Genomic DNA, 54,742 nt, shown 5'->3' on the forward strand with positions numbered 1-54,742 from the left:
CTCGGTCAGGAGTTTCTGGTTGTCCCGCCAGAACTGGTGGTGGGTCTGCCAGTCGCCCTCCACCAGCGCGTGCCGGATGAACAGCTCCCGGCTCAGCACCGGGTCGATCCGACCGAAGGTGACCTTGCGGGAGGTGACCAGCGGGATGCCGTAGAGCGTGACCTTCTCGTAGGCCATCACCGCGGCCTGCTTCTTCTCCCAGTGCGGCTCGCTGTAGCTGCGCTTGACCAGGTGCTGGGCCAGCGGTTCGACCCACTCGGGCTCGACCCGCCCGGCGACCCGGCCGAACAGCCGGGACGTCTCGACCAGCTCGGCGGCCATCACCCACCGCGGCGGCTTCCGGAACAGCGCCGAGCCGGGGAAGATCACGAACTTCGCGCCGCGTGCGCCGAGGTACTCGTGCTTCTGCGCGTCCTTGAGCCCGAGGTGGGACAGCAGGCCGGGCAGCAGCGACTGGTGCACCTTCGGGGTGTCGATCTCTTCCGGCAGGTCCGCGCCGGCGCCGCGCCGGCCCTCACCCCTCTCCGAGGTACGCAGCACCTGGCGCACCTGGCTGACGATGTCCTGCCACTCGCGCACCCGCAGGTAGTTGAGGTATTCCGCCTTGCACATCCGACGGAACGCGCTTGACGACAGCTCCCGCTGCTTCTCCCGCAGGTGCCGCCACAGGTTGAGGTAGGCGACGAAGTCCGACTCCTTGTCGGCGAACCGGGCGTGCGCCTGGTCGGCCTGGGCCTGCCGGTCGGCCGGGCGCTCGCGGGGGTCCTGGATGGAGAGCGCGGCGGCGATCACCACCACCTCGGTGGCGCAGCCGTTGCGTTCGCCCTCGATCACCATCCGGGCCAGTCGCGGGTCGACCGGGAGCTGGGCCAGCCGCCGGCCCAGCGCGGTCAGCCGCTTCGCCGGGTCGGCCTCGGTCGGGTCGAGCGCGCCCAGCTCGTGCAGCAGGTTGACGCCGTCGGTCACGTTGCGCCGGTCCGGCGGGTCGATGAACGGGAAGGCGGCGACGTCGCCGAGCCCGATCGCGGTCATCTGGAGGATGACCGAGGCCAGGTTGGTGCGCAGGATCTCCGGGTCGGTGAACTCCGGGCGGGAGTCGAAGTCCGACTCGTCGTAGAGGCGGACGCAGATGCCGTCGGAGGTGCGCCCGCAGCGCCCCTTGCGCTGGTTGGCGCTGGCCTGCGAGACCGGCTCGATCGGCAGCCGCTGCACCTTGAGCCGGCTGGAGTAGCGGGAGATCCGGGCGGTGCCCGGGTCCACCACGTACTTGATGCCGGGGACGGTCAGCGAGGTCTCCGCGACGTTGGTGGCCAGCACCACCCGGCGGTTGCTGTGCGCGGCGAAGACCCGGTGCTGCTCGGCGGTGGAGAGCCGGGCGAACAGCGGCAGGATCTCGGTGCCGAGCAACGAGCGTCTGGACTGCACCAGTTTGCCGAGCGCGTCGGCGGTGTCCCGGATCTCCCGTTCGCCGCTGAGGAAGACCAGGATGTCGCCCGGCCCCTCGGCGGCCAGTTCCTCGACCGCGTCGCCGATGGCCTGGATCTGGTCCCGGACGTTCTCCTCGTCGGCCTCGTCCTCCCCGTCGGCCTCGGTGACCTCGACCAGCGGCCGGTACCGCACCTCCACCGGGTAGGTGCGACCGGAGACCTCCACCACCGGCGCCGGGTTGCCGTCGGCGTCGGCGAAGTGCCGGGCGAACCGGTCGGTCTCGATGGTCGCCGAGGTGATGACCACCTTGAGGTCGGGCCGGCGGGGCAGGAGCTGCCGCAGGTAGCCGAGGATGAAGTCGATGTTCAGGCTGCGCTCGTGCGCCTCGTCGATGATCAACGTGTCGTACTGCCGGAGCATCCGGTCGGTCTGCAACTCGGCCAGCAGGATGCCGTCGGTCATGAGCTTGACCAGGCTGTTCTCGCCCACCTGGTCGGAGAAGCGGACCTTGTAGCCGACCACGCCGCCCAGCTCGGTGCCGAGTTCCTCGGCGATCCGGTCGGCGACCGTCCGGGCGGCCAGCCGCCGGGGCTGGGTGTGCCCGATCAGACCGGTGACGCCGCGTCCCAGCTCCAGACAGATCTTCGGGAGCTGGGTGGTCTTGCCGGACCCGGTCTCGCCGGCCACGATCACCACCTGGTGGTCCCGAATGGCGGCGGCGATGTCGTCCTTGCGCTCGCTGACCGGAAGCTGCGCCGGGTAGGTGACGGTCGGCACCGCGGCCCGCCGGGCCGCCAGGCGCGCCTCGGCGCGGGCCACCTCGGCCCCGATCTCGGCCAGCGCCGCCTCCCGCCGCTGCGGGTCCCGCAGCTTCCGCGCGCCGTCGAGCCGCCGCTGGAGCCGGCGCTGGTCGCGGAACATCAGGGGGCCGAGGCGGCGGTGCAGGTCGCGGGTGGTCTCTTCAGCGGCGGGTACGGCTGGATTCTGCATGTCGTCGCCAAGGATAGGCAGCCGCGCGGCGGACCGCTCCCGGGTTACCCGCGCGTGGGCGTGCCGTCCGGGCGCGACGTCCCGGCGCGGATAGGGTTGCCGCCGACGAGGTCGACGAAGGGGCGGGGATGATCATGCGGGACACCGACCGGGCGCTCGTGCAGGCCGCCACCGCCGTCGCGAAGCTTCGCTGCCGCAGCGAGAACCACACCGTCGCGGCGGCCGTGCGCAGCGCCGACGGGCGGGTGTTCAGCGGCGTGAACGTCTACCACTTCACCGGTGGCCCGTGCGCCGAGGTGGTGGCGCTCGGCGCGGCGGCCACCCAGGGGGCGGGCGAGCTGGAGACGATCGTCGCGGTGGGGGACCGGGGGCGGGGCGTCCTTCCGCCGTGCGGGCGCTGCCGGCAGGTGCTGCTCGACTACTTCCCGTCGATCCGGGTGATCGTCGGGCCGTCGGACGGGCTGCGCGCGGTGCCGGTGGCCGAGCTGCTGCCCGAGACGTACGTCTGGTCGGACCACCAGGCCGACGTGCCGGCCGTGCCGCGTACCGGGGTGTGGCCGCAGCCGGTGGTGCCGGTGAGCCGCCAGTCCGCGGAGGACTGAGTTCCGCGCTTGCGGTCGCTTTCCAACGTTGTAATACTCGGGTCCCGTCCTCAGGAGGCCCGATGACTCCCTCTTCCGCGCCCGACGACGAGACTCCGGTCGAGGCGCTCGGCGACCTGTACCGCGACGGCATCACCGCCTGCCGGGGCGCCTTCGAGGTGGACTGGGTGACCCGGGTCGGCGAGGACGTCGAGGCCGCGTTCGCCGAGGCCCGGTCCCGGCCCGACGGCGCGGTCGGTCGGGGCCCCGAGCGCTGGTACGTCGAGATCCACCCGGAGCAGCTACGCGGCTTCGTCGACCTGGTCACCCACCCCTGGGTGGTCTCGGTGTGCCGGGCCGTGCTCGGCCCGGAGTACGAGATCGTCGAGCTGGGCTTCGACATCCCGTTCCCCGGCGCGAAGATGCAGCCCTGGCACCGCGACTTCCCGATGCCCGAGGAGACGCGGCTGCGCCGCCGGCTCACCTCGCTGGCGTTCAACCTCACCACCGTCGACACGGTCGAGGAGATGGGCCCGTTCGAGATCGCCCCGGGCACCCAGTGGGACGACGGCCGCTCGTTCGACCACGAGATGTTCCCGCCGAAGGACCGGTACCCGCGCTACGAGGCCCGCGCGGTCCGCAAGTACCCGAAGCGCGGCGACCTCTCGGCGCGCTCCGCGCTCACCCTCCACCGGGGCACGCCGAACGTCAGCGACCGGGCCCGCCCGGTGCTGGTGCTCGGCGTCGACGCCCCGGGCGCGGGCAACGCGGCCCACCACGACCTGGCCGTCACCCGCCCCTACTGGGACGCGCTGCCCGACCTGGTCCGCGACCACCTGCGCTGCCCGGTGGTGGACACGCTCGTCCCGATCCGCCAGAAGCACACCATCGAAGGACTGGTGATGGGCGCGGAGTAGGCCCGCCGCGTCAGCCGCCGCCCGCTCGGGCGCGCAGTGCCCGGATCGTCCAGTCCAGCACCGGCGTGAGGCTCTCGGCCGGTGGCCACCCGTTCACCACCGAGAGCAGGTGCTCGTAACGCTCCCGCCGAGGGTCGTGGGCAGCCTCCAGCCGGTCCAGCAGCCGCCGCCGCAGGTCCGCGTCGTCCGGCCGGCCGCAGAGCCGGGCGTAGCGGGCCGTCGCCCGGTCCAGGGTCGCGTCGGCCCGGGGCGAGGCCGGGTCCACGCCCGCGGCCAGCGCCGGGGCCGCCTCCTCCCGGACCACGGCGACCGCGTCCCGGCGTACGCCCTCGACGCCCACGCGGTCGGCCGCGTGCAACTCGGCCAGCCGGCGCAGGGCGGCCCGGAAACCCGGGTCCAGCGTCAGCTCGGCCAGCTCCACCCAGGCCTCCAACCGGGCGTCGTCCGCGTCGGCCGGCAGTTCCGGGGTGAGCGAGCGGCGGACACCCACGAGACCGGGATCGGTCAGGCCGGTGAAGGCCGCGTCGAGGAACTCGTCGACGAGCCGCCGGCGCTCCCGCTCGGCCAGCCCGGCCAGCCGACGCAGCAGGTCGGCCTGGGTCGGGGTGGACCCCCGTCGGGCGATCATGGTCAGCACCGCGCGACGCGACCGCAGCACGCGGATCTGCGCGGCCAGGGCGTCCGCGTGCGTCGCGGCGGCCTCGGGCAGGGTGACCTCCAGGGCCACCACCCGGCGCACCGTGGCCAGGTCGACGCCCAGCTCGCGCAGCGTGCGCACCAGGTCGATCCGGGCCGCCGCCTCGGGACCGTAGCGGCGGTGACCGGTCGGGCCCCGGTCAATCGCCGGCACGATCCCCCGGTCGGACCAGAACCGGATGGTCTTCACCGGCACGCCGGTCCGCCGGGCCAGGTCGCCGATCGAGTAGCGCTCTCCACCGTCCATGCCGCCACCCTGCCGGCTCCCCCCGGTGGAGGCGCAAGCCCATCGACAACGCCGAGTTAGGCGTGCCTTACCTGGTCAGTTAAGGTAAGGCGTACCTAATCGGAAGGCGAACACCCCCGTGACCACCGTCGCCGTCCGGCCCGCCCGGGCCGACGCCCCCGCCCGCCCCGGCGCGTCCCGCCGCGTCGCGGTCACGTTCGCGGCGGTGCTCCTGCTCGTCGCCGCGCTGCTGGCCAGCCTGGCGCTCGGCAGCCGCCACCTGCCGGTCGACCAGGTGTGGCACGCGCTGGTGGCGCCGGACGACGGCGACGCCACCACCGTGGTCCGCGAGCTGCGGGTGCCGCGTACCGCCCTCGGGCTGGTCGTCGGGCTCGCGCTCGCGCTGGCCGGGGTGCTGTTCCAGGCCGTCACCCGCAACCCGCTCGCCGAGCCGCGCATCCTCGGCGTCAGCGCCGGCGCGTCCTTCGGCGTGGTGCTGGCCATCGCCGTGTTCGGGGTCGGCACGCTGGCCGGCTACGTCTGGTTCGGCATCGCCGGCGCGCTGCTCGCCGGGCTGCTGGTGTTCGCCGTCGCCAACCGCACCCGCGACGGCGCCAGCCCGGTCACGCTCGCGCTGGTCGGCGCGGCGCTCGACGCCGGTCTCGGCGCCATCGTGTACGCGTTGCTCAGCATCGACGCCCGCACGTTCGAGGAGTACCGCTTCTGGGTGGTCGGCGGGCTCACCGGCCGGGACGTGGGCGTCGCCGGGCAGGTGCTTCCGTTCGTGCTGGCCGGCGTGCTGCTGGCCGCGCTGGCCGCCCGGGGCCTGGACGCGCTCGCCCTCGGCGACGACGTCGCCCGCGGGCTGGGGCACCGGGTGGCCCTGGTCCGGCTGGCCGCCGGCGGCGGCGGGGTGCTGCTCACCGGCGCCGCGGTGGCCGCCGCCGGCCCGATCGCGTTTGTCGGACTGGCCGTGCCGCACCTGGCCCGGGCCCTGGTCGGCGCCGACCACCGCTGGACGCTGCTGGTCGCCGCGCTGCTCGGCCCCGCGCTGGTGCTGGCCGCCGACGTGGCCGGCCGACTGGTCGCCCCGCCCGGCGAGGTCCCCGCCGGCATCATCACCGCCCTCCTAGGCGCCCCCCTGCTCGCCATCCTGGTCCGCCGCGCCAAGGTCGTCACCTCATGACCACCCCCACCCCCACCCCCACTCCCCGCGATCTTGCAGTGGTGGCCCCGGCAAAGCAGACAAGTGCCGCACTCGACGGGCCGAAACCGCAAGATCGCCGAGGACGGGGTGGGGCGCTGGCCGGGAAGGCGCTGCTGCGGGTCGGGCCGGTGGCGGTGCCGTTCCGGTGGCGGGCGGTGGTCGTGGCGGGGGTGCTGCTGGGGCTGCTTCTCGGGGCGGTGGTGGTCAGCCTCTCGCTCGGGACGCCGTACGTGGCGCCGGCTGACGTGCTGCGGTCGCTGTCCGGGGCGGGCACGCCGTACGACCTCGTGGTGCGCGACCTGCGACTGCCCCGCGCGGTGCTCGCGGCGCTGGCCGGGGCGGCCTTCGGGGTGGCCGGCACGCTGATCCAGAGCGTCGCCCGCAACCCGCTGGCCAGCCCCGACGTCATCGGCGTCACGCAGGGCGCCGGACTGGCCGCCACGGTGGCGCTGACCAGCGGGGCGGCGGCGGTGCTGGTGGCGCCGGCGGCGCTGCTCGGTGGCCTGGCCGCGGCCGTGCTGGTGTTCGCGCTCGGCGCGCGGCACGGTCTGGCCGCCCAGCGGTTCGTGCTGGCCGGCGTGGCGGTGGCGTTCGCGTTCCGGGCGCTCACCGAGGTGGTGATGCTCACCGCCGAGCCGATCGACGGCCTGCGCGCCCAGCTCTGGCTGATCGGCACGCTGGCCGGCAAGGGGTGGACCGAGGCAGGCTGGATCGCCGGCACGCTCGCCGTGCTGCTGCCGGTGCTGCTCTGGGCCGGCTGGGCGCTGCGCGGCGCCGCCCTGGACGACGACACCGCCCGGGGGATCGGGCTGCGCCCGGTGGCCCGGCGGATCGGCCTGGCCGGCGCCGGCGTGCTGGCCGCCGCCGCGGTCACCGCCCAGGTCGGCGCCGTGGACTTCGTGGCGCTCGTCGCGCCGCAGGTGGCCCGCCGGCTGGTCCGCGCGGAACGCCCGCCGATGCTCTGCGCCGCGCTGCTGGGCGCGCTGTTGCTGGTGCTGGCAGACCTGGCCGGCCGGCGCCTGTTCGCGCCCACCCAGTTGCCGGCCGGTGTGCTGACCGCGGCCATCGGCGGCCCGTACCTCATCTTCGTGCTGCTGCGTACCCGAGGGAGGCGGTCGTGACCGCGCTGCTGTCCACCCGCGACCTGGTCGTCGGCTACGAGGGCCGGACCGTGCTGGACGGGCTGGACCTCGACCTGCCGGCCGACGCGTTCACCGTGATCGTCGGCCCGAACGCCTGCGGCAAGTCGACGCTGCTGCGCACCATGGCCCGGCTGCTCACCCCGCGGAGCGGCGCGGTGCTGCTCGACGGTACGCAGATCCGCGACCTGCCCACCCGGGACGTGGCGCGGCGGCTCGGCGTGCTGCCGCAGAGCCCATTGGTGCCCGAGGGGATCACCGTGGCCGACCTGGTCGGGCGTGGCCGGCAGCCCTACCAGCGCTGGTGGCGGCAGTGGTCGACCGAGGACGGGCGGGCCGTCGACGAGGCGATGCGGCTGGCCGATGTGACCGCGCTCGCCGACCGCCCGGTGGACACGCTCTCCGGCGGGCAGCGCCAACGGGTGTGGATCGCCATGACGCTCGCCCAGGACACCGACGCGCTGTTGCTGGACGAGCCCACCACGTTCCTGGACCTGGCCCACCAGGTGGAGGTGCTGGACCTGCTGCACCGGCTGCGCGCCGAGCGGGGCCGGACCGTGGTGGCCGTGCTGCACGACCTCAACCAGGCCGCCCGGTACGCCGACCACCTGGTCGCCATGCGCGACGGCGCGGTGGTCGCGGTCGGCCCGCCGCGCGAGATCCTCACCGCCGACCTCGTCCGCGACGTGTTCGGGCTCGACTGCGTGGTCGTGCCCTGCCCGGTCACCGGCGCCCCGCTCGTGGTGCCCGCCCGCACCCAGACCTCGGCCGCCGGCACCCAGACCCCGGCCGCCGGCACCCGGCCTCTGGCCGTTCCGGCCGGCACGTCGGCCGCCTCAACCCGAACGTCGGCCGCTCCGGCCGCCGGCACCCAGACCCCAGCCGTTCCCGCCGCCCGCACCCAGACCTCGGCCGCTCCGGCCGGCGCCCCCGTCGGCGACGCCTGAGCGTGCCGACCGCACCCGCACCACGGAAAGGAACCTGATGCGTCGCCTCGCCGCCGTACTCACCACCGCTCTCGCCCTCGGCGTCGGCCTCACCGCCTGCGGGGAGAGCGACCCCGTCACCGACGCCGGCGCCGGGGAGACCCGGGAGATCACCCACGCGATGGGCGCCACCAAGGTGCCGGCCGCGCCGAAGCGCGTGGTGGTGCTCGACACCGACAAGATCGACACCGCGCTGTCGCTGGGCGTCACGCCGGTCGGCGCGGCCACCGCCGGCGAGGCGAAGAGCTGGCCCACCTACTTCGGCGAGGAGAAGCTCACCGGCATCACCGAGGTCGGCGTGCTCACCGAGCCGGACCTGGAGGCGATCAACGCGCTCAAGCCGGACCTGATTCTGGGCAGCAAGTTCCGCCAGGAGAAGTTCTACGACGAGCTGTCCGCCATCGCGCCCACCGTGTTCACCGAGAAGGTGGGCGTGACCTGGAAGGAGAACTTCCTCCTCGACGGCCGGGCGCTCGGCAAGGAGCAGGAGGCCAAGGACCTGCTGGCCGCGTACGAGAAGCGGGCGAAGGACGTCGGCGCGAAGCTCGGTGACCCGGGCGCGCGGAAGGTCTCCATCGTGCGCTTCATCCCGGGCAACATCCGGGTGTACGGGCCGGACTCGTTCTCCGGCATCGTGGTCGGCGACACCGGACTGGGCCGCCCCGAGCGGCAGCGCCTGGACGGCAAGGAGGACAAGCGGTTCGACCTGGTCAGCGCCGAGCGGGTCAACGAGGTCGACGGCGACGTGGTGTTCGTGACCGCGTACGGCGAGAAGGCCGCCGCCGAGCAGGCGAAGGTCACCGCCGGCAGTCTCTGGCAGGGCCTGTCCGCGGTCAAGGCGGGCAAGGCGCACGTGGTCTCCGACGAGACGTGGATGACCGGCATCGGCGTCACCGCCGCCAACAAGATCCTCGACGACCTCGAAAAGCACCTCACCGCCTGACCTCCTCGCCCACCCCTTTCGGGGGCGCTGATGCACGGAAAGAGTGGCTGTCCGACGCCGGACAGCCACTCTTTCCGGGAAAGCGCAGCGGCCGTGCGGTCAACGGGGGCGACGGGTGGCCAGGGCGGTGCGGATTTCGGTGAGCACGCCGTCGAAGTCCTCGGCCATGCGTTTCGCGGTGACGTGCAGGACGAGCCAGTCGTCGCCCAGGATCTGGTTCAGGCGACGGCGGTCCCGGTGGAACTGTTCGGCGTCGTGGTGCCAGAGCCCGTCGTACTCCACGGCCACCCTGCGGTCGGGCCACGCGAGATCGACCCTCGCCACGAACCGTCCCTGCCGCGAGATGACGTGCTGGGTCACCGGCCGGGGGAGGCCGGCACGGATCAGTCGAACCCGCAGCCGGGACTCGGGTAACGACTCCGCGCCGCCGTCGACGAGCGGCAACGCCTCGGCGAACCGGCGGGCGCCGCGTTCCCCGCCGCGTCGTCGCTGGTACGCCGCCAGCTCGGCGTGATCGGTGACGCCCCGACGGAGCAGCGCGTCGATGTGCGCCACCGCCTCCACGCCGTCCAGCCAGCGGGCGAGGTCCCAGCAGGTGCGGACCGGGGTGGTGACCGGCGCCCGGTCGACCCGCAACACCTCACCCTCCCGCCAGTTCGCCACGTGGATGCGCAGGCCGGCCACCGGTCCGAAGCGGGCCGACGGCTCCACCAGCACCTCGACGGGTTCGTCGGGACGGGGCTGGGGTCCGCCGAGCAGAGCGACCGCCGAGCGGCCGGCGATGGCGCAGCCGGGAGGGAACAGCCACGACGCGGCCGCCCGGGCGCGCATGACGTGCGAGATCTCCAGCCGCGCGTCGGCGTAGACGTTGTGGAACAACTGCCGCCAGGCGCTGCTCCGGAGGTCGTTTCTGGTGAGCAGTCCGAGATGAACCGCTTCCCGCGCGAAGAACATCTTGCCGACCAGTTCGGTCGGCCGACGAGGAGGACGAGCCACCCCTCAACCCTGCTGTCTTCCCCACCCGTCCGAAACCCCCTGTGGACAACCCTCCCCGCCGCGGTGCGCTTTCACGGAAAGAGTGGCTATTCGACGTCGAATAGCCACTCTTTCCGTGAATCAGCGCGCGGGCGGGGCGGGGGAGGGGGAGGGGGAGAGGGGAGGGCTAGGCGGCGGTGGACCAGATGGCGCGGAAGGCGGCGGCCTCGCCGGCCAGCCACTGCTCGATTCGTTCGGGCTTGGCGTCGGCCGGCATGCGGTGCGCCTCGCCTCGCCGCACGTCGACCAGCACCGGCTCGGCGTGCGGCAGCACCGCGTCCATGTGCCGGGCCATCAGGTGCAGCGTGGCAAGCGTCGCCTCCTCGCTCGGCGGCGCCTCGTCGAAGTGCAGCCGGATCGCCTCGGCCCGGCCGTCGGCGAACCGCACGCCGAACTGCGGGTTGATCTTCACGGGCAGGTCGCCCAGCATCGCCAGCGCATCCCGGGTCTGGGCCAGGTCGACGCCGGTCGGCTCGCCGAGCGAGTGCAGCCAGCGCGTCGCGCCCGGCACGAGGGCCTCGTAGAGCGGGCGCCAGCGTGGCTTGACCACGTCGGCGACCTGGGCCAGGTGGGTGCCGCCGGTGTGGAACGCGACGTCGGCCTTGAGCGCCTTGACGAACTGCCCGTGCGGGTTGAAGCCATGCCGGCTCGCCCGCTGCCGGCGCAGGCCGCCGACGAACGTCGCCTTGGTGGGGCCGGTCCGGTCGACGTAGCGGGTGAAGCCGAGGAGGGTGGCGTAGGGGGTGAGAGGGGCGGCTGAGGTGGGCGCAGTCACGAGCATCCTCCCAGGTCAAAAGCTCGTTTAGTACATACATTCTAATCGACGGGTATGACATCGCCCAGCGTTTGGGCACGCCCGCGTACGCGGATGGCGCAGAACGCCCGCGGTGGCCGCACGCTCGTCGCGGCCGGCCTGTCGGCGTCGTAAACCGGTTGTCGGTTCGTCCGGTTCGTGCCAACCTGGCGGCATGATCTCCTGACCCGCACCCAGCCCGCCCTACGGGACTGATCGCCGGGAAGGAGTCTCATGGCCACCCAACTCGCGCTGCGCGCGGTGAGCAAGGCGTACGCCCACGGCCAGGTGCTGGACGCGGTGTCCGGCACGGTCCGCGACGGCGAACGGGCCGCCGTGGTCGGTGAGAACGGCGCCGGGAAGTCCACCCTCCTGCGGCTGCTGGCCGGGCAGGAAGCACCGGACGAGGGCGAGGTCGTGGTCACCGCCGACGGCGGGATCGGCCATCTCGGCCAGGTTCTCGACCTGCCGGACACGGCCACGGTCGGGGACGCGGTCGACGCGGCCCTCGCCGACCTGCGCGACCTCCAGCGCCGGATCACCGAGGCGGAGCAGGCCCTGAGCGCCGGCGAGGACGGGCTGCTCAGCGCGTACGGGGAACTGTCGACCGCCTTCGAACTGCGCGACGGATACCGGGCCGACGCGCGGGTCCGGGCGGCGATGTCCACCCTCGGAATCGGCGAGCTGGCGCCGGAGCGTGCGCTCGGCACGCTCTCCGGTGGGCAGCGGGCGCGGCTCGCGCTGGCCGGGGTGCTGTCGGCGGAGCCGGAGTTGCTGCTGCTCGACGAGCCCACCAACCACCTCGACGAGGCGGCGCTGGCCTGGCTGGAGGACCGGCTGCGCCGGCACCGGGGCACGCTCGTGGTGGTGACCCACGACCGGCTGCTGCTGCGGCGGGTGGCCACCACCATCCTGGAGGTCGACGGGGACCGGGCCACGGTGGTGCGCTACGGCAACGGGTACGCCGGTTACCTCGCCGAGAAGCGGGCGGCGCGGCAGCGGTGGGAGCAGTCCTACGCGGCGTGGACCGCCGAGATCGCGCACTGGACCGGGTGGGCGGAGACGACCGCGTACCGGGTCGCGCCCGGCCGGGCCATCAAGGACCACAACAAGTGCAAGTACAACGGCGACGGCCGCCGGGTCCAGGCGTCGATCTCCACCCGGGTACGCGGCGCGGTCGAACGGCTCGACCGGTTGCGCGCCGAGCCGGTGCCCCGGCCACCGGAGCCGCTGCGCCTGCACGCGCCGCTGGATGCGGCGGTCCGGGAGGGTGCCGTGCTCGCGGCGCACCGCGTACGGGTCGCCGGCCGGCTCCGGGTGCCCGCGCTGACGGTCGGCGCCGGTGAACAGGTGCTGGTCACCGGGCCGAACGGCGCAGGTAAGTCGACCCTGCTCGACGTGCTGGCGGGTGTGCTGACCCCGGACGAGGGATCGGTGGCGCGCCGGGGGCGTCTCGGGTACCTGCCGCAGGAGAGCACGATCAGCGTGCCGTCGCGCGACCTGCTCTCGGCGTTCGCGTCCGGCCGCGCCGGCAGCCGGGAGGAACAGGCCGAGCGGTTGGCGTCGCTGGGCCTGTTCCGCGTCGCCGACTTCGACAAGCCGGTCGGCGCGCTGTCGGTCGGGCAGCGCCGCCGCCTGGCGCTGGCCCGCCTGCTGGCCGGCGAGGCCGACGTGCTGCTGCTCGACGAGCCCACCAACCACCTGTCGCCGGCGCTGGTCGAGCAACTGGAGCAGGCGCTGGCCGAGTACCCGGGCGCGGTGGTGGTGGTCTCGCACGACCGGATGTTCCGGAAGCGCTGGGCTGGCGCCGAGGTGGCCCTCGCCGCCGGCCGGCTCCTCGGGTCGGATCGGGTCAGAGCTGGCCGACGTCGGTGACCCGGACCACCGCCGCGCCCACCTCGTCCGAGGCGGCCAGGTCCACCTCCGCGCTGATCCCCCAGTCGCGGTCGCCGTCCGGGTCGTCCAGGATCTGGCGTACGGTCCACCGCTCCCGACCCTGCTCGATCATCAGCAGCGCCGGCCCGCGGGCGTCCGCCCCCACCCCGATCGAGTCGTACGCCTCGAAGTACGGCTCCAGCGCGTCCGCCCACGCGTCCGCGTGCCAGCCGTCCCCGGCGTCCAGCTCGGCGAGCAGGTCCCAGCGGCGCAACGCGGCCAGCTCGACGCGACGGAACAGCGTGTTGCGCACCAGCACCCGGAACGCCCGCGCGTTACGGGTCACCGCCGGCGGCCGGTCGTCGAGCGAGGCGGCCACCTCGGCCACGTCGGACGGGTTGCGCAGCCGCTCCCACTCGTCGATCAGGCTGGAGTCGACCTGGCGGACCAGCTCGCCCAGCCACTCGATGAGGTCGACCAGTTCCTCGGTCTTGGCGTCCTCCGGCACGGTCTGCCGCAGCGTCTTGTACGCGTCCGCGAGGTAGCGCAGCACCAGCCCCTCGGAGCGGGACAGCCCGTAGAACTGGACGTACTCCGGGAACGTCATGGCCCGCTCGTACATGTCCCGGACCACGGACTTCGGGGCGAGCTGGTGGTCGGCGACCCACGGGTGGCCCTGGCGGTACATCTCGTACGCGCCCTCCAGCAGCTCGGCGAGCGGCTTGGGCCAGGTCACCTCGTCGAGCAGCTCCAGGCGGGCCTCGTACTCGATGCCGTCGGCCTTCATCGCGGCGACCGCCTCGCCGCGGGCCTTGAACTGCTGCGCGGAGAGGATCTGCCGCGGGTCGTCCAGGATCGCCTCGATCACGCTGAGCACGTCCAGCGCGTACGCCGGGGACTCCCGGTCGAGCAGCTCGATGGTGGCCAGCGCGAGCGGCGACAGCGGCTGGTTGAGCGCGAAGTCGAGTTGGAGGTCGACGGTGAGGCGTACCCGGCGACCCGCCTCGTCCGGCTCGGGCAGCTCCTCGACCACGCCGCCGGCACGCAGCGCCCGGTAGATGGCGATGGCCCGGCGGATGTGCCGCCGCTGGGCGGCCGGGTCCTCGTGGTTGTCGGTGAGCAGGTGCCGCATCGAGGCGAACGCGTCGCCGGGGCGGCCGATCACGTTGAGCAGCATCGAGTGGCTGACCTGGAAGCTGGAGGTGAGCGGCTCCGGCTCGGCCTCGACCAGGCGCTGGAACGTCGGCTCACCCCAGCCGATGGAGCCCTCCGGCGGCTTCTTCTTCACCACCTTGCGGCGCTTCTTCGGGTCGTCGCCGGCCTTGGCGAGCGCCTTCTCGTTCTCAATCACGTGCTCGGGCGCCTGCACCACCACCCGGCCGATGGTGTCGAAGCCGGCCCGCCCGGCCCGGCCGGCGATCTGGTGGAACTCGCGCGCCTTCAGCAGCCGGGTACGGATGCCGTCGTACTTGCTCAGGCCGGTGAACAGCACGGTGCGGATCGGCACGTTGATGCCGACGCCGAGCGTGTCGGTGCCGCAGATGACCTTGAGCAGGCCGGCCTGGGCGAGCGTCTCCACCAGGCGGCGGTACTTCGGGAGCATGCCGGCGTGGTGCACGCCGATGCCGTGCCGGACCAGCCGGGACAGCGTCCTGCCGAAGCCGGAGGTGAACCGGAAGTTGCCGATCGCGGTGGCGATCATGTCCTTCTCGGCGCGGGTGCAGACGTTCACGCTCATCAGCGCCTGGGCGCGTTCCAGCGCGGCGGCCTGGGTGAAGTGCACCACGTACACCGGGGCCTGCTTGGTCTCCAGCAGCTCTTCGAGCGTCTCGTGCAGCGGCGTGGTCGCGTACGAGAAGAGGAGCGGGACCGGTCGCTCGGCCGAGCGGACGACGGCGGTCGGCCGGCCGGTGCGCCGGGTCAGGTCGTCGACGAAGCGGGTGGTGTCGCCGAGCGTGGCGGACATCAGCACGAACTGGGCCTGCGGCAGCTCGATGATCGGCACCTGCCAGGCCCAGCCCCGGTCCGGCTCGGCGTAGAAGTGGAACTCGTCCATGATCACCTGGCCGACGTCGGCGCGGCGGCCCTCCCGCAGCGCCAGGTTGGCCAGGATCTCCGCGGTGCAGCAGATGATCGGCGCGTCCGCGTTGACGCTGGCGTCGCCGGTGAGCATGCCGACGTTCTCCGCGCCGAAGACCTCGCAGAGCGCGAAGAACTTCTCCGACACCAGCGCCTTGATCGGCGCGGTGTAGAACGTCGTCCGGTCGTCGGCGAGGGCCGCGAAGTGTGCCGCGATCGCCACCAGGCTCTTGCCCGAGCCGGTCGGCGTATTCATGATCAGGTTCGCGCCGGAGACGATCTCGATGACCGCCTCCTCCTGGTGGGGGTAGAGGTCGAGACCGCGCTCGGACGCCCAGGAGGCGAACGCGTCGTAGAGCGTGTCGGGGTCGGCGGTCTTCGGCAGCGCGGCGGTGAGAGTCATGGCGGCTCCCATCGTGCCTGGGCGGTGCCGTCCCGCGCCAACCGGGTTCAGCGCTGCGGTGTCAGCGCACCGGTGTCAGCGCCGCCGGTGGATCAGGTCGAAGACGTCCCGACCGGCGGTCAGCGCGCGCCGCTCGAACTTGGTCACCGGCCGGTGCGCCGGGCGGGGAGCGTAGCCCCCGTGCACGTCGACCAGCTCCGGGTCGGCGGTCAGCGTCGCCCGCATCGACTCAGCGTACTCGGCCCAGTCGGTGGCGCAGTGCAGCGTGCCGCCGGGGACCAGCCGGGACCGCAGCAGCGCCACGTGCGCCGGCGCGATGATCCGCCGCTTGTGGTGCCGGGTCTTCGGCCACGGGTCCGGGAAGTAGACGTGCACCGCGTCCAGGCAGCCCTCGGGCATGGCCCGGACCAGGTCCAACGCGTCGCCCTCGGCGACCCGTACGTTCTCCAGCCGGTGCCGTTCCACCAGGTCCAGCAGGTTGGCGATTCCCGGCGTGTGCACCTCGACCGCCAGATAGTGTCGGCTCGGGTCGGCCGCCGCCATCGCGGCGGTGGCGTCGCCCATGCCGGAGCCGATCTCCAGCACCAGCGGCGCCCGCCGTCCGAACAGCGCCGCCGGATCGCACGGCCCGTCGAGGGCGGCGATCTCCAGGCCGTACGCGGGCCAGAGCCGGGTCAACGCGTCGCGCTGCCGGTCACTCATCCGGCCGCGACGTGGATGGAAGGTGCGGATGCGGGCGGTGGAGACGTCGGTGGTGGTCACAGCGACCCGAGCCTACGCGACCGACGCGGCCGTTCGGATGTGAGGTGCGGCCGGGGGTGAGAGGATTCATTCCCGTACGCCGGGAGGGGTCATGGGGTCAGTCAGGGGACGCGCGGCGCTGCTGGTCGCGGTCGGCGCGTGCGCCTTCCCGCTGCTCGGCGCCGTGCCCGCCCGGGCCGAACCGGTGCCCGAGCAGCCCGCCGGTGACGTGATCTTCGTGGAGGTCACCCCGGGCACGGTCGAGCCGGGTTTCCTGGTCGGCATCCGGGCCAGTTGCCGGGACAATTCGGTGCCCGCGATCGTGGCCTCCGACGCCTTCGGCAAGATCCAGGTGCAGCCGCAGCGCGGCCTGCTCACCGCCTCGCCGATGGTCAACGAGCGCACCCGACCCGGCAACTACCGGGTCAAACTGGAGTGCCCGAGCGGGGAGACCGCGTCCACCATGCTCCAGGTCGTCAAGCGGGCCCAACCCACCCGGCCGCCGAGTCACCCGCCCAGCCACTTCCCCAGCCGCGGCCCGGCGACCGGCTTCGGCGGCACCGCCGGCCCCGGCCTCGGCGGTCTGCTGGTGCCGATCGGATTGGCGCTGACCATGGTCGGCGCCGGTCTCGGTGTGGCCGCCTCCCGCCGGCACGCCGCCGGACGCTGAGGCCCGCCATGGCCGACCACGCCGCCCCACCGCCCGCCGGTTCCCGGCGCTCCGGCTGGCCGTTCCTCGCCCTGCCCCCGCCCGCCGCCCCGCCGCGATCCGCCGGCTTTCGTTCTGCCGCGCCGGCCACCGGCTCCCGGCCGGCCACCGCGCCCCCGGGCGGCTCGGAGCGGTGGAGTCCGCCTCCCGCCGGCTCGGCGTCGGTCGAGGCGCCGCCCGCCGGGTCCCGTCCGGCCACCTCGTCGTCGACGACGGGGGCGCGACCCTGGCTGCCGCCGCCCGCCGCCGTCCGGCCGTGGAACCCGCCACCGGCCGGGCCGCCTCCCGTGCGCTCCCGGCCGGTGGGCCTGCCTCCTGCCGGCGGATCGCCGTCCGGTCCGCCCCCGTCCGGTCCGCCCCCGTCCGGTCCGCCTCCCGTGCGCTCCCGGCCGGTGGGCCCGCCTCCTGCCGGCGGATCGCCGTCCGGTCCGCCGCCGGGCTCTGCGCCGAGGCGGGACCGGGGCCGGAGCCCGTGGTCGAAGCCGCTGGCCGTGGTGCTGGTACTGGTCGGCGTGTTCGCCGTCGGGGCCGGGCTCGGACGCACCGCCGGGCCGTTCGACTGGGCCGAGGCGTCGGCCGGGTCGAGCGCTGCCGCACCCGCGCCGACCACCGCACCGGCCCGGAAACCGGTCGGCCGTCCGGTCCGCCTGGCCGTGCCGGCCATCAAGGTCGACGCGCCGGTCACCCCGGTCGGTCAGGCGCGGGACGGGTCGGTGGACGTGCCGCCGCTGACCGAGACCGACCAGACCGGCTGGTACAACCGGGGCGCGGTGCCGGGAGAGCCGGGGCGGGCGATCATCGTCGGTCACGTCGACAGCAAGAGCGGGCCGGCGGTGTTCTACCGGCTCCGCGAGCTGAAGCCGGGCGCGCTGATCCGGGTGACCCGCGCGGACCGGAGCGTGGTGTCGTTCACCGTCGACAGCGTCGAGTACTTCGACAAGGCGAACCTGCCCGCCGCCCGGGTCTACGGCGACTCCGGCCCGGCCGAGTTGCGCCTGATCACCTGCGGCGGCACGTGGCTCGGTGGTCGCACCGGCTACGAGGACAACGTGATCGTCTTCGCCACCCGCACCCCCTGACCAACCTTCCGCCCACGACGACGGACCGGCAGACGTGTCACGTCCATGCCGTTTCACTCATGGCGCGCTGGCCGAGTGAGTGGAACGGTGTGCCAGAGGGGGCGAGGTTTGGGTGCGTCTGTGGTTGCCAGGGCGACAACAGGTGCACCCAAACGGCGTGATCAAGGCGGACCGCCGAGCGTCCGACGGCAGGGGTCAGACCAGCCCGGCGGGTCACCGACGCACGAGCGCGGCACGGGCGCTGCGCTGCGGTGGTTGAGACGACTGAGTCGGGTTCCCTGGGTTCGGCAAACTCCTGGGTTCCTGCCTCGCACGCCCACCTGTGGAGCACGACGCATGGGCTCCGCCCCCGGGCGGGGCTTGGTCATGCCCGCGTGGGGAGGGTGGTTTCGCGATGTCGATGGATCACCCTGACGAAGGCTCGACGTTCCGCAGGCTGTTCGAGATCAGGCGGACGCCTGACGCCCACTTCCGGGCGGCCGGCACTACGCCCCGGCGACCAGGATGCACGAGCTGCGTCGACTTCTTCAACCGCGCTCACTTGGACTGGGCGATCACGGAGTTCGCCGGCGTCCTCACGAGAATGGAGTCCAGGCGCTGACATCCGTCGATCACGTTGACCCGCACGCCGAGCGGAGCGCGGGGGCGAGGCTGCGATCAGTTGGTGTTCATGAGGTTGGCGGCGAGAAAACGGACGACGAAAGCCGCCAACCTCATGGTCGCCGGGGCAGGGTCAGGGGGTGTGGGGGACCTGGAGGGCCACCTCGAACTCCAGGAGGGTGGCGCCGGTGGCCACCGGCTTGCGCGGTTCGGCGCCCTCGGGGGTGGCGTGCGCGGCCCGGGACGAGCCCTGCGCCCACGCCTGGTACGCCTCCTCCGTCTCCCACCTCGTGTAAACGAAGTAGCGGGTCTCGCCGGCGACCGGGCGGAGCAGCTCGAAACCGAGGAACCCGGGGGAGTTCTCCACCGCGCCGGCCCGGGCGGCGAACCGCTTCTCCAACTCCTCGCCGGCGCCGGGCGGGACGTCGATCGCGTTGATCTTCACGACTGCCATGCCGTCCAGCCTACGGCGACTCAGAACGCCTCGACGGCGGGCGTCAGGTCGGCGTCGACCACGATCGGGGCGTGGTCGGAGGGGCCCTTGCCCTTGCGGGCCTCCCGGTCGACGTACGCGGAGCGGACCGCGCGGGCGAACGGCGCGGTGGCGTACACCAGGTCGATCCGCATGCCCTTGTTCTGGTGGAACATGCCGGCCCGGTAGTCCCAGTAGGTGTAGGGGTGCGGGCCCTTCATCGGGGTGGGCACCACGTCGCTGAGCCCCAGGTCGCGCAGCGCGGCCAGCGCGGCCCGCTCGGCCGGCGTGACGTGGGTGGAGGTGGCGAACAGCGCCGGGTCCCAGACGTCGGCGTCGGTCGGCGCGACGTTGAAGTCACCGCAGACGGCGAGCGGCCGGGCCGCGGCCACCTCCGACTCCAGCGCGTCGCGCAGCGCCGCGAACCAGGCCAGTTTGTACGCGTAGTGCGGGTCGTCCGGGGCGCGACCGTTCGGCACGTACACCGACCAGACCCGCACGCCGTCGCAGGTGGCGGCGATGGCTCTCGCCTCCGGCTCGGGGAACCCGGGCTCGCCGGGGAAGCCGACCGCCACGTCGGCCAGCCCGACCCGGGACAGCACGGCCACGCCGTTCCACCGGCCGTCGCTGTGGCTGGCCACCTCGTAACCCAGCGCGCCCACCTCGGCGACCGGGAAGGCTCCGTCCGGGCACTTCGTCTCCTGGAGACAGAGCACGTCGGGCTTCGTGGTGCCCAGCCAGTCGAGCAGCCGGGGCAGGCGGGCCTTCACCGAGTTGACGTTCCAGGTCGCCAGGCGCATGGCTCCAGCCTGCCGCATCCCGGCCCGCTCCGCCCGGTCAGCGTTCCGGGGTGTCGCCCGGGCGGGTCTGCTCGGCGAGGAAGCGTTCCAGCTCGGCGCCGAGTTCGTCGGCGCTGGGCAGCGGGCCGGTCTCGGTGGCGAGCAGGCTCTTCTCGCCGCGACCCCGGGCGAACGCGTCGTACTGCTCCTCCAGCGCCTGGACCAGCGTGGCCGCCTCGTCCGTCTGGGCCACCTGGCGGTCGATCTCCACCCGGATCGCCTCGGCCGCGGTGCGCAGGCCGTCGCGGGGCAGCAGCAGGCCGGTGCCCTTGGACACGGCGGCGAGCAGCGCCTCGGCGGCGGCCGGGTACTCGGTCTGGGCGACGTAGTGCGGCACGTGCGCGGCGAAGCCCAGCGCGTCGCGTCCCTGCTCGCCGAGGCGGTACTCCAGCAGGTGCCCGACGCTGGCCGGCACCTGCACCTTCTGGAGCCAGGGCTCGTGCCCGGCGATCAGCTCCGGCCGGGTGGCGTGCGCGGTGACGCCGCTGGGCCGGGTGTGCGGCACCGCCATCGGGATCGAGTTGAGCCCGACGGTGAGCCGGACGTCGAGGCGGGCCGACAGCCCGGCGACGGCGGCCACGAACCGCTCCCACTGGAGGTCCGGCTCGGGGCCGGTGAGCAGGAGGAAGGGGGTCTCGTCGTCGTCGTGCAGCAGGTGCAGCTCGACCTCCGGGGCGTCGTAGTCGGCCCAGTGGTCCTCGACGAAGGTCATCACCGGTCGGCGGGACCGGTAGTCGAACATCTGGTCGATGTCGAAGCGGGCGATGGTGCGGGCGTCCAGGGAGGTGAGCAACTGTTCGCGGGCCAGCCGGGTGGCGCTGCCGGCGTCGACGAAGCCGGTGAGCGCCTGGATCAGCACCGGCTGGCCGAGGTCGTCGGGCAGCTCGTCGGTGAGTTCGTAGAGCTCGTGTGGGTCGAGCACCGGTGGGTCCTCCCTGTCGACGCGTACGGGGGGCGTCGCGCGAACGCGTCCCCGATTCGGCAAACGTACCGGGGGGAGTGGTCCATTCCGTTACGGACCCGTCGACCGCTCGGCGCGTGATCACAATTCGGCCACGGCTCGGTCCGGCGGCCCATGCGTGGGTGGCCCGAACGGACGAGTTAGTCGATCATCGGCCGCTCCGCCGCCGGCCGCGTGCTTCCTGCCCAGGCCGACCGGCTGCGCGGCGGACCGGCGGTTGGCCCGTTCCGCGAGGTCGGCACCGTCCTGGGCGGGCCCGCACGCGAATGTCCCGCGGCGTCCCCCCGAAGTGTGGCAAGGACCACCCGTTGAGCCTGGGTGATCCCTATTTGCCCTGTCTAGCCTCGTCGGATGCGTGACAACGGCACCCCCGACGACCCGAACGACCCCGGCCGCCCGACTGACCGTTTGGACGATACCCCCTCAACCGAGTGGACAACCACTGCCTCGACGGGTGCCCGGCGTACCCGCCTGCGGGCGCTGCTGAACCCCCGCGCCCGGCTGGCGGTCGCCGCCGGCACGGCCTGCTGCCTCGGCCTGGTCGGCGTCAGCCAGCTCGGCCTCGGCGCCCCGGACCGCCCCGCCAAGCCCGCCCCCGCTGTGGGGCTGGCCGAGCGCGCGGCGCTGGACGCGGCCTCCCGCGGCCTGGCCCGGCCGAGCGCCGTCCCGACCACCCCGGCCACCCCGAGCGCCAGCCCGTCCCCGTCCCTGTCCCCGTCCGCGACACCGAAGCCGAAGGTCAAGGCCACGCCGAAGGCGAAGCCCAAGCCCCGCCGGATCGTCCCGGTGGCCGGCCTGAACCGCACCCAGATGGACAACGCCACGAAGATCGTGCGGGCCGGCCGGGAGATGGGTGTGCCGCGCCGTGGGCTGGTCATCGCGGTGGCCACCGCGATGCAGGAGAGCACGCTGCTCAACTACGCCAGCGGCGTGCTGCCCGAGTCGCAGAGCTACCCGCACCAGGCCGTCGGCTGGGACCACGACTCGGTCGGGCTGTTCCAGCAGCGGCCGAGCAGCGGCTGGGGCACGGTGGCCCAGCTGATGGACCCGGAGTACGCGACCCAGGCGTTCCTGGCCGCGCTGGAGGAGATCCCCGGCTGGCAGGACCTGCCGCTGTCGGTCGCCGCCCAGGCGGTGCAGATCTCGGCGTTCCCCGACGCGTACGCGCAGCACGAGTGGCTGGCCGGCGAGGTGGTGGCGGAGATCCTCGGCTGACCGAACCGGACGGTTGCCGGACGGCCGGTCCGGGTACCAGGAGGTTGCCGGTTCCAGGTACACATGAGGGGGACCGCGAACAGGAGGACGCCATGTCGCTGATGCAACGGATCACCACCTTCCTGCGGTCGCCGCGTGGTCAGCAGTTGGTCGACCGGGGCCGGCGCGAGATGGCCAAGCCGGAGAACCAGGCCCGGCTGCGGCAGCTCGCCACCCGGCTGTCGTCGACCCGTCGTCGCTGACCGGCCCACCCCCCGCCGTACGAACCCCGGAGCGTCCCGTGACCGACCCCGCCCCCGTCGACGGGGAACCCACCGCCGTCCCCGCCGCCCCGGTCCCGCCGGTGGAGGCGCCCGAAGCGCCGCCGGCCACGCTGTGGGACCGGATGCGCGAGGACCCGCAGTACGCGCCGGAGCACCTCGCGCTGGAGGCGGTGCGCCGGCTCGGCCCCGAGGCCGCGCAGTGGGCCGCCCGGGCGCGGGCGGAGCGGCCGGACGCACCCCCCGAGCAGGTGGCCGACCAGGCGGTGCGCAAGTTCGTCAACCACGCCCGGCTCTCCGGCGCGGTCTCCGGCGCCGCCGGGCTGCCCGGCGCGGTGATCGACGTGGGCGTGCTGGCCTGGACCCAGGCCCGGCTGGTGCTGCACGTGGCCGCCGCCTACGGCGTCGACCCGACCCATCCCGACCGGGCCACCGACCTGCTGGTGCTCCAGCGGGTGCACAAGGCCGCCGAGACCGCCCGGCTGGCGCTGGGCGTGGCCGCCGGCCGGGAACGCGCCGGCGCGTTGTTCGGCTCCGCCGGCAACCGGGCACTGGGTCGGGTGATGCTCCAGCTCGGCGTGCGGCTGGCCCGGATGGCCGGGGTCCGCGCCGCCAAGCGCATGTTCGCCAAGGTCGTCCCCGGCGCCGCGATCATCCTCGGCACCTGGGCCAACTCGTCGGCCACCAAGGAACTCGCCGACCGGGCCCGCGCGCTCTACCGGGTCGCCGGCCCACGGCAGCTCCCGGGCCCGCGCCAACCCTGACCGGGCCGGTCGGTCTCAGTCGCGGTCCCACCCGGAGGCGTTCCAGGCCACCTCGGCCAGCCGGCCCTGGCCGGCCGCGTTCGGGTGGAACCAGTCCAGCGCGTTGACCTGGTCCAAGCCGAACCGGTGGCGGTGCACCGCGCCACCGTCCCAGCGGCAGCGCGACCCGTACGCGCGACAGGCGGCGCGCAGCTCGTCGTCGTACGCCTCGATCCGGGCCCTGACCTTGGCCCGGCGGGCCGTCGCGGCCGGCGCGGTCGACGTGGCGTCGGCCAGCAGCGCCGGGCAGACGCCGCGCGACCAGGCCCGGACGGCCCGCGACTCGGTGTGCCCGAGCTGCCAGAGGCGGTAGAGGTCGGGGATGCTGACCACCAGCACCCGCGCCTTCGGCCGGCCCTTGCGCACCACCGCCAGCGCCGCGTCGACCTGGTCCCGGAACGTGTCGGCCGGGGTCATCGCGTCGACCCCGGCCCGGCACACGTCGTTCGCGCCGATCAGCACGGTGACCAGGTCCGCCTTGTCGCGGACCGCGGACCGGGCCTGGTCGGCGAGCCCGGCCGCGCGGGCGCCGGGCTCGGCCCGGTTGTACGCCCGCAGCGCCGGCGCGTCCGCGCGCAGCCGGCGGTAGACGCTCTCCACCCGCAGGCTGTCCCCGCTCGACCACGAGTTGCGTTCACAACTCACCAGCACCAGGCAGGAGCCGAAGCCGGTGGTGACCGAGTCGCCGAGCGCGGTCAGCACCCGGGGGTCACCGGACCGCGGCGTGTCGGACGGGCGGGGCGACGCCGAGCCGGAGCCGTCGCAGGCCAGCGCCACCAGCGCCGCGACGCAGGCGAGCGCGGTGATCCAGCGTCGAGGCATGCGGGTTCCCCCGTCCGGCGGCACCAAGCGGCGCGTCGACCCTATGCGCCTCGGTCGTCCGTACGGAAGGTCTGTCGCCCATCTTTCATTGACACCGGTCGTTCACATTCGCGGGCTCAGCGCCGCCAGGGCGCCGGCTGGCCGTGCAGCCACCAGTGCAGCGCCCGGGTGATCCGCGGCAGCACCAGGTAGGTCATCAGCGGGGTCAGCACGAGCGTCATCAGCAGCGTCCGGCCCGCCAGCGGCACGTCGGCGACGAACCGGGCGGTCAGCAGCGTGGCGGTGAGGCTGAGCGGGAAGAACGCCAGCCAGATGGTGACCGCCTGCTTCCAGCGCGGCGGCGCGGCCGGAGTCGCCGGCTCGGCCGCCCCGACCGTCTCCACCACGTGGTCCACCGGCCGGTCGAACCAGCCCTCGATGCCGGTACGGCGTTCCACCCGGGTCTGCTCGACGATGCCCTGCGCGGAGCTGAGCCACCAGTGCCGCTGCGGGGAGTCCTCCCAGCCGCGCAGCGTGTCCGCGTCGGCGAAGCGGTACATCACGTGCCACTCGGCGGAACCCGGGGCGCTGCGGACGAAGCCGGCGCCCAGGAACCCCGGGAAGCTCTCCGCGAGCGCCGTGCCGGCCCGCATCCACGCCACCATCTCCCCGGTACGCGCCGGGTCGGCGCGCCGCGAGACGGCGACGGTCACGGGCACCGCCTGCATCGTGGTCATGCCATCCTCTCCACCGCCGCGGGATCTCCGCCGGAACCGGCAGACCGATCCAACGCGTTCACCCCGCTGTCGCATCCGGCGCGTGCCCGCACCGTGGCCGGGATCACCGGTCGCACCCGCCGCGCCGGTTAACCCCGGCCGAGCCGGGGTAGCCGGGAAGAATGACCCGATCACAGCCCCGCCGCGCCCGTGGCACGGTCGGACACGCGAACAGCGCGCTGAACCTGCGCCTCGTGCTCGCCCTGTTCGGTGTGGTCGTGATGACCGTCCTCGCGGTGTTCGCGTTCGCCGCCGAACTGGCCTGGCTGGGCGTCGTCTGCGCGATCCTCGCCGTGGTGGCCGTGGTCGATCTGGTCGTCATCCAGCGCCGTCGCGCCGCCCGCCGCCGGGAGGAGCCGGGCGTGCGGCACTCGCTGTTCGAGTGACAGGAGTCGCCATGCCCATCGCCACCACCAATCCCGCCACAGGACAGGTGCTCAAGACGTACGACGCGATGTCGGACGAGCAGGTCGACGCCGCGATCGAGCGGGCCGACCTCGCGTACCGGCAGTTGCGGGACACCACGATCGCGCAGCGCGCCGGGTGGCTCACCGCCGCCGCCGACCTGCTCGACGCCGAGCGGGACTCCACCGCGCGGCTGATGACCACCGAGATGGGCAAGACGTACGCCGCCGCCAAGGCGGAGGTCACCAAGTGCGCCACCGCCTGCCGCTTCTACGCGGCCAACGCGCCGGCGATGCTCGCCGACGAGCCGGCCGACGCCGCCGCGGTCAAGGCGAAGCGGGCGTACGTCCGCTACCAGCCGATCGGAGCGGTGCTGGCGGTGATGCCGTGGAACTTCCCGCTGTGGCAGGTGATGCGCTTCGCCGCCCCGGCCCTGATGGCCGGCAACACCGGCCTGCTCAAGCACGCCTCGAACGTGCCGCAGACCGCGCTCTACCTGGAGGACCTGTTCCGCCGCGCCGGTTTTCCCGAGGGCGCGTTCACCACGCTGCTGGTCGGCTCCGACGCGGTGGGCCGGATCCTCGGCGACCCCCGGGTCCGCGCCGCCACGCTCACCGGCAGCGAACCGGCCGGCCGCTCCATCGCGCAGATCGCCGGCCGGGAACTCAAGAAGACCGTGCTGGAGCTGGGCGGCAGCGACCCGTTCGTGGTGATGCCCTCGGCCGACCTGGACAAGGCCGCCGAGGTGGCCACCACCGCCCGCTGCCAGAACAACGGCCAGTCCTGCATCGCCGCCAAGCGGTTCATCGTGCACACCGACGTCTTCGACGCGTTCGCCGAGAGGTTCGCCGCCCGGATGGCGGCGCTGCGGGTCGGCGACCCGATGGACGACGGCACCGACGTCGGCCCGCTGGCCAGCGAACGCGGCCGGGACGAGGTGCACGAGCAGGTGACCGACGCGGTGCGGCAGGGCGCCACCGTGCTCTGCGGCGGCGAGAAGCCGACCGGGGACGGCTGGTTCTACCCGCCGACAGTGGTCACCGACCTGCGGCCGGAGATGCGGATGTGGAGCGAGGAGGTGTTCGGCCCGGTCGCCGGCCTCTACCGGGTCGGCTCGTACGACGAGGCGATCGAGGTGGCCAACGGCACCAACTTCGGCCTCGGCTCGAACGCCTGGACCACCGACCCGGCCGAGCAGGAACGCTTCGCCACCGACCTGGACGCCGGCAACGTGTTCGTCAACGGCATGACCACGTCCTATCCGGAGCTGCCGTTCGGCGGCGTGAAGAACTCCGGGTACGGCCGTGAGCTGTCCGCGCTGGGCATGCGCGAGTTCTGCAACACCAAGACGGTGTGGATCGGCGAGGGTGAGGCCGGCGCGGGCGCCGGCGCGCACGCCGAGTGAGGTGTTGAGCGGGGGCCCCGCCGCTACCGGAGGCGTTGAGCGGGGGCCCTGCTTACATCTGCGCCGGCATGGGTAGGAGTGCTGCCCATGACGGCGTTCGGCTTCCACGCATCCCATGAGCAGATCCATCCGGCGAAGCTGCTGGAGGCGGTGATCCACGCCGAACGGGCCGGCTTCGACGCGGCCATGTGCTCCGACCACTTCTCCCCGTGGAGCGAGCGGCAGGGCCAGTCCGGGTTCGCCTGGTCCTGGCTCGGCGCCGCGCTCCAGGCCACCAACCTCTCCTTCGGCGTGGTCAACGCGCCCGGCCAGCGCTACCACCCGGCGATCATCGCGCAGGCCATCGGCACGCTCGGCGCCATGTACCCCGGCCGCTTCTGGGCGGCGCTGGGCACCGGCGAGGCCAGCAACGAGCACATCACCGGCGACGTCTGGCCCCGCAAGGAGCTGCGCAACGCCCGGCTGCGCGAGTGCGTCGACGTGATCCGGGCGCTGCTGGCCGGCGAGGAGGTCAGCCACGACGGGCTGGTCACCGTGGACCGGGCCAAGCTGTGGACCCGCCCCGAGGAGCCGCCCGCGCTGGTCGGCGCCGCGGTCAGCGTGGCCACCGCCCGCTGGTGCGCCGAGTGGGCGGACGGGCTGATCACGGTCAACGCGCCGGTCGACCACCTCCGGCAGATGATCGACGCCTACCGGGACGCCGGCGGGCGCGGGCCGCTGCACCTCCAGGTGCACGTGAGCTGGGCGCCCGAGCAGGCCGAGGCCGAGGCGATCGCGTACGAGCAGTGGCGCAGCAACGTGTTCGCGCCGCCGGTCTGCTGGGACCTGGAGACCGCCGAGCACTTCGACGTGGTCAGCGCCGACGTGCCGATGTCGAAGGTCACCGACAGCGTCAACGTCTCCGCCGACCTGGGCCGGCACGTCGGCTGGCTCCAGGAGTACGTCGAGTTGGGCTTCGACCAGATCGCCCTGCACCACGTGGGCCAGGAACAGCGCGCGTTCCTCGACGCGTTCGGGGCCGAGGTGCTGCCGAAGGTCCGCCCGACCGCGTGATCACGGGCCGGTCGGGGGACGCCTAGGCTCGTACCCCATGGAAGCTCTGTTCGAGGTCGTGGTGTTCCTGGCGATCGCCACGTTCGGGGCGGCGCTGGCCCGCCGGCTCGGGTTGCTCGCGCCGATCCTGCTGGTGGTGCTCGGCCTCGCGCTGTCCTTCCTGCCGTTCTTCCCGCACGTGCGGCTGGAACCGGACCTGGTGCTCGTCGGCATCCTGCCGCCGCTGCTCTACGTGGCGGCGGTGAACACCTCGGTGCCGGCGTTCCGGCTCAACCTACGGCCGATCCTGCTGCTCGCGGTCGGGCTGGTGATCTTCACCGCGTTCGTGGTGGGCACCGTGGTGCACCTGTTCCTGCCCGACCTGCCGTACGCGATCTGCGTGGCGCTCGGCGCGGTGGTGGCGCCGCCCGACGCGGTCGCCGCCACCGCGGTGGCCCGGCGGGTCGGCCTGCCTCGGCGGGTCGTCACCATCCTGGAGGGCGAGAGCCTGGTCAACGACGCCACCGCGCTGGTGCTGCTGCGGGTGGCGATCGTCGCGGCCACCGCCAGCACCGGCGGCGTCGGCGTCGGCTACGTGGCCCGGGAGGTGCTGATCGCCGCCGGTGGTGGCGTCGTGGTCGGGGTGCTGGGCGTGGTGGTCTTCGGTTACCTGCACAAGCGCATCACCGACCCGGTGCTGGACAACGCGCTGTCGCTGATCGTGCCGTTCGCGGTGGTGTACGCCGCCGAGGAGATCCACGCATCCGGCGTGGTCGCGGTGGTGGTGACCGGGCTCGGCATCGGCCACAAGCTGCCGATGCTCATGTCGGCCGGCTCCCGCCTCCAGGTGACCGCGTTCTGGCGACTGATCCAGTTCCTGCTGGAGGGGCTGGTGTTCCTCCTGGTCGGCCTGCAACTGCCCGAGGTGGTGCGCGACCTCGACGAACCGGTCGGCTCGCTGGTCGGGATCACCGCCGCGGTGCTCGCCGCCGTCTTCCTGTCCCGGTTCGTCTGGATGTTCCCGGCCACCTACCTGGCCCGGCTGGTGCCCCGGATCCGGCAGCGCGACCCCGCGCCGCCGGTGCAGTTCCCCATCGTCATCGGCTGGGCCGGCATGCGCGGCGTGGTGACGTTGGCCGCCGCGCTGGGTCTGCCGCTCACCCTCGCCGACGACCGGCCGTACCCGCGTGCGCTGCTGATCTGGCTGGCCTTCGCGGTGATCGTGGTCACCCTGGTCGGGCAGGGCGCCACCCTGCCGTGGCTGGCCCGGCGGCTGCGGCTGCCCCCGGACGACCCGGTGCAGGACGCGCTCTCCGCCGCCGGCGTGCAGCAGCGGGCCAGCCGCGCCGCCCGGGAACGGCTCGACGCGCTGGCCGGCGACGCGCCCGAGGCGGTGGTGGAGCGGCTGCGCGGGCTGACCACGTCCCGCGCCAACCTGGCCTGGGAACGGCTCGGCGGCACCGACCGGGAGACCCCCTCCCAGGCGTACGCGCGGCTGCGGCAGGAGATGATCGACGCCGAGCGGGAGGTGTTCCGGGCCGCCCGCGACTCCGGCCAGATCCCGGAGGAGGTGCTCACCCGCGCCTACCGTGATCTGGACCTGGAGGAGTCGCTGCTACGACAGGAGGTTCTCGAATGAGCTGTCCGCACCTGACCGGGGCCGGCGACGCCGAGCCGGTCACCACCACCGAGTGCCCCGACTGCGTGGCGGTCGGCAACCGGGACTGGGTGCACCTGCGCGCCTGCCTGACCTGCGGGCACGTGGGCTGCTGCGACTCGTCGCCGTACCAGCACGCGAGTAAGCACTTCGGGTCCACCGGCCACCCGGTGATGCGGTCGATCGAGCCGGGGGAGTCGTGGCGCTGGTGCTTCGAGGACGAGGAGATCGGCTGACGTCGGCGGCGCTCAGTCGAGCCGGCGGGCCAGCACCTGCCCCGGCCACGGCGGCCGACCCGGTCGGATCACCGTGAACGGCTCGGTGGCGGTGAAACCGCAGCCCTCGTAGAAGCGCACCAACGCCCGGTCGGCGCTCCGGAAGCAGTCCACCCGCAGCAGGCCGAGCCCGCGTTCGCGGGCCAGATCCGCCGCGTGCGCGAGCAGCCGTGCGCCGACCCCCCGGCCCGCGTACGCCCGGTCGGTGACCAGCAGGTTGACGTACAGCTCCGGCCCGGTGGCCGGCGGCACGTACTCCGTCGCCGCGCCCACCACCAGCGCGCCGACCGCCGTGCCGTCGATCTCGGCGAACCACAGGCCGTCGCCGTGGGCGTAGCCGTCGGCCTGCGCGATCCGGCGGGGGTCGGTGGAGGCCGCGCCGGTGCCCCACTGCTCGGGCCGGCCGCGTTCGACCAACCACGCGATGGCGCTGTCGAACAGCCGCAGCACGGTCGGCGCGTCCGCCGGGCCGCCGGGACGGATGGTGATGCTTCCCCGTTCGGTCATCCCGTCATCCTGCTACCCCGGGGTGACAGGTTGCCCGGTCGGTGCTCCGGTGGGCGCCGGCCGGCTCGCCACCGCGCGGCGGACCAGCGGCGGCAACCGCAACAGCAGCGCCGCCGAGAGCAGGTAGGTGGCCGCGTTGCCGACCACCAGCACCTGGTACGCCCGGTGGGTGTCCGCCGCCAGCGCGATCCCGGCCAGCGCGGTGCCGACGCTGATGCCCAGGTTGGCCACCGCACGCAGGGTGGCGAACGCGTGCACCCGGCCGGTCGGGCCGCCGACCGCGGCGGCCAGCGCCGCCCGGACCGCCAGGTTGCCGGCCGCCAACAGCGCCTCCGGCACCGCCACCGCCAGGAACGCCGCCAGCGAGTCGACGAGCAGGTACGCCGCCGCGGCGAGCGCCTGGCCCACCTGGAGCACGGCGCGCAGCGTACGCGGGTCCCACCGGTCCGCCAGCCCGCCCACCGGCACGCTGGCGGTCAGCCCGACCAGGCCGGCGACGGTCAGCCCGGCGCCCACCGAGGTGGCGGAGAGGCCGACGTCCCGGGTCAGGTACAACGCGCCGCCGGCCAGCCAGAGCCCGGTGCCGACGGTGTTGGCCAGGGTGGCGGACGCCAGCGTGCGCAGCGGGCCGGGCGGCGGGGCGAACCTCACCCGCGCCGGACGGGCACGACCGTGGCGACCTCGATGCGCACGACGCCTTCGTTGACGGTCATGACAGCGACGCTAGGGCCGGGCATGCCCGACGGGTGCCCCGACCGGGGCGACACCGATCACATCGGACGGCCCGGTCGAGGGCTCGAACGCTCGGGCGTGTCGCGGCGGCAGGATGGCGGCGTCGCGAGCGATATGACACCTGGTCATAATTATGACCGAGCGGTATATCGTGTCCATCCACATGGTCGCGCTGACGCGTCACGCACCGTGACGGCGGGTGGGCCCTCCCGGCACGGTCACCGAGTGGCCGACCGCTCCCGGGGGTGCGGCACCCGGACCGACGCCATCCCCGCCGCCGTCGCCGCCGCCACGCCGAGATCGGTGTCCTCGAAGACGAGACAGCCGGCCGGCTCGACGCCGAGCCGTCGCGCGGCCAACAGGTAGCCCTCCGGGTCCGGCTTGGGCCGCGCGCAGTCCTCGGCGCAGACCAGCGTGTCGAACCGGTCGAGCAGGCCCAGCGTGGTCAACGACGCGGTCACCGACTCCGGGTGCTGCCGGAGACGACCGCGAACGGCACCCGCCCGTGCGCGTCCTCGATGTGCGCCAGCACCTCGGGCACGGCGCTCACCCCGGGCAGCAGTCGCTGGAACAGCTCCTCCCGGCGGCGCGCCACCGCCTCGACCGGCATGGCCAGCCCGTGCCGCCGGTTCAGGTCGACGACGATGTCGACGACCGGCCGGCCGCCCCAGGCGTAGAAGAGATCCTCCGGGAACTCGCAGCCCCACTCGGCCAGCGCCGCGCACCAGGCCCGGTGGTGCACCGGCATCGAGTCGACGATCGTGCCGTCGCAGTCGAACAGGTACGCGCGGAAGTCGCCGGCCGGCAGCGGAAGGGTCACCGGTGCAGGGTACGCCGAAATCCGCTCGCCTCTTTCCCTCCGCTCTGTCAGGGTCGGCGCCGTGCCGCAGACCAGAATCGCCCGCGCCGACGAACTGACCGGGATCCAGCGCGTCGAGGTGGCCTCCGGGGCCCCGTTCCGCGACCTCGGCATGCACCTGGTGGCCGACATGCCGCCGTTGCCACTGGAGGCGCTGGCCGTCGGGCAGCGTGCCGGCCGGCTGCGGGTGGCGGTCGACGCGGCGGATCGGCCGATCGCGTTCGCGCTCGTCGACCTCGTCGACGGGGCGGCCCACGTGCAGCAGCTCAGCGTCGACCCGGCGTACGCCCGGCGCGGCATCGGACGGGGCCTGCTCGACGAGGTGGCCGCTTGGGCGGCGGCCGAGGGGTGGCCGGCGTTGACGCTGACCACGTTCCGGTCGGTGCCGTGGAACGCGCCCTACTACGCGCGCTGCGGGTTCCGCGAGCTGGCCGAGGCGGAGCTGACCCCGGGCCTGGCCGGGTTCCTCGCGGCCGAGGCGGCGCTCGGCTTCGACGCGTCCGACCGGGTCGCGATGCGCCGGCCGGTCGGCCGAACCGACCCGGCGACCTGGGCAGGCGGGGTGGGGACCGGGCCGACGTCGGTCAGTGGGCGCCGCCGAGGTTGAGCACCACCACGCCGGCGATGACCAGCCCGGCCCCGACGACCTTGGTGACGCTCAGCGGCTCGCCCAGGAACGCCGCGCCGACCGCCATGATGGCGGCGGTGCCGAGCCCGGACCAGATCGCGTACGCCACGCCCACCGGGACGTCCCGGACCACGAGGGCGAGCAGCCCGAACGCCGCCAGGTAGCACGCCACCAGGCCGATCGTGGGCCAGAGCCGGGTGAAGCCGTCGCTCGCCTTGAGCAGGCTCGTGCCGATCACCTCGGCGGTGATCGCGAGGGCCAGGAGCAGGTACGCCATCGGAGGACCGTACCTGCCGACGTCGCCGACCGCGCGGTGACGACGCCGGACGGGCGCCGCCACCGCACGGTCGCGGGGACGGGAACGGGTCAGGAGATGGTGCAGGCCCTCCCGTTCAGGGTGATCAGGGTGGGATCGGGGTTGGGGGCCCCGGAGCCGGTGCCGTTCAGGCCGAACGTGGTCGACGCGCCCGGTGCCAGCGTGGCGTTCCACGCCAGGTTCTTCGCGGTCACCGTGGCGCCGCTCTGGGCGACCTGCGCCGACCAGGACTGGCTCACCTTCTGGTCGCCGGTGAAGGCCCAGCGCAGGCTCCACCCGTTCACCGCCGACGTGCCGGTGTTGCGCACCGTCACCTGGGTGGTGAAGCCGGACGGCCAGCTCCCGTGGGTGGTGTAGGTGACCGCGCAGGTGGGCGTCGGCACCGCCGCCGCGTCACCCTGGTCGGCCAGGAACGAGGCGAGCCAGGCCAGCGCCGAGTTCCAGTTGATCGCCACCTCGTTCGTCGCGTACGAGTTGATGTCGTCGACGTAGCAGAACATCGGCGCGCAGCCGGCGAGCAGGTTCGCCGCGTACGGGTCCTGGAGCGCGGCGTTCGGGCCGCCGGCGAGCGAGCCGGCCGGCGGGGCCGGCAGGTCCGGGTTGAGCTGGTGGCCGAAGATCCGGCTGTGCTGGTTGTGGGCGTTCTGCTCGCCCCAACCGGTCACGTAGGACATGTTCAGCGCGTTGCGGCCGAACAGGTAGTCGGCGGCCTGCACCGCGCCGTCCCGGTACTTCGCGTTCCGGCTCAGGTCGAACGCGGTGGCCAGCACGATCGTGTTGTTCACGATGTTGCTGTTGCTGCCCCAGACGTACGCGTCGGCGGTGCCGGGCATCGGCAGCCCGTACGCCTGGTCGGCGATCGTGGCCAGGTAGCGGTCCGCGGCGGCGGTGATCGACGCGCGGATCCGGGTCTTCTCCGCCGCCGGGAGCGTGTTCGGCACGGTGGCCAGGTCGAGCCGGCCCAGCGCGGCCACGCTCTGCCACCCGAACGCGCCGTTGGGGGTGAACACGTCGGCGGTGTGCAGCGGCGAGCCGGTGACGTCGGCCAGGTACGCCTTGTCGCCGGTGGTCAGCCACAGCTCGGCCGCGGCCCAGTAGAACTCGTCGGTGACGTTGTTGTCCTCGTACGCGCCACCGCCGGTGCCGTCGCTGGCCGAGGCGTAGATCGCCGGGTGCGCCTTGGCCGCCGCGTACGCGGTCTTCGCGGCCGTGCCGCAGCGGGTCGCGAACGCGGCGTCGTACGGGGCGAACAGCCGCGCGCACTGGGCGGCGACGGCGGCCAGGTTGAGCGTGGCCGCGGTGGACGGCGGGTGCAGCTCACGCACCTGCGGGTCGTCCTGCGGGGCGAGCGGGAGACCGGTCCAGTTCTGGTCGTGGATCTTGTGGTGGACCATCCCGGCCAGCGGCTTGCCGGCCGGCACCTGCATGCGCAGCAGGAAGTCCAGCTCCCAGCGGGCCTCGTCGAGCACGTCCGGCACGTCGTTGCCGCGCTCGGGCACCCGCAGGGTGGCGTCGCCGAGCGCCGCGCCGCCGTCGGCGGTCTCCGCGGTCTTGGTGCGCTCGAACGTGTTGAGTAGCTGGTAGGTGGCGATGCCGCCGTTGACCACGTACTTGCCGTGGTCGCCGGCGTCGTACCAGCCGCCGCGCACGTCCAGCTTGTAGTCGCAGACGCCGGGCTGGCAGGGCACGTCGGTGTCGCCCTTGTTGGGGGCGACGTCGAGGTGGCCGGCGGGGCGGGCGTACTCGTCGCCGATCAGGTCGCCGTCGATCGCGATGCCGCTGCGCTGGGCGTAGAAGAACTGGAGCGAGTCGGCGCGCAGCCGGTCGTAGAGCGTGCCGGAGATGTCGAACGGGTGGCTGGTCTCCCCGTCGACGGTCAGCGTGTAGCCGGTTCCGGGCGTGCGGTACGCGGAGAAGTCGACGGTCTGCACGTTCTGCGCCGACGCCTCGTCCACGCCGCGCGGGGTGGTCTCGCCGCTGGCCACCACGGCCCCGGCGGCGGACTTGAGCTGCCAGGGCAGCGCCCCGGTGGCCTCGGTGACCACGGTGGCGTGCTTCGGGCCGCCGGGCAGGTAGCCCACCTGGTTGACCCGGACCCGGGGACCGGTGTCCGGCTCGTACGGCGGGGCCGCCTCGCCGCCGCGCAGCGACACGTTGTCGAGGCAGAACGTCTGCGCCTGCGCGCTGCCGCCGACCTGGAAGATGAGCTGCGCGCCGGCGTTGTCGGCCGGCGCGGTGAACGTGGTGGTGACGTGCTTGGCGGTGCCGGTGGCGGTGGCGTCCACGCTGGCGTACGTGGTGTACGGGGCGCTGCCGAGCTGGAGCACCGCCTTGAGCGCCGCCCCGGGGGTGGCGGAGACGTCGAAGGAGAGTTCGTACTCGGCGCCGGAGATCAGCGGCACCGCGTCCTGGCCGATGCCGGCGTCCCAGGGGTTGGCCGTGCCGGCGGCGACCGTGGTGCAGAGCCGGCCGTCGGTGACCGCCAGCTCGCCGGTGCCGTAGGAGAACCAGGGGGAGACGCCGGCGCTGAAGTCGCCGTTGCGGAGTTGTTCGGGGGCGTCCGGTGGCACCTCGGCGAGGGCCGGGCCGGCGGTGGCGCCGGTGAACGCCAGGGCGGCGGTCGCGGCGAGCGCGACCAGCCGACGACGGGAACGGGTCACGGAGGGTTCCTTCCGTGCTTCGGGAGTGACGGTGGGGGAGCGGCGGGAGCTGGGAGCGCTCCCAATATCAGGCCGATGTTTCCATCGCGTTCCGTCGCTGTCAATCGATCCGGTCCGATGGCGGGCGCGCGCCCACGCGCAGTGAGATTCACCGCGCCACGTACGATGGTGGTGATCTCCTAGAGACAACCGAGCCCTCGACCTGGCAGGCTGCGTCCCATGACCCTGAAGCTTCGTTCCGTCGGAGCGAGCGACCGTGGGCTGATCCGCAGCGGCAACCAGGACGCCCAGCACGCGGGCCCCTGGCTGGTCGCGGTCGCCGACGGCATGGGCGGCATGGCGGCCGGCGACCTGGCCAGCCGCATCGCGATCGACGCGATCGCCCCGCTGGACGTGGAGACCCCGGAGGACGCGCTGGTCGCCGCGCTTCAGGGCGCCATCGAGCAGGCCACCGCGGGCATCCGCCGGGCGGTCGAGGAGGACCCGGAACGCCAGGGCATGGGCACCACGCTGACCGCGCTGCTGTTCGCCCGCACCGGGAGCTGCCTGGCGCTGGCGCACGTCGGCGACTCCCGGGCCTACCTGTTCCGCGACGGCGTGCTCAAGCAGGTCACCCGCGACGACACGTTCGTGCAGATGCTCGTCGACCAGGGCCTGATCACCCCCGACCAGGCGAGCAGCCACCCCCGGCGCGCCGTGGTGACCCAGGCGTTGCAGGGCGACCAGGTCTCCCCGGCGTACGCCACCATGGTCCCCCGGGCCGGTGACCGCTGGCTGCTGTGCAGCGACGGCCTCTCCAACGTGGTCCGCGCCGACACGCTCACCGAGGTGCTCGGCGAGGGGCTGGACCGGGACGCCTGCGCGGCCCGGCTCATCGACCTCGCGCTGCGGGCCGGCGGCCCGGACAACATCACCGTGGTGATCGCCGACGTCGTCGAGGAGTGAGCCCGGTCAGCGCCGGCGCGGGCTGGCCCGGCGGGTCGGCTCGGCCGTCGTCGGGTCCTCCGGCCACGGGTGCCGCGGGTAGCGCCCGCGCAGCTCCGCCCGCACCTGCGGATAGCCGGTCCGCCAGAACGAGGCCAGATCCGCGGTGACCGCCACCGGCCGTCCGGCCGGCGAGAGCAGGTGCAGCAGCACCGGCACCCGCCCGTCGGCGATCCGGGGCACGTCCCGCCACCCGAACGTCTCCTGGAGCTTGACCGCGAGCACCGGCGCCGCCGCATCGGCGTAGTCCACCCGGATCCGCGAGCCGCTCGGCACCGTCAGCCGCTCCGGCGCCAGCTCGTCCAGCCGGGCCGCCTGCCGCCAGTCGAGCAGCCGGCGCAGCGCCGTGGTCACGTCGACGCGGGCCAGGTCGGCCCGGCGGCGCGCCCGGCCCAGTTCCGGCCCGAGCCAGCCGGGCGCGGCGGCGAGCAACGCGGTGTCCGACACGTCCGGCCAGTCGTCGCCGAGCGCCTGTCGGCAGAAGGCCAGCCGGTGGCGCAGCGCGGTCGCCTCCGGCGTCCAGCGCAGCAGCCCCGGACCCTCCTGCCGCAGCCCGTCCAGCACCGCCGCCGCGACCAGTTCCGGCTCGGGCGCGGCGAGCGGCCGGTCGACCAGCTCGATCGCGCCGAGACGGACCACCTCCCGGGCCACCACCTCGCCGCCGGACCAGGCGACCTCGCGGCCGTCGCGCAGCAGCGCCGCGCCGGCCTCGCGTGCGGTCGCCTCGTCGACCGGCGCGGCCAGCCGGACCCGGGCGGCCGGCGCGCCGGGGGAGCGGTCGGCGACCGCGACGGCCAGCCACGTCGACCCGGCCAGCCCCGACCCCGCCGCCAGCTCCGCGGCGGTGCCACCGGCCATCAGGTACGCGGACCCGCCGGGCCGGCGCACCCGGGCCAGCCGTTCCGGGTACGCCAACCCGGCCAGCAGCCCGGCGGCCAGATCGTCCGGCAGGCGCTCCGGCCGGCCGCCGGCTTTCTGTCCGGGCTGTTCCGGTGGGCCGCCGATGTCTGCGGCGGGCCGGCGCGGGGGTTGACCGGTCGGCGCTCCGGGCTCCGGCCGGCTGTCGGCGGTGCGGGCGGGCAGGGCGGCGCGGGCGGGCAGGGCGGCGCGCAGCCGGCGTACCTCGGCGCGCCACCGCGCGGTGGCGGCCGGGTCGGTGCCGGCGCGCAGCCGGCGCCACCGGGCCGGCAGGTCGTCCCCCACGCCGCCCGACGACTCGTCGGCGAGCACCGCCACCACCTCGGCCGCCCGGTCGGCGCCGACCCGCTGCACGCCGTCGAGCAACGCCCGGGCCAGCCGGGGATGGGCGCCGACCGACGCGATCGCCCGCCCCCGGGACGTGATCCGACCCTCGGCGTCGACCGCGCCGAGCGTGCCCAGCGTCTCCCGGGCCACGGCCAGCGCCGCCGGCGGCGGCGGATCGGGCAGCGCCAGGCCGCTGCCGTCCGGCGTGCCCCAGGCGGCCAGCTCCAGCGCGAACCCGGTCAGGTCGGCGGTGGCGATCTCCGGTTCGGGCTGCGGGGCGAGCCGGGCGTGCGTCGCCTCCGACCAGCAGCGGTAGACCGCACCCGGCGCCTCCCGCACGGCCCGGCCGGCCCGCTGGGTGGCCGCCGCCCGGGACACCGGCACGGTGACCAGCGCGCCCAGCCCGCGGGCCAGGTCGGTGCGCGGTACCCGGCTCAAGCCGGCGTCCACCACCACCCGCACCCCCGGCACGGTCAGGCTGCTCTCCGCCACGGCGGTGGCCAGCACGACCCGCCGCCGGACGGTTCCCGGGTGGGCGGTTCCTCGGCCGGACGGTGGGGCCAGCGCGGCGTCCTGGGCGGCGCCGGAGAGCCGGCCGTGCAGCGGCAGCACGGCGACCGTGTCGCGCAGGTCGGCCAGTCGCCCGGCGACGGCCGTGATCTCGCCCGCCCCGGGCAGGAAGACCAGCACGTCGCCGGCCCGCTCGCGCAGCGCGCGGCGCACCGTGGCGGCCACGTGGTCGAGCAGCGCCGGGTCCACCCGGCCCGCGCCGGGTGGGGCGATCGGACGCGGCGGTGGCGCCCACACCCGGTCCACCGGGTGCAACGCGGCCTCGGCGCGGACGACCGGGGCGGGCACGCCGCCGCCGAGCAACGCGGCGAACCGGTCCGCCTGCGGGGTCGCCGACATCGCCAGCAGCCAGAGGTCCGGCCGCAGGGTGGCCCGGGCCTCCACGCTGAACGCCAACGCCAGGTCGGCGTCGAGTTGCCGCTCGTGGCACTCGTCCAGCAGGACCGCGTCCACCCCGGGCAGCTCCGGGTCGTGGTGTAGCCGGCGTACCAGCAGGCCGGTGGTGACCACCTCGACCCGGGTCCGGGGCCCGCTCCGGCGCTCGCCCCGGACCGCGTACCCGATCCGGTCGCCGACCCGCTCGCCGAGCAGGGCGGCCATCCGGTGCGCGGCGGCGCGGGCGGCCACCCGCCGGGGCTGGGCGATCACCACCCGCCCGGTGACCGCGTCGGCGACGGCCAGCGGCGCGGTGGTGGTCTTGCCGGTGCCCGGCGGCGCCACCAGCACCCCGGCGCCCGTCGCGCGCAGCGCCTCGACGAGCGCCGGCAGCATCGGCCGGACCGGCAGGTCGAGAGCAACGTCGGCGAGCACGACCCCTACTCTCGCACCCACCGAGAGCAAGCACGGAACGGCCCGGTCGGCGCATCGCCGACCGGGCCGGGACCCGTTAGTACGTGCCGTCGAGCTGGCCGCGCAGCTTGGTCAGCGCCCGCGCCAGCAGCCGGGACACGTGCATCTGCGAGACGCCGATCTGCTCGGCGATCTGCGACTGGGTCAGGTTGCCGTAGAAGCGCAGCGTGAGGATCCGCTGCTCGCGCTGGTCGAGCGTGGCCAGCGCCGGGCCGAGCGCGACCCGCATCTCGGCCAGCTCGAACTCGCCGTCCTCGCCGCCGAGCAGGTCGCCCAGCTCGGTGGCGCGCTCGCCGTCACCGGTGGGGGTGGACAGCGACACCGCGTTGTAGGCGCGGGCGCCTTCCAGGCCCTCCAGCACCTCTTCCTCGGTGACCTTGAGGTGGGCGGCGATGTCGGCGACCGTCGGCGACCGGCCGAGCGTCTGGAGCAGGGTGCTGTTGGCGTCGGAGATCGCCAGGCGCAGCTCCTGGAGCCGGCGCGGCACCCGGATGTCCCAGGTGCGGTCGCGGAAGTGGCGCTTGAGCTCACCGATGATGGTGGGGATGGCGTAACCGGCGAAGTCGACGCCGCGGGACGGGTCGAACTTGTCGATCGCCTTGATCAGCCCGATCGCGGCGGTCTGTGCCAGGTCGTCGTTGGGCTCGCCCCGGCCGCTGTAGCGGTGGGCGAGGTGGTTGGCCAGCGGGAGCCAGGCCTCGATGGCGCGGTCGCGCAGGGCGGCCCGCGAGGGGTGGTTCGGGGGCAGCGCGACCATCGCGTCGAGCAGATTGGCGGCGCTGTCGGTGAGTGAGCGGGGGTCGAGCTTCGCGGGTGCCTTGGTCGTCGGGGCGGTCATGGTGGTCCTCCCTGCACCTCGTCCGCGGAGAAAAAGAAGAGACGCTGTGGTTTAGGTTTAAGTAGTCCGTTCGGGAGCAACCCTAGCCTGATCGGCTAACAGAAATCTAGCCGAAAGTACGATGCATTTACGGTGCATCAGGGTAGGGAAGGTTCTTTTCGGGCCGCAGTTGGCTCGAATCGCCGGGACGGGGTGTCGACTTTCTGTCGTTGTCCCGCCAACGGGACCGCCCGTAGCGTCCGTGGGGAACACGTCTACGGAGGCACCGTGCTCGATCCCGCCGCGCCGCAACTCGTCATCAACGCCCGGACGCTGCTGTTCAGCTGGCTCCCGGCGGACCCGGGCGCGGCCGAGGCGCTGGTGCCGACCGGGCTCCGCCCGCATCCGCAGCGGCAGGTCTTCCTCAACCAGTACGTGGTCGACGACGACACGCAGACCTCCGGCTTCGGGGCCTACTCGCTGACCTACCTGGGCGTCTCCCTCGCGGACATGGAGCCGCCGGACCGGGAGACCCCCGGTGGCTGGTGGACCCACTATCTGGCCTCCAGCGACCGCGTCCGGCAGTACGCCGCCGGGCGGGGCGCCCCGGCCGCCGCCGGGACGACCCGGCTCGACCTGCGGGGCGGGTGGCTCACGGCCGAGACCTGGGTCGACGACCGCCCGCTGATCCGGGTCACCGCCCGGGTCGGGCACACCGGCACCGACGCGTACAGCGGCCACCACCGCTATCTCACCCGCCACCACGGGGAGCTGATCGTCACCGACTACCCGTACGTGGCCGAGCCGGTGTCGCCGTTCGAGGTCGAGTCGGTGGAGTTCCTGGCGCCCGACCATCCGGTCCACGCGCTACGCCCGGCCAACCCGTTGGACGTCTGCTGGGGGTTCTACTCGCCCCGGGTGTCCTTCGCCTATCCGGCCCGGCCGGGTCCGCCGGACGAGCCGGCGGCACGTCACCAGGTGCCGGCGCGTCGGGCCCGCAGCGGCCTGCCGTCCGGGTCGTAGACCAGCCGGTAGGCCGGCAGCGCCCAGATCCGCGTACGCCAGGGCAGTCGTTCGGGATGGTGCGGTCGCAACCGGCCGGGCGGGCGGGGACCGACACGACCGCCGTCGTGCCAGCGGTCCAGCGCGTCCGCCGTCGCGGTGATCGTCGCCACCGCGTCCGCCGGGTCCAGCAGGTCGTCGTCCTGCGTCCCGTCCGGATCCCGGTCCAGGTGCTCGCGCCAGAGCCGCAGCCGCAGGTCCCGGGCGAAGACCCGGGCGCCGTCGCCGAGGCCGGCCGGGTCGGCGGGCGCCCGCTCGTCGCGGGTGTCGTCGAGCACCGCGCAGGACAGCTCACTGTCGTGGGTCCAGGAACGGCGGTTGAAGTTGTCGCTGCCCACGCTGACCCAGACGTCGTCCACCACGCACACCTTGGCGTGCACGTAGACCGGGGTGCCCTCGTGGTTCTCCACGTCGAAGACGTGCACCCGGTCCGGGGCGGCCCGCTGGCAGAGCGAGAGCGCCTGCTCCCGGCCCACCATGTTCGGCGGCAGCGCCCACTTGCCGTCCACGTCCGGGTGTCGGGGCACCACCGCCACCAGGTGCAGCTCCGGGTGCTCGCGCAACGCCTGGGCGAACAGCTCGGCCACCTCGGTGGACCAGAGGTACTGGTCCTCCAGGTAGATCAGCCGACGGGCCCGGCGGACCGCCTTGGTGTAGCCACGGGCGACGGTGCGCTCGCCGTCCGGGGCGAAGGAGTAGCGCGGGCGGACCGCCGGATAGGTGCGCAACACCTGGATGTGGTGCGGGCCGCGGGGCGGCGGGTCGGCGGGCTGCTCGGGCAGCGGGTCCGGGGTGAGGTCGGAGCCGCGCAGCCGGTCCCGCAGGTAGGCCAGCGGGTTCTCCGAGTCCAGCGGCATCGGGTCGGTCCACCGCTCGCGGAACGTGGTGTCCAGCGCGCCCACCACCGGGCCGCGCACCGCGAGCTGCACGTCGTGCCAGGGCGGGGTGGGGCCGTACCGGGGGGACATGGCCACCGGCTGCGGGTCGCCCTCGTGCCCGGCGTCGTCGCGGCGGCTGTGGCAGAGGTCGATGCCGCCGGCGAACGCGATGTCGCGTTCCGGCTCGTCGGGGTGGCGTAGCACAACCAGCTTCTGGTGGTGCGATCCGCCGCGCCGCACCCGCTGGTCGAGCAGCACCTCGCCGCCGGCGGCCCGGATCGTCTCGCTGAGGTCGCGGTTCTCCGCCTCGCTGTAGGAGAGCGTGTCGAGGTGGGAGCGCCAGAGCAGCCCTTTGACGATCACCCCGCGCTGGGCGGCCCGCGCGAACAGTTGGGCCACGGTCGGCCCGTCGGGGCGCATCCGTTCGTCCGGGTCGCCCCGCCAGTCGGTGAAGAACAGGTGGTCGCCCTCGCCCAGCGACTCCACCTCGCTGACCAGCCGGTCAAAGTACGCGGATCCGTGAATCAGCGGCTCGGCGAGGTTTCCATCCGTCCAGACGGGTAACTCAGACTTCGGGTTGGCGCGTTCCTGTGCGGTGAGGAACCAGTCCCGCAGGGTCACGTTCCAGCCTCCCGAGGTCGACGACAGTCCTCACACGGTAGGACCCCCGGACGGGCCCCGCACCACGACCCAGCAGGTCGGCGGCGGTACGCGCCTGGGGTACCCCGGACCCCAGGATCGCGAAACCCAAGGAGGCACAGACATGCCCGCCGAGACGACGAACACCGTGACCGACGGCCGCGACCAGGCGGTGGAGGGGGAGCGGGGTGCGCTGGTGGCGGTCCTGTTGATGGTGATCCTCGGGGTGGCCGGGATCTTCGCCGTCTCCTGAGCCCGCGCCGGGCGCCCCGGCGAACCGGAGCGCCCGAGCGGGGCCGTGCCGTGACCGCCCGGTCAGGGGCGGTCGCCCTGACCGGCGCTGTGCGGCAACCGCCCGGTCGGGATCACCCCGAGCCGGCCGGCCTGGAAGTCCTCGACCGCCTGGATCAGCTCGGCCCGGGTGTTCATCACGAACGGGCCGTAGTGCGCCACCGGCTCGCGGATCGGCTGGCCGCCCATCAGGTAGAGCTCCAGCGCCGGGGTGTTGCCGTCCTGCGTCCGGTCGGCGGTGATCCGCAGCGCGTCGCCGGGGCCGTGCACGGCGAGCTGACCCAGGTGGATCGGCTGCCGGTCGGTGCCGACCGTGCCCCGGCCGGCCAGCACGTAGACGAGCGCGTTGAAGTCCGGCCGCCAGGGCAGGCTCAGCTCGGCCCCGGGCTGCAACGTCACGTGCGCGATGGTGATCGGCGTGTGGGTCGAGCCCGGCCCCCGGTGCCCGGCGATCTCGCCGGCGATCACCCGGATCAGGCCGCCGCCGTCGGGCGTGGTGAGCAGCGCCGACTCCCGGCCGCGGATGTCCTGGTAGCGCGGCGCGCTCATCTTGGCCACCCGGGGCAGGTTGACCCAGAGCTGGAGACCGTGGAACAGGCCGCCGCTCATCACCAGCTGCTCCGGCGGCGCCTCGATGTGGAGCAGGCCACTGCCGGCCGTCATCCACTGGGTGTCGCCGTCGGTGATGGTGCCGCCGCCACCTGTCGAGTCCTGGTGGTCCATGATCCCGTCGATCATGTAGGTCACCGTCTCGAAGCCCCGGTGCGGATGCCACGAGGTGCCCTTCGGCTCACCCGGCGCGTAGTCCACCTCGCCCATCTGGTCGAGGTGGATGAACGGGTCGAGATCGGTCATGGAGACCCCGGCGAAGGCACGGCGGACCGGGAAGCCCTCGCCCTCGTAGCCGCTGGGCGCGGTGGTGACCCGGCGGACCGGGCGGTAGCTGGTGGACTCGTCGAGCTTCGGCAGGCGGGGCAGGACGAGGACGTCGTCGACGGTGATCGCGGGCATCACGGGCTCCTTTACTTGTCGGCCGGGGTGGACGACGCGACGCGGTCGGCGCGCAGGCGCCGGCCGAGTCGATCGAAGACCCGGGTGAGGCAGGCGACCTCGGCGTCGTCGAGGTCGTCGATCAGGTGGGTGCGCACGGAGCGGAGATGGTGCGGTGCGGCCTCGCGCAGGGCCAGCAGGCCGGCCGCGGTGAGCACGGCCTCGCTGCCGCGCCGGTCGGCCGGACAGGACTCCTTGGCCACCAGGCCGCGCTTCTGCATGGAGGTGACCTGGTAGGTCAACCGGCTCGGGGAGAACACCAGCCGGTCGGCCAGCTCGCCCATGCGCAGCCGCTGCCCGGGCGCCTCGGAGAGCAGCACCAGCACGTGGTAGTCGGCGAAGCTCAGCTCGCTGGCCGCGCGCAGGTCGTCCTCCAACTGGGTGAACAGCCGCTGGCTCGACTCGATGTAGGCCCGCCAGCAGGCCATCCGCTCCGCGTCCAGGCTCTCCGTCATGCCGCAAAGGTAGCACTATTTAAAATTTAAACAAGTGCCTTCGGCGTGGCCGTCAGCACAGCCCTGTCTGTAGGAGAGCAATCGTCGAAATTTGAAGCGACCGCCCGGCTAGGGTCGGGGGATGGACGACCTCGACGTGCTCGACTGGCGGGAGCGGGTGGCCGGGCTCTACCTGTCCGACCTCGACCTGAGCGGGTTCCGGGCCGCCCGCGACGAGCTGTTCCGCAGCCACCCGAGCAGCCCGGTGCCGCCCGCCGACCGGGCCGGGTTCACCGGACTGCGTTGGTACCCGCCGGACCCGGCCGCCGTGGTGGAGGCGCCGCTGCGGCCCGCCACCGGCGCGCTGAGCATCGACACCGGCGGGCCCGACGGCGTGGTCGACTACCGCCGGGTGGCGGTCGCCGAGACGCCCTGGGGGCCGCTCACCCTGTGGTGGATCGACGCGTACGGGGGCGGGCTGTTCGTGCCGCTGCGCGACGCGAGCTGCGGCCACGGGTCCTACGGCGGCGGGCGCTACCTGACCGACACGGTGAAGGGCACGTTCGGGCGGGGCCTGACCGTGCTGCCCGGCAACCGGGTCCGGCTGGACGCCAACTACCTCTACAACCCCAGTTGCGCCTACGACGACCGGTGGGCCTGCCCGCTCGCCCCGCCGGAGAACCGCCTCGACGTGCCGCTGCGCGCCGGGGAGCGGGCGTACCACGGGTGACGCGGCACGGGAGGACCCCGACCGGGACCCTCCCGCGCGTGGCCGCCGGCCGCCTCAGCGGGCGGTGGCCCCGGTGGGCGTCAGGTGCATCCGGCCGAGCATCTGCCGGGCCCGCTCCGCCAGCTCCGCGTCCACGGTGACCGCGTACTGGCTGGCCCGCAGCGAGCTGGCCGAGGTGAAGTCGCGCTGACCACCGCTCATGGCGTGCGCGACCGCGCCGAACACGGCGCCCCAGATCGCGCCGATCACCAGCCCGACCAGGATCACCGCCAACCAGTTGCCGGCCGTGAAGATGCCGAAGAGCAACCCGATGAACAGGCCGAACCAGGCGCCGGTGCCGGCGCCCAACAGCGCCGCCCGACCCGTGGTGAGCCGCCCCATCACGGTCTCCACCAGTGTCAGGTTGGTGCCGACGATCGACGTCCGTTCCACCGGGAACCGGTTGTCGGCCAGATAGTCCACCACGCGTTGCGCGGACGGATAGTCCGGGTACGAGCCGATCGTGACGGTCGGCGGGCCGGCCTGCGGCCCGTGCCCGTCCCCGCTCGGCGGCGTCGGGCGACCGCCCGGGCCGGACGGGAGGTTGTCGCTGCCCGGCATCCCGGGTCGCCAGGCCGCGGTCGGAGTCGAGGGTCTGGTCATGAGCATCCTCCTTCGTCAACTCGCCGCGTTCCCGACACCGGCGAGCGGTAACGCGGCGGCCCGCGCCGATCCCCGGGCATGGTGACGGCGAGGCCGGGTAGCCCGTGACGTGCGGACCGGACGGATCAGTGAGCACGGCTTCCTCGCCGACGGGCGCAGCGCCGCCCTGGTGGACACCGCCGGCGCGGTCAACTGGTGGTGCCCGGCCCGGTTCGACGGGCCGTCGGTCTTCGGGCGGCTGCTGGACGACGACGCCGGGCACTGGGCCATCCACCCGGAGGGCGAGTTCACCAGCACCCGGTCCTACCTGGACGACGCGCTGGTGCTGCGTACCGTCTTCACCACGCCGACCGGGACGGTGGCCGTCACCGACGCGTTGGCGCTGGAGCCCGGCGCGCGCGGGCACGACGTCGGGCTGCGGTCGCCGCGGGTGCTCGTGCGGCTGGTCGAGGGGATCGACGGCGAGGTGCCGATGTGGGTGGACTACGCGCCGCGGTTCGAGTACGGCCGGGTCGGCGCCTACCTCACCGAGCGCGACGGGGTGGTGGTGGCCACCGCCGGGGCGTGCCGGCTGGAGCTGCGCGCCGACCTGGACCTGACGTTCGCCGACGGGACCGCCGTCGGGCGGTTCACCGCCCGCGCCGGCAGCGCCCACCACTTCACCCTCGGGTACGCCCCGACCTACGCCGGCGGGACGCCGACGCTGCCCGACGCCGCCGAGGTGGTGGCCGAAACGGTCGCCGGCTGGCGGTCCTGGGCCGAGCTGCACGACTACCGGGGGGAGTACCGCGACCTGGTCCGGCGCAGCGCGCTCGTGGTGCAGGGGATGACCTACGGCCCGAGCGGCGCGGTCGTCGCGGCAGCCACCACCGCGCTACCGGAACAGCTCGGCGGAGACCGCAACTACGACTACCGTTTCGTCTGGCTCCGCGACTTCAGCCTGACGCTCCAGGCGCTCTGGCGGGCCGCCTGCCCGGACGAGGCGGACCGGCAGTTCACCTGGGTGGCCCGGGCGATGGGCCGGCTCGGCGACGCCACCGCCCCGATCATGTACGGGGTCGAGGGGGAGCGGGACCTGACCGAGCACGACCTCGACCACCTCGCCGGGTACGCCGGCAGCCGGCCGGTGCTGGTCGGCAACGACGCCTGGCGGCAGCGGCAGAACGACGTGCTGGGCGAGGTGCTCGACGCCGCCTGGCTGATGCGGCACTACCTCGACCCGATGTCACCCGACGTGCGCCACCTGCTGTGCACGCTCGCCGACCAGGCGGTACGCGACTGGCACCGGCCGGACGCCGGGATGTGGGAGGCGCGCGACGCCGAGCGGCACTACGTCTCGTCCAAGGTGCAGTGCTGGACCGCGCTGGACCGGGCGGTGCGGTTCGGGCCGCGGCTCGGCGACCCGGCCGACGTGGCCCGCTGGGCGGCGGCCCGGGACGAGGTCCGGGCGGCGGTGCTCACCCGGGGCTGGAACGAGCGGGTCGGCGCGTACACCGGCGCGTTCGACTCCGACGACCTGGACGCCTCGGTGCTGATCATGCCGCTTGTCGGGTTCCTGCCGGCGGACGACCCGCGGATGCGCGCCACGATGGACGTGATCGAGCGGCGACTGTCCCACAACGGCCTGCTGCGGCGCTGGGACGGGGACCCGGCCGGCTTCGTGATCTGCTCGTTCTGGCTGGCCGGTTGCCTGGCCGAGGCGGGCGAGCTGGACCGGGCCCGGCGGTTGTTCGAGCAACTCGCCGCCCGCACGAACGATCTCGGCCTGTACGCCGAGCAGATCGACCAGGTCACCGGCGAGCAGCTCGGGAACTTCCCGCAGGCGTTCTCGCACATCGGCCTGATCAACGCCGCCGGCCGGATCACCGAGTCCGCCGCGCGGTTCGCGCACGACCGACCGGCCGTGCCGACCGGCGCGGCCCGCACGGAGGGAGCACGCGGATGACCGGACGGCTGGCGGGCAAGACCGCCCTGATCACCGGCTCGGACTCGGGCATCGGCCAGGCCACCGCCATCGAGTTCGGCCGGGAGGGCGCCGACGTGGTGGTGCACTACCTGCACGACCACGCCGGGGCCAACCACACCCGGGCCGAGATCGAGTCCGCCGGCGGGCGGGCCGTGGTGGTGCAGGGCGACATCAGCGTCGAGCACCAGGTCGACGCGATGTTCGACGAGGCGCTGGCCGAGTTCGACCGGCTGGACGTGCTGATGAACGACGCCGGCGTGGACGCCTCCGGCATCCCGGTGGCCGACCTGGACACCGAGACCTGGGACCGGTGTATCCGCACCAACCTCTACGGGATGTTCTTCTGCTGCCGGCGGTTCGTCCGGCACCGCCGGGACGCCGGCGGCGGCGGAAAGATCATCAACATCACCTCGATCCACCAGGAGGTGGCCCGGGCCGGCGGCGCGGACTACGACGCCAGCAAGGGCGGCATGCTGGAGCTGGCCAAGAGCCTGGCGCTGGAGGTCGCCCCGATGCGGATGAACGTCAACAACATCGGGCCCGGCATGGTGCTCACCCCGTTCAACCAGGAGGCCATCGACGACCCGAAGTACCTGCACGAGCAGGTGCAGAGCATCCCGTGGAAGCGGGCCGCCGAGCCGGCCGAGATCGCGAAACTGGCGGTCTTCCTGGCCAGCGCCGACGCCGACTACGTGACCGGGTCGACGTACTTCATGGACGGCGGCCTGATGCAGAACCAGGGCCAGGGCGCCTGAGCGGCGCCGTCGCGCCGGGTGCGGGAGGATGGCGCGGTGAAGCTGGTCGTCATGGCGGACACGCACGTGCCGAAGCGGGCGCGGGACCTGCCGGAACCGCTCTGGGCGGCGGTGGACGCCGCCGACGTGGTGGTGCACGCGGGGGACTGGGTGGACGAGGCGCTGCTGGACGCGCTCGAGGCACGGTCGCGCCGGCTGGTCGGCGTGTACGGCAACAACGACGGGCCGGCGTTGCGGGCCCGGCTGCCCGAGGTGGCCCGTGTCGAGCTGGCCGGGCTCCGGGTCGCGGTGGTGCACGAGACCGGTCCGAAGACCCGGCGGGAGGAGCGGTGCGCCGCCGCGTACCGCGACTGTGACCTGCTGGTCTTCGGCCACTCGCACATCCCGTGGGACACCGTCGCGCCGGGCGGCCTGCGGCTGCTCAACCCCGGCTCGCCCACCGACCGGCGAGCCCAGCCGTACGCGACCTACCTGACCGCCCGGGTGGCGGCGGGGCGGCTCGACCGCGTCGAGCTGCACCGCCTCCCCCCGCGCTGATCGCCGGGCTCAGCGCCCCCGGCCGGTCTCCGCCTGGAGCTCGTCGATCCGTCGGGACGCCTCCGCCTTGGTCAGCCCCTCCGGCACCGTCTCGCCCGCCTCCTGGGCCAGGGTGTGCAGGTAGGACTCCTGGGCCGCGGTGGGCGGCTCGTCGCCGGTCACCCAGTCGTCCGGGTCCTTGACGGCGGCGTCCGGGTTCCCGGTGGTGCGGTCGTTGGTGCGGTCAGCCATGATGATCACCCTTTCTCGAACGGATGTGCCATTACCCCCGTGCCGGCGGGTTCATGCCGGCCGGCACCTACGATCAACCGATGACAGCGGACCGGGCGGGTGTGGTGGTGGTCGGCGCGGGCATCGCCGGGGTGGCGTGCGCGACCGAGCTGGCTCGGGCCGGCATCCCCGTCGAGGTACGCGAACGCGCCCGGGTGACCGGTGGGCGGATGGCCAGCAAGCGCTTCGACGGGCGGCCGGCCGACCTGGGCGCCGCCTACTTCACCGTCGACGACCCGGACTTCGCCGCCGTGGTCGCCGGCTGGCAGGCCGCCGGGCTGGTCCGGGAGTGGACCGACACGCTCGTCGCGTACGGGCCGCGCGGCCGGGAGCAGGTGACCGGCCCGATGCGCTGGGCCGCCCCCCGCGGGCTGCGCTCGCTCGTCGAACACCTGGCCGCCGACCTGCCGGTCACGCACGACCGGCTGATCATGATGGTCGAGCCGGGGCCCCGGGTGGACGGCCGGGCCGCCGAGGCGGCGGTGCTCGCCATGCCGGGCCCGCAGGCCGCCCTGCTGCTCGACCCGGCGCTGGAGACGGCCACCCGCGCGGCGGCGACCCAACGCTGGTCGTCCACGCTCTCCGCGGTGCTGCACTTCCCGTCCCGCCGCTGGTCCGACTTCCGGGGCGCGTTCGTCAACGACCACCCGGTGCTGAGCCTGGTCTGCGACGACGGCGACCGGCGTGGCGACGGCGCCCCGGTGCTGGTCGCGCACACCACGCCGGCGTTCGCCGCGGGGCACCTGCTGCAACCGACCGCCGCCCGGCCGGAGATCGAACAGGCCGTCCGGGACCTGCTCGGGCTGCCCGAGCCGGCCCTGTCGACCCACGTGCACCGCTGGACGTACGCCCGGCCGGTGGTGACCGGCGCGGACGGCACGTTCCACCTGGACGACGACGGGATCGGCCTGGCCGGCGACGCGTTCGGCCGGCCCCGGGTGCAGAGCGCCTGGCGGTCCGGCCACGACCTCGGTCGGGCGTTGGCCGCCCGGCTGGGCGGGGACTGACCCCCCCCGCGCGGGCCGGACGCGACGCCCGCCGCGCGGGCCGGACGCGACGCCGCAAGGACCCGCTCAGCCGGCCGGCACCGGCTCCTTGCCCGCACCGGTCTCGGTGCTGTCCCGGGTGCGGTCGCCCGCCCGGTCCAGTAGCTGCATGACCGGCGTCGCGGCGACCCCGTGGGCCACCACCGAGACCACCACCACCAGGCCGACGGTGGCCCAGAGCAGCTCCGCCTGCGGGAAGTCCGTCTTGCTGGTGGCGTACGCCAGGTAGTAGAACGACCCGACGCCGCGGATGCCGAACGCCGAGATCACCCAGTGCTCGGCCGGCCGGCCCGGCGCGCCGCGCAGCGACAGCCAGCCGACCAGCGGCCGGATCACCAGCACCAGGCCCAGCCCGACCAGCGCCGCCGGCCAGGTGAGCGGCGTCAGCAGCCCACCGATCACCGCGCCCCCGAACAGCAGCAGCAACAACACGGTGAGCAGCCGTTCCACCTGCTCCGCGAAGTCGTGCAGCACGGAGTGGAACTCGTGGGTGCGCTCGGCGGCCCGGATCGCCCGGGCGGCCACGAAGACCGCCAGGAAGCCGTACCCGCCGATCACCTCGACCAGCCCGTACGCGAGGAACGTGGCGGCCAGCGCGAGGAACCCCTCGGAGTGCTTGGCCAGCCGCAGCGTGCTCGGGGCGCGGAAGAACAGCTTGCCGAGCAGCCAGCCGACCAGCAGGCCCCCGCCCACGCCGGCGGCGAGCTTGTAGACCACGTCCACGGCCACCCACTCGGCCAACCAGTCCGACGGGGCGAGGCTGGTGCTGGCGATCGCGATGGCGGCGTAGACGAACGGGAAGGCCAGACCGTCGTTCAGGCCGGCCTCCGAGGTGAGCGCGAAGCGCACCTCGTCCTCGGAATCCTCCACGTCGGTCGGCTCACCCACCTGCACGTCGGAGGCGAGCACCGGGTCGGTCGGCGCGAGCGCCGCCCCGAGCAGCAGCGCCGCCGCCGGCACCAGGCCGGCCCACCACCAGCCGAGCAGCGCCACCGCGGCGATGCACAGCGGCATGGCGATGGCCAGCAGTCGCCAGGTCGACGACCAGCGGGCCCAGCTCAGCGGGCGGTCGATCTTCAGGCCGGCGCCCATCAGGGCGACGATCACCCCCACCTCGGTGAGGTGGGTGGTCAGCTCCGGCGAGCGCAGCGGATCCGGTGTCGGCAACCCGGTCGGCAGCGCGAAGACCAGCATGCCGAGCCCGAGGAACGCGATCGGCATCGACAGGGGGCGCTTCTCCAGCACCCGGGGCAGGATGCCCGCCAGCAGCGCACCGACGCCCAGCAGAGCGAACGCGACATCGACCGGTTCCACGACCCCACCCTTCGGCCGCCCGGCGGCCGGGCGGAGGTGGTCAGCAGTGCCCCGAAGCGGTGCCGGTTAAGCCTTTCGACGCAGCGGTGTTGACCGGTGACTCAGCCGAGCGAACCGATCGCGCTGTCCGGCAGCCCGTCGAGCAGCTCGGCCGGGTCCTCGTACACCGCTACCGCGCCGGCGCCCGCCAGCTCCGCCCGGCCGGTGCCGCCGCAGGTCAGGCCGATGCAGGGGATGTCCAGCTTGCCGGCGGCGGCGACGTCCCAGACCGAGTCGCCGACGAACACCACCCGCTCGGCAGCCAACCCCGACTGTTCCAGCGCGGCGGCCAGGATGTCCGGAGCGGGCTTGCTCTCCTTCGCGTCGGCCGAGGAGGTGACCGTGTCGATCACGTCGTCGGCGTCCAGCGCGGCGCGCAGCACCGCCACCTCGTGCTCGGCCGCCGAGGTGGCGAGCACCACCCGCAGGCCCCGGTCCGCGCAGGCGTGCAGCAGCTCCCGGGCCCGGGGCAGCGGCGCGAGCCGCTCCCAGTACTCCGCGTAGAGCGCGTCGTGCGCGTCGCGCAGACGCCCGTCGGCGTCGGTGTCCCGTTCGGCGCCGAGCAGGTGGTCGAGGAGCTTGTCCGAGCCCATGCCGATGGACCGGTGGATCCGCGCCATCGGCACCCGGTGGTCGGCCTGGCGCAGCGCCTCCCACCAGCTCACCGCATGCAGGTAGGTGGAGTCGATCAGGGTCCCGTCGACGTCGAAGAGGACGCCGTGGCGCGTGTCGTCGGTCATGGCGTGCCTCCTACCCGGGACGGACGCGGGCGACGCGTGGCTCACCCGGCCGGAATGAGGATCTCGAACCAGACCGTCGAGCCGCGTACGGTCGGGTCGGTGCCCCACGCGTCGCTCAGCTCCTCGATCAGGCCGAGCCCACGGCCACGACTGCTCAACGTGTCGGTCTGGGCGCGGGTGACCTGCCCCCGGGTGCCGGAGTCGGCGACCGACACCAGCAGCCGCTCCGCGCTCAGGTCGATCTCGACCCGGGCGGCGGTGCCGGCGTGCAACAGCGCGTTGGTGGTCAGCTCGCTGGTGCAGAGCACCGCCGCGCCGACCACTGCCTCGGGCACCTGCCACTCGGTGAGCTGGGCGGTCAGCCAGTGCCGGACCCGGCTCGGCGCGGTCGGCTCGGCCGGCACCTCCATGCCGGCGGACCGGCTGGGCCGGACCGCGTGCTCCACCGCCAGCACGGCCACGTCGTCCTCGGTGGCGCCCGGCACGGCGGCGGTCGCGACCGCGCACAGCGCCCGGGGGTCGCTGCCGCTCGCGGCGCTCACCGCCGCGCCCAGCCCGGCCAGCCCGGAAGCCAGGTCCTGCCAGCGCCGTTCCACCACGCCGTCGCTGTAGAGCAGCAACGTGTCGCCGGGGCGGAACGGCACGGTGACCGGGCGCGGGACGCCGCCGAGACCCAGCGGTGGGCCGGGCGGCACCTCGACGAACTCCGCGGCCGGGCCGGCGTCCGTCCGGCCCCGCCGGATCAGCGGCGCGGGATGGCCGGCGCTGGCCAGCGTGACCCGCTCCCGGTCGGCGTCGACCACACCGAACACGACGGTGACGAACAGCTCGTGCGTGCCGCCCTCGACGCCCAGGCTGGCCACCAGCCGGTCCAGACCGCCGAGCACCGCGTCCGGCCGGGGATCGGACAGGGCGAGCGCGCGTAGCGCGGCGCGGACCTGACCCATCCGGGCGGCGGCCTGCACGTCGTGCCCGGCCACGTCGCCCAGCACCACGCCGAGCGCGCCGGTGGGCAACAGGAACGCGTCGTAGAAGTCGCCGCCGGCGGCGTTGCCGTCGACCCCCGGCTCGTAGCGGGCCGCGATGCGCAACCGGGGCAGGTCCGGCAGTTGCTCCGGCAGCATGCTGCGTTGCAGCAACTGGGCGGTGCCGTGCTGGGTCTCGAAGCGGCGGGCCCGCTCGGCGGCCTGGCCGACCAGCTCCGCGGACGCGGCGAGCAGCGCCCGTTCCGCCGGCGACCAGGGCCGCGGCGCCTGGTAACCCACCGTGAGCGCGCCCCGGACCACGCTCGACCGCAGCGGCAGCGCGGCGAGCGCCCGGATCTTCTCGTCGTGCCGGTCCGCCGCGACGTCGCGCAGCGGCTGCCCGTCGGCCGCGAAGGAGGGCACGCCGCTGCGCGCGGTGACCACCGCCGGCAGCGCCGCGTCCGCGCTCATCCGCCGCCACAACGGCGGCAGCCGCTCGTCGGCCTCGTCGAGCAGCTCACCCCGGATCCGGCGGACCATCCGCCACGCCGCGCCCTCGTCGACCGCGAAGGAGACCCGGTCGGCGTCGAACGAGTGCAGGCAGTAGCGCAACGTCACCCGGGCCACGTCGTCCAGGGTGAGCGTGCCGGAGAGCGCCGCGGCGAAGTCGCTGAGGCTCTGCAACTGCCGGGTGAGCTGGGTGGTCTGCGCCGAGACGGTGAGCACGCCGACGATGCGGCCGGTGGAGTCCCGGACCGGGGAGTGGCCGCGGGTGAACGCCGCCGGCTCGGCCGGACCGCCCTGCCGGTCGACCGGCAGCACCGCCTCCCGCTCCAGGAACGGCTCACCCTGCCGGTAGACGCGCGCCAGCGCCTCGCCGGCGCCGGCCTCCCGCCACACCTCGGCGAACACCTCCGCCGCCGGCCGGCCCAGCGCGTCCGGGTGCCGGTCGCCGATCAACTCGGCGTAGCCGTCGTTGTAGAGCAGGACCAGGTCGTCACCGAGGAGCAGGGCCATCGGTACGGGGGAGGACAGCACCACGTCCGCCACCGCGCGTACCGCGGGGTCCCAGCGCTCCGGGGGGCCCAACGGCGTACCGGCCCACGGGTGGGCGACCGCTCCCGGAGTGGGGGCGGACGGCGTGGGAATCCGACCGACGGTGCCTGGCATGACCGCAGCCTAACCGGCGGGTGGCCGACGGGTTCCGATCATGCGGCCACCGTCGCCGCCGGTCATCGCCGGCGCGAACGTTAAGGCAGGTCAGGGCCGGTTCGGCGGGTCATGTCGGGAAATTGCCCCGGTCCGGCCCGGCGTGCTGCCCAGAGCGACGGGTATGCGGGCGGCGCAGTTCACGCGACAGGAGGGACATCATGCCGAAAACCCTCGCGGTCGGCCAGGTCGACATCAGTGCGGCCTGGACCGACTTCTGGAGGTCGGTGCTGCTCTTCGTACCGAGGGCCATCGCGTTCATCGCGATCCTCGTGGTGGGTTGGCTCATCGCCCGAGCCGTCCTCAAAATCGTGGACGCGGCACTGGAACGGGTCGGGTTCGACCGCGCCGTGGAACGCGGCGGGATCAAGCGCGCCCTGGAACGCACCAAGTACGACGCCAGCGACATCCTGGCCAGACTGGCCTACTACGCGGTCCTGCTGTTCACCCTGCAGTTCGCCTTCGGGGTGTGGGGACCCAACGCGATCAGCGACCTCATCCGCGGGGTGGTGTCCTGGCTGCCACGAGCCTTCGTGGCGATCGTCATCGTGGTGATCGCGGCGGCCATCGCCAACGCCGTCCGGCAGTTGGTGTCCGGCGCGCTCGGCGGGCTCTCGTACGGCCGGGTGCTGGCCGACGTGACGGCCTTCTTCATCCTGGCGCTCGGTGTCATCGCGGCG

51 protein-coding genes and 2 pseudogenes (2 of these 53 running past the window's edge) are annotated in these 54,742 nt (G+C 74.0%); 27 read left to right on the forward strand and 26 right to left on the reverse strand.

Features of this window, described 5'->3' with window-relative positions:
- Positions 1 to 2,418 carry the 5' portion of an ATP-dependent RNA helicase HrpA gene (gene hrpA / locus ACIA6B_RS04200; RefSeq protein ID WP_396770808.1) on the reverse strand. It extends 1,578 nt beyond the left edge of the window, so 2,418 of the gene's 3,996 nt are visible here — the first part of the coding sequence; it begins with the start codon at positions 2,416 to 2,418; its stop codon lies beyond the left edge, outside the window.
- A 128-nt stretch (positions 2,419 to 2,546) separates the two neighbouring features.
- Here hrpA and ACIA6B_RS04205 point away from each other — a divergent pair, with 128 nt between their 5' ends.
- Together ACIA6B_RS04205 and ACIA6B_RS04210 are read left to right on the forward strand one after the other, a co-directional pair.
- Positions 2,547 to 3,020 (forward strand): cytidine deaminase family protein, encoded by a 474-nt coding sequence (locus ACIA6B_RS04205; RefSeq protein ID WP_396770810.1) that lies wholly within the window; start codon positions 2,547 to 2,549, stop codon positions 3,018 to 3,020.
- A gap of 62 nt (positions 3,021 to 3,082) precedes the next feature.
- Positions 3,083 to 3,916, forward strand: coding sequence for a phytanoyl-CoA dioxygenase family protein (locus ACIA6B_RS04210; protein ID WP_396770812.1), 834 nt, complete (start codon positions 3,083 to 3,085; stop codon positions 3,914 to 3,916).
- 10 nt (positions 3,917 to 3,926) lie between these two features.
- Here the strand turns inward: ACIA6B_RS04210 and ACIA6B_RS04215 are convergent, their stop codons facing one another.
- Positions 3,927 to 4,859: a MerR family transcriptional regulator gene (locus tag ACIA6B_RS04215; protein ID WP_396770814.1), complete on the reverse strand. Its 933-nt coding sequence runs from the start codon at positions 4,857 to 4,859 to the stop codon at positions 3,927 to 3,929.
- A gap of 118 nt (positions 4,860 to 4,977) precedes the next feature.
- Here ACIA6B_RS04215 and ACIA6B_RS04220 point away from each other — a divergent pair, with 118 nt between their 5' ends.
- The 4 genes and pseudogenes from ACIA6B_RS04220 to ACIA6B_RS04235 all read left to right on the forward strand — a co-directional run bounded on the left by ACIA6B_RS04220 (position 4,978) and on the right by ACIA6B_RS04235 (position 9,113).
- On the forward strand, positions 4,978 to 6,024 hold the full coding sequence (locus ACIA6B_RS04220; protein WP_396770816.1) for a FecCD family ABC transporter permease: 1,047 nt from the start codon (positions 4,978 to 4,980) through the stop codon (positions 6,022 to 6,024).
- Positions 6,021 to 7,166 carry a FecCD family ABC transporter permease gene (locus ACIA6B_RS04225; RefSeq protein ID WP_396770818.1) on the forward strand — a complete coding sequence of 382 codons (1,146 nt, stop codon included), beginning with the start codon at positions 6,021 to 6,023 and terminating at the stop codon, positions 7,164 to 7,166. Before ACIA6B_RS04220 ends, ACIA6B_RS04225 begins: the two co-directional genes overlap by 4 nt.
- 23 nt (positions 7,167 to 7,189) lie before the next feature.
- Positions 7,190 to 7,954, forward strand: a pseudogene (locus ACIA6B_RS04230) (ABC transporter ATP-binding protein); the annotation flags it as partial.
- Positions 7,955 to 8,168: 214 nt separating this feature from the next.
- On the forward strand, positions 8,169 to 9,113 hold the full coding sequence (locus tag ACIA6B_RS04235; RefSeq protein WP_396770820.1) for an ABC transporter substrate-binding protein: 945 nt from the start codon (positions 8,169 to 8,171) through the stop codon (positions 9,111 to 9,113).
- 99 nt (positions 9,114 to 9,212) lie between these two features.
- Here ACIA6B_RS04235 and ACIA6B_RS04240 read toward each other — a convergent pair whose 3' ends face one another.
- Together ACIA6B_RS04240 and ACIA6B_RS04245 are read right to left on the reverse strand one after the other, a co-directional pair.
- Positions 9,213 to 10,109, reverse strand: a complete 897-nt coding sequence (locus ACIA6B_RS04240; protein WP_396770822.1) for an endonuclease domain-containing protein — start codon at positions 10,107 to 10,109, stop codon at positions 9,213 to 9,215.
- Positions 10,110 to 10,275: 166 nt separating this feature from the next.
- Positions 10,276 to 10,923 carry a hypothetical protein gene (locus tag ACIA6B_RS04245; protein WP_107160752.1) on the reverse strand — a complete coding sequence of 216 codons (648 nt, stop codon included), beginning with the start codon at positions 10,921 to 10,923 and terminating at the stop codon, positions 10,276 to 10,278.
- Positions 10,924 to 11,175: 252 nt separating this feature from the next.
- On the opposite strand from ACIA6B_RS04245, the gene abc-f reads away from it, so the two are divergent.
- A complete protein-coding gene (abc-f, locus tag ACIA6B_RS04250) occupies positions 11,176 to 12,816 on the forward strand; it encodes a ribosomal protection-like ABC-F family protein (RefSeq protein ID WP_396770824.1) in 1,641 nt (546 codons plus the stop codon).
- On the opposite strand, the gene ACIA6B_RS04255 is transcribed toward abc-f, so the two are convergent.
- Both ACIA6B_RS04255 and trmB read right to left on the reverse strand, forming a co-directional pair.
- Entirely contained in the window at positions 12,794 to 15,298 is a 2,505-nt protein-coding gene (locus tag ACIA6B_RS04255; RefSeq protein WP_396770826.1) for a DEAD/DEAH box helicase, read from the reverse strand. The two genes, abc-f and ACIA6B_RS04255, sit on opposite strands and share 23 nt — an antisense overlap.
- A gap of 75 nt (positions 15,299 to 15,373) precedes the next feature.
- Positions 15,374 to 16,000 carry a tRNA (guanosine(46)-N7)-methyltransferase TrmB gene (trmB, locus tag ACIA6B_RS04260; RefSeq protein ID WP_396771220.1) on the reverse strand — a complete coding sequence of 209 codons (627 nt, stop codon included), beginning with the start codon at positions 15,998 to 16,000 and terminating at the stop codon, positions 15,374 to 15,376.
- Positions 16,001 to 16,151: 151 nt separating this feature from the next.
- On the opposite strand from trmB, the gene ACIA6B_RS04265 reads away from it, so the two are divergent.
- Both ACIA6B_RS04265 and ACIA6B_RS04270 read left to right on the forward strand, forming a co-directional pair.
- A complete protein-coding gene (locus tag ACIA6B_RS04265) occupies positions 16,152 to 16,709 on the forward strand; it encodes a hypothetical protein (protein ID WP_281939442.1) in 558 nt (185 codons plus the stop codon).
- A 431-nt stretch (positions 16,710 to 17,140) separates the two neighbouring features.
- Positions 17,141 to 17,827 (forward strand): class F sortase, encoded by a 687-nt coding sequence (locus ACIA6B_RS04270; protein ID WP_396770828.1) that lies wholly within the window; start codon positions 17,141 to 17,143, stop codon positions 17,825 to 17,827.
- Positions 17,828 to 18,560: 733 nt separating this feature from the next.
- On the opposite strand, the gene ACIA6B_RS04275 is transcribed toward ACIA6B_RS04270, so the two are convergent.
- From ACIA6B_RS04275 to ACIA6B_RS04285, 3 genes are read right to left on the reverse strand one after another with little or no spacing between them, the layout of a single operon-like run.
- Positions 18,561 to 18,881 carry an antibiotic biosynthesis monooxygenase family protein gene (locus tag ACIA6B_RS04275; RefSeq protein ID WP_396770830.1) on the reverse strand — a complete coding sequence of 107 codons (321 nt, stop codon included), beginning with the start codon at positions 18,879 to 18,881 and terminating at the stop codon, positions 18,561 to 18,563.
- 20 nt (positions 18,882 to 18,901) lie between these two features.
- The gene (locus ACIA6B_RS04280) at positions 18,902 to 19,699 is read right to left on the reverse strand and encodes an exodeoxyribonuclease III (protein ID WP_396770832.1); all 798 of its coding nucleotides are present in this window, start codon (positions 19,697 to 19,699) and stop codon (positions 18,902 to 18,904) included.
- A gap of 37 nt (positions 19,700 to 19,736) precedes the next feature.
- The gene (locus ACIA6B_RS04285; protein ID WP_281939447.1) at positions 19,737 to 20,660 is read right to left on the reverse strand and encodes a proteasome assembly chaperone family protein; all 924 of its coding nucleotides are present in this window, start codon (positions 20,658 to 20,660) and stop codon (positions 19,737 to 19,739) included.
- 390 nt (positions 20,661 to 21,050) lie between these two features.
- On the opposite strand from ACIA6B_RS04285, the gene ACIA6B_RS04290 reads away from it, so the two are divergent.
- The 3 genes from ACIA6B_RS04290 (at position 21,051) to ACIA6B_RS04300 (ending at position 22,938) form a co-directional block, all read left to right on the forward strand.
- Positions 21,051 to 21,914, forward strand: coding sequence for a peptidase M23 (locus tag ACIA6B_RS04290; protein ID WP_396770835.1), 864 nt, complete (start codon positions 21,051 to 21,053; stop codon positions 21,912 to 21,914).
- A gap of 92 nt (positions 21,915 to 22,006) precedes the next feature.
- Positions 22,007 to 22,156, forward strand: coding sequence for a hypothetical protein (locus tag ACIA6B_RS04295; protein ID WP_396770837.1), 150 nt, complete (start codon positions 22,007 to 22,009; stop codon positions 22,154 to 22,156).
- Between the two features lie 38 nt (positions 22,157 to 22,194).
- Positions 22,195 to 22,938 (forward strand): EcsC family protein, encoded by a 744-nt coding sequence (locus ACIA6B_RS04300; RefSeq protein ID WP_281939452.1) that lies wholly within the window; start codon positions 22,195 to 22,197, stop codon positions 22,936 to 22,938.
- A gap of 15 nt (positions 22,939 to 22,953) precedes the next feature.
- On the opposite strand, the gene ACIA6B_RS04305 is transcribed toward ACIA6B_RS04300, so the two are convergent.
- Positions 22,954 to 23,799, reverse strand: a complete 846-nt coding sequence (locus tag ACIA6B_RS04305) for a GDSL-type esterase/lipase family protein (RefSeq protein ID WP_396770839.1) — start codon at positions 23,797 to 23,799, stop codon at positions 22,954 to 22,956.
- A gap of 116 nt (positions 23,800 to 23,915) precedes the next feature.
- Complete coding sequence (locus ACIA6B_RS04310; RefSeq protein WP_396770841.1) at positions 23,916 to 24,515, reverse strand: antibiotic biosynthesis monooxygenase; 600 nt, start codon at positions 24,513 to 24,515, stop codon at positions 23,916 to 23,918.
- A gap of 161 nt (positions 24,516 to 24,676) precedes the next feature.
- On the opposite strand from ACIA6B_RS04310, the gene ACIA6B_RS04315 reads away from it, so the two are divergent.
- From ACIA6B_RS04315 to ACIA6B_RS04335, 5 genes are all read left to right on the forward strand, one after another.
- Positions 24,677 to 24,940 (forward strand): DUF6343 family protein, encoded by a 264-nt coding sequence (locus ACIA6B_RS04315; RefSeq protein ID WP_396770843.1) that lies wholly within the window; start codon positions 24,677 to 24,679, stop codon positions 24,938 to 24,940.
- 11 nt (positions 24,941 to 24,951) lie between these two features.
- Entirely contained in the window at positions 24,952 to 26,364 is a 1,413-nt protein-coding gene (locus tag ACIA6B_RS04320) for an NADP-dependent succinic semialdehyde dehydrogenase (protein ID WP_396770845.1), read from the forward strand.
- Positions 26,365 to 26,451: 87 nt separating this feature from the next.
- Positions 26,452 to 27,417 (forward strand): TIGR03885 family FMN-dependent LLM class oxidoreductase, encoded by a 966-nt coding sequence (locus tag ACIA6B_RS04325; protein ID WP_396770847.1) that lies wholly within the window; start codon positions 26,452 to 26,454, stop codon positions 27,415 to 27,417.
- A gap of 37 nt (positions 27,418 to 27,454) precedes the next feature.
- Positions 27,455 to 29,035 (forward strand): Na+/H+ antiporter, encoded by a 1,581-nt coding sequence (locus tag ACIA6B_RS04330; protein ID WP_396770849.1) that lies wholly within the window; start codon positions 27,455 to 27,457, stop codon positions 29,033 to 29,035.
- Positions 29,032 to 29,289, forward strand: a complete 258-nt coding sequence (locus tag ACIA6B_RS04335; protein ID WP_396770851.1) for a UBP-type zinc finger domain-containing protein — start codon at positions 29,032 to 29,034, stop codon at positions 29,287 to 29,289. The genes ACIA6B_RS04330 and ACIA6B_RS04335 overlap by 4 nt, the downstream gene beginning before the upstream one ends.
- 12 nt (positions 29,290 to 29,301) lie before the next feature.
- On the opposite strand, the gene ACIA6B_RS04340 is transcribed toward ACIA6B_RS04335, so the two are convergent.
- The 3 genes and pseudogenes from ACIA6B_RS04340 to ACIA6B_RS04350 form a co-directional block, all read right to left on the reverse strand.
- Positions 29,302 to 29,835, reverse strand: a complete 534-nt coding sequence (locus ACIA6B_RS04340; protein ID WP_396770853.1) for a GNAT family N-acetyltransferase — start codon at positions 29,833 to 29,835, stop codon at positions 29,302 to 29,304.
- 12 nt (positions 29,836 to 29,847) lie between these two features.
- Entirely contained in the window at positions 29,848 to 30,486 is a 639-nt protein-coding gene (locus ACIA6B_RS04345; protein ID WP_396770855.1) for an MFS transporter, read from the reverse strand.
- 299 nt (positions 30,487 to 30,785) lie between these two features.
- A pseudogene (locus ACIA6B_RS04350) lies at positions 30,786 to 31,558 on the reverse strand (HAD family hydrolase).
- On the opposite strand from ACIA6B_RS04350, the gene ACIA6B_RS04355 reads away from it, so the two are divergent.
- Entirely contained in the window at positions 31,449 to 32,033 is a 585-nt protein-coding gene (locus ACIA6B_RS04355) for a GNAT family N-acetyltransferase (protein ID WP_396770857.1), read from the forward strand. The pseudogene ACIA6B_RS04350 and the gene ACIA6B_RS04355 overlap by 110 nt on opposite strands.
- Here the strand turns inward: ACIA6B_RS04355 and ACIA6B_RS04360 are convergent.
- On the reverse strand, positions 32,011 to 32,331 hold the full coding sequence (locus tag ACIA6B_RS04360) for a DMT family transporter (RefSeq protein ID WP_396770859.1): 321 nt from the start codon (positions 32,329 to 32,331) through the stop codon (positions 32,011 to 32,013). The two genes, ACIA6B_RS04355 and ACIA6B_RS04360, sit on opposite strands and share 23 nt — an antisense overlap.
- Positions 32,332 to 32,420: 89 nt before the next feature.
- Positions 32,421 to 35,030: a glycoside hydrolase family 9 protein gene (locus ACIA6B_RS04365; RefSeq protein WP_396770861.1), complete on the reverse strand. Its 2,610-nt coding sequence runs from the start codon at positions 35,028 to 35,030 to the stop codon at positions 32,421 to 32,423.
- Between the two features lie 219 nt (positions 35,031 to 35,249).
- Here ACIA6B_RS04365 and ACIA6B_RS04370 point away from each other — a divergent pair, with 219 nt between their 5' ends.
- Complete coding sequence (locus ACIA6B_RS04370) at positions 35,250 to 35,975, forward strand: PP2C family serine/threonine-protein phosphatase (protein ID WP_281939475.1); 726 nt, start codon at positions 35,250 to 35,252, stop codon at positions 35,973 to 35,975.
- Between the two features lie 6 nt (positions 35,976 to 35,981).
- Here the strand turns inward: ACIA6B_RS04370 and ACIA6B_RS04375 are convergent, their stop codons facing one another.
- Together ACIA6B_RS04375 and ACIA6B_RS04380 are read right to left on the reverse strand one after the other, a co-directional pair.
- Positions 35,982 to 38,639: an ATP-dependent RNA helicase gene (locus ACIA6B_RS04375; protein ID WP_396770864.1), complete on the reverse strand. Its 2,658-nt coding sequence runs from the start codon at positions 38,637 to 38,639 to the stop codon at positions 35,982 to 35,984.
- Positions 38,640 to 38,715: 76 nt separating this feature from the next.
- Positions 38,716 to 39,516: a SigB/SigF/SigG family RNA polymerase sigma factor gene (locus tag ACIA6B_RS04380; RefSeq protein WP_396770866.1), complete on the reverse strand. Its 801-nt coding sequence runs from the start codon at positions 39,514 to 39,516 to the stop codon at positions 38,716 to 38,718.
- Positions 39,517 to 39,783: 267 nt separating this feature from the next.
- Here ACIA6B_RS04380 and ACIA6B_RS04385 point away from each other — a divergent pair, with 267 nt between their 5' ends.
- Positions 39,784 to 40,518, forward strand: a complete 735-nt coding sequence (locus ACIA6B_RS04385; RefSeq protein WP_396770868.1) for a hypothetical protein — start codon at positions 39,784 to 39,786, stop codon at positions 40,516 to 40,518.
- On the opposite strand, the gene ACIA6B_RS04390 is transcribed toward ACIA6B_RS04385, so the two are convergent.
- Positions 40,467 to 42,056, reverse strand: coding sequence for a phospholipase D family protein (locus tag ACIA6B_RS04390; protein WP_396770870.1), 1,590 nt, complete (start codon positions 42,054 to 42,056; stop codon positions 40,467 to 40,469). The two genes, ACIA6B_RS04385 and ACIA6B_RS04390, sit on opposite strands and share 52 nt — an antisense overlap.
- Positions 42,057 to 42,198: 142 nt before the next feature.
- Here ACIA6B_RS04390 and ACIA6B_RS04395 point away from each other — a divergent pair, with 142 nt between their 5' ends.
- Positions 42,199 to 42,327, forward strand: coding sequence for a hypothetical protein (locus ACIA6B_RS04395; protein WP_255563042.1), 129 nt, complete (start codon positions 42,199 to 42,201; stop codon positions 42,325 to 42,327).
- 62 nt (positions 42,328 to 42,389) lie between these two features.
- Here the strand turns inward: ACIA6B_RS04395 and ACIA6B_RS04400 are convergent, their stop codons facing one another.
- Together ACIA6B_RS04400 and ACIA6B_RS04405 are read right to left on the reverse strand one after the other, a co-directional pair.
- A complete protein-coding gene (locus ACIA6B_RS04400; protein ID WP_396770872.1) occupies positions 42,390 to 43,376 on the reverse strand; it encodes a pirin family protein in 987 nt (328 codons plus the stop codon).
- An 11-nt stretch (positions 43,377 to 43,387) separates the two neighbouring features.
- Positions 43,388 to 43,870 carry a MarR family winged helix-turn-helix transcriptional regulator gene (locus tag ACIA6B_RS04405; RefSeq protein WP_396770874.1) on the reverse strand — a complete coding sequence of 161 codons (483 nt, stop codon included), beginning with the start codon at positions 43,868 to 43,870 and terminating at the stop codon, positions 43,388 to 43,390.
- A 121-nt stretch (positions 43,871 to 43,991) separates the two neighbouring features.
- On the opposite strand from ACIA6B_RS04405, the gene ACIA6B_RS04410 reads away from it, so the two are divergent.
- Positions 43,992 to 44,579 carry a DUF1684 domain-containing protein gene (locus tag ACIA6B_RS04410; protein ID WP_396770876.1) on the forward strand — a complete coding sequence of 196 codons (588 nt, stop codon included), beginning with the start codon at positions 43,992 to 43,994 and terminating at the stop codon, positions 44,577 to 44,579.
- A 54-nt stretch (positions 44,580 to 44,633) separates the two neighbouring features.
- On the opposite strand, the gene ACIA6B_RS04415 is transcribed toward ACIA6B_RS04410, so the two are convergent.
- On the reverse strand, positions 44,634 to 45,221 hold the full coding sequence (locus ACIA6B_RS04415) for a general stress protein (RefSeq protein ID WP_396770878.1): 588 nt from the start codon (positions 45,219 to 45,221) through the stop codon (positions 44,634 to 44,636).
- Between the two features lie 109 nt (positions 45,222 to 45,330).
- On the opposite strand from ACIA6B_RS04415, the gene ACIA6B_RS04420 reads away from it, so the two are divergent.
- The 3 genes from ACIA6B_RS04420 to ACIA6B_RS04430 are packed head-to-tail and all read left to right on the forward strand — an operon-like array spanning position 45,331 to position 48,479.
- Positions 45,331 to 47,166 (forward strand): glycoside hydrolase family 15 protein, encoded by a 1,836-nt coding sequence (locus ACIA6B_RS04420; protein ID WP_396770880.1) that lies wholly within the window; start codon positions 45,331 to 45,333, stop codon positions 47,164 to 47,166.
- Positions 47,163 to 47,942, forward strand: coding sequence for an SDR family oxidoreductase (locus ACIA6B_RS04425; protein WP_281939494.1), 780 nt, complete (start codon positions 47,163 to 47,165; stop codon positions 47,940 to 47,942). Before ACIA6B_RS04420 ends, ACIA6B_RS04425 begins: the two co-directional genes overlap by 4 nt.
- A 36-nt stretch (positions 47,943 to 47,978) precedes the next feature.
- Complete coding sequence (locus ACIA6B_RS04430; protein ID WP_281939496.1) at positions 47,979 to 48,479, forward strand: metallophosphoesterase; 501 nt, start codon at positions 47,979 to 47,981, stop codon at positions 48,477 to 48,479.
- 9 nt (positions 48,480 to 48,488) lie between these two features.
- Here the strand turns inward: ACIA6B_RS04430 and ACIA6B_RS04435 are convergent, their stop codons facing one another.
- Positions 48,489 to 48,710 (reverse strand): DUF3072 domain-containing protein, encoded by a 222-nt coding sequence (locus ACIA6B_RS04435; protein ID WP_396770883.1) that lies wholly within the window; start codon positions 48,708 to 48,710, stop codon positions 48,489 to 48,491.
- Positions 48,711 to 48,790: 80 nt separating this feature from the next.
- On the opposite strand from ACIA6B_RS04435, the gene ACIA6B_RS04440 reads away from it, so the two are divergent.
- Complete coding sequence (locus ACIA6B_RS04440; protein WP_396770885.1) at positions 48,791 to 49,756, forward strand: NAD(P)/FAD-dependent oxidoreductase; 966 nt, start codon at positions 48,791 to 48,793, stop codon at positions 49,754 to 49,756.
- Positions 49,757 to 49,822: 66 nt separating this feature from the next.
- Here the strand turns inward: ACIA6B_RS04440 and ACIA6B_RS04445 are convergent, their stop codons facing one another.
- The 3 genes from ACIA6B_RS04445 to ACIA6B_RS04455 form a co-directional block, all read right to left on the reverse strand.
- A complete protein-coding gene (locus ACIA6B_RS04445) occupies positions 49,823 to 51,109 on the reverse strand; it encodes a cation:proton antiporter (protein ID WP_396770887.1) in 1,287 nt (428 codons plus the stop codon).
- 101 nt (positions 51,110 to 51,210) lie between these two features.
- Complete coding sequence (locus ACIA6B_RS04450; RefSeq protein WP_281939503.1) at positions 51,211 to 51,888, reverse strand: HAD family hydrolase; 678 nt, start codon at positions 51,886 to 51,888, stop codon at positions 51,211 to 51,213.
- A gap of 41 nt (positions 51,889 to 51,929) precedes the next feature.
- Complete coding sequence (locus ACIA6B_RS04455; protein ID WP_396770889.1) at positions 51,930 to 54,023, reverse strand: SpoIIE family protein phosphatase; 2,094 nt, start codon at positions 54,021 to 54,023, stop codon at positions 51,930 to 51,932.
- A gap of 200 nt (positions 54,024 to 54,223) precedes the next feature.
- On the opposite strand from ACIA6B_RS04455, the gene ACIA6B_RS04460 reads away from it, so the two are divergent.
- Positions 54,224 to 54,742, forward strand: the 5' portion of a protein-coding gene (locus ACIA6B_RS04460; protein WP_396770891.1) for a hypothetical protein. It continues 342 nt past the right edge of the window; the window shows 519 of its 861 coding nt (coding positions 1-519); it begins with the start codon at positions 54,224 to 54,226; the stop codon falls past the right edge of the window.

It is taken from the genome of Micromonospora sp. NPDC051141 (assembly GCF_044455765.1).
Lineage (GTDB): Bacteria > Actinomycetota > Actinomycetes > Mycobacteriales > Micromonosporaceae > Micromonospora.

Coding starts and splice junctions, on each gene's coding strand:
- ACIA6B_RS04400 (WP_396770872.1), bottom strand. CDS start 43,376: ATGCCCGCGATCACCGTCGACGACGTCCTCGTCCTGCCCCGCCTGCCG.
- ACIA6B_RS04440 (WP_396770885.1), top strand. CDS start 48,791: ATGACAGCGGACCGGGCGGGTGTGGTGGTGGTCGGCGCGGGCATCGCC.
- ACIA6B_RS04305 (WP_396770839.1), bottom strand. CDS start 23,799: ATGCCTCGACGCTGGATCACCGCGCTCGCCTGCGTCGCGGCGCTGGTG.
- ACIA6B_RS04405 (WP_396770874.1), bottom strand. CDS start 43,870: ATGACGGAGAGCCTGGACGCGGAGCGGATGGCCTGCTGGCGGGCCTAC.
- ACIA6B_RS04210 (WP_396770812.1), top strand. CDS start 3,083: ATGACTCCCTCTTCCGCGCCCGACGACGAGACTCCGGTCGAGGCGCTC.
- ACIA6B_RS04330 (WP_396770849.1), top strand. CDS start 27,455: ATGGAAGCTCTGTTCGAGGTCGTGGTGTTCCTGGCGATCGCCACGTTC.
- ACIA6B_RS04360 (WP_396770859.1), bottom strand. CDS start 32,331: ATGGCGTACCTGCTCCTGGCCCTCGCGATCACCGCCGAGGTGATCGGC.
- ACIA6B_RS04455 (WP_396770889.1), bottom strand. CDS start 54,023: ATGCCAGGCACCGTCGGTCGGATTCCCACGCCGTCCGCCCCCACTCCG.
- ACIA6B_RS04255 (WP_396770826.1), bottom strand. CDS start 15,298: ATGACTCTCACCGCCGCGCTGCCGAAGACCGCCGACCCCGACACGCTC.
- ACIA6B_RS04295 (WP_396770837.1), top strand. CDS start 22,007: ATGTCGCTGATGCAACGGATCACCACCTTCCTGCGGTCGCCGCGTGGT.
- abc-f (WP_396770824.1), top strand. CDS start 11,176: ATGGCCACCCAACTCGCGCTGCGCGCGGTGAGCAAGGCGTACGCCCAC.
- ACIA6B_RS04410 (WP_396770876.1), top strand. CDS start 43,992: ATGGACGACCTCGACGTGCTCGACTGGCGGGAGCGGGTGGCCGGGCTC.
- ACIA6B_RS04320 (WP_396770845.1), top strand. CDS start 24,952: ATGCCCATCGCCACCACCAATCCCGCCACAGGACAGGTGCTCAAGACG.
- ACIA6B_RS04265 (WP_281939442.1), top strand. CDS start 16,152: ATGGGGTCAGTCAGGGGACGCGCGGCGCTGCTGGTCGCGGTCGGCGCG.
- ACIA6B_RS04435 (WP_396770883.1), bottom strand. CDS start 48,710: ATGGCTGACCGCACCAACGACCGCACCACCGGGAACCCGGACGCCGCC.
- ACIA6B_RS04280 (WP_396770832.1), bottom strand. CDS start 19,699: ATGCGCCTGGCGACCTGGAACGTCAACTCGGTGAAGGCCCGCCTGCCC.
- ACIA6B_RS04340 (WP_396770853.1), bottom strand. CDS start 29,835: ATGACCGAACGGGGAAGCATCACCATCCGTCCCGGCGGCCCGGCGGAC.
- ACIA6B_RS04235 (WP_396770820.1), top strand. CDS start 8,169: ATGCGTCGCCTCGCCGCCGTACTCACCACCGCTCTCGCCCTCGGCGTC.
- ACIA6B_RS04315 (WP_396770843.1), top strand. CDS start 24,677: ATGACCCGATCACAGCCCCGCCGCGCCCGTGGCACGGTCGGACACGCG.
- ACIA6B_RS04205 (WP_396770810.1), top strand. CDS start 2,547: ATGATCATGCGGGACACCGACCGGGCGCTCGTGCAGGCCGCCACCGCC.
- ACIA6B_RS04335 (WP_396770851.1), top strand. CDS start 29,032: ATGAGCTGTCCGCACCTGACCGGGGCCGGCGACGCCGAGCCGGTCACC.
- ACIA6B_RS04415 (WP_396770878.1), bottom strand. CDS start 45,221: ATGACCAGACCCTCGACTCCGACCGCGGCCTGGCGACCCGGGATGCCG.
- ACIA6B_RS04370 (WP_281939475.1), top strand. CDS start 35,250: ATGACCCTGAAGCTTCGTTCCGTCGGAGCGAGCGACCGTGGGCTGATC.
- ACIA6B_RS04425 (WP_281939494.1), top strand. CDS start 47,163: ATGACCGGACGGCTGGCGGGCAAGACCGCCCTGATCACCGGCTCGGAC.
- ACIA6B_RS04450 (WP_281939503.1), bottom strand. CDS start 51,888: ATGACCGACGACACGCGCCACGGCGTCCTCTTCGACGTCGACGGGACC.
- trmB (WP_396771220.1), bottom strand. CDS start 16,000: ATGAGTGACCGGCAGCGCGACGCGTTGACCCGGCTCTGGCCCGCGTAC.
- ACIA6B_RS04275 (WP_396770830.1), bottom strand. CDS start 18,881: ATGGCAGTCGTGAAGATCAACGCGATCGACGTCCCGCCCGGCGCCGGC.
- ACIA6B_RS04225 (WP_396770818.1), top strand. CDS start 6,021: ATGACCACCCCCACCCCCACCCCCACTCCCCGCGATCTTGCAGTGGTG.
- ACIA6B_RS04215 (WP_396770814.1), bottom strand. CDS start 4,859: ATGGACGGTGGAGAGCGCTACTCGATCGGCGACCTGGCCCGGCGGACC.
- ACIA6B_RS04395 (WP_255563042.1), top strand. CDS start 42,199: ATGCCCGCCGAGACGACGAACACCGTGACCGACGGCCGCGACCAGGCG.
- ACIA6B_RS04290 (WP_396770835.1), top strand. CDS start 21,051: ATGCGTGACAACGGCACCCCCGACGACCCGAACGACCCCGGCCGCCCG.
- ACIA6B_RS04325 (WP_396770847.1), top strand. CDS start 26,452: ATGACGGCGTTCGGCTTCCACGCATCCCATGAGCAGATCCATCCGGCG.
- ACIA6B_RS04310 (WP_396770841.1), bottom strand. CDS start 24,515: ATGACCACGATGCAGGCGGTGCCCGTGACCGTCGCCGTCTCGCGGCGC.
- ACIA6B_RS04380 (WP_396770866.1), bottom strand. CDS start 39,516: ATGACCGCCCCGACGACCAAGGCACCCGCGAAGCTCGACCCCCGCTCA.